Origin of the sequence: Pseudomonas sp. PDM31 (assembly GCF_019218965.1) — a bacterium.
GTDB lineage: Bacteria > Pseudomonadota > Gammaproteobacteria > Pseudomonadales > Pseudomonadaceae > Aquipseudomonas.
The window spans coordinates 455028-511144 of record NZ_JAHUWS010000002.1; the positions used below are offsets into that span (position 1 = coordinate 455028).

Below are 56117 nucleotides of genomic sequence, written 5' to 3' on the forward strand. Positions count from 1 at the left end.
TTGGGTCAGCCTGACTGATCGGGCTAGAATGCCAGCCCCTAAAAATGATGGCGGCATCCGGCATGCGCATTCAGTTGAACGGCGAATCCCTTGAACTGCCCGACGGTGAAACCGTTGCGGCCCTGCTGACCCGTCTGGATCTGACCGGACGCCGGGTGGCGGTCGAACTCAATCTGGATATCGTCCCGCGCAGCCAGCATGCCGAGACCACGCTCAACGACGGCGACAATGTCGAAGTCGTGCACGCCATCGGCGGCGGCTAGCCGAATGGCCCGCATGGGCCGAGAATTCTGCAAGACCCTCACCCTTAAAGAGGATTCCCCATGAGCATCGTTCGTAGCGACAAGCCTTTTGTTCTGGCCGGTCGTACTTACCAGTCGCGTTTGCTGGTTGGTACCGGCAAGTACCGTGACATGGAAGAAACCCGCCTGGCCATCGAAGCCTCGGGTGCCGAGATCGTCACCTTCGCCGTGCGCCGCACCAACCTTGGCCAGATCGAGGGCGAGCCGAACCTGCTCGAAGTGCTGTCGCCGGATCGCTACACCTTCCTGCCGAACACCGCCGGTTGCTACGACGCGATCGAAGCCGTGCGCACCTGCCGCCTGGCCCGTGAGCTGCTCGATGGTCACAATCTGGTGAAGCTGGAAGTGCTGGCCGACCAGAAAACCCTGTTCCCCAACGTGATCGAAACCCTCAAGGCCGCCGAAACCCTGGTCAAGGAAGGCTTTGACGTGATGGTTTACACCAGTGATGACCCGATCATCGCCCGGCAACTGGCGGAAATCGGCTGTATCGCCGTGATGCCGCTGGCCGGTCTGATCGGTTCCGGCCTGGGAATCTGCAACCCGTACAACCTGCAGATCATCCTCGAAGAAGCGAAAATTCCGGTGCTGGTGGATGCCGGTGTCGGTACCGCATCCGACGCCACCATCTCCATGGAGCTGGGCTGCGACGCGGTGCTGATGAATTCGGCCATCGCCCACGCGGGACAGCCGATCATGATGGCTGAAGCCATGAAACACGCCATCGTTGCGGGCCGCCTGGCCTACCTCGCCGGCCGCATGCCGAAAAAACTCTATGCCAGCGCCTCTTCGCCGCTGGATGGTCTGATCAAGTAAGAGCCATTGATGACTGAATCGAACGACACGCCTATCCAGCCGGAAGAAGGCGACGAGCGCCAACACCGCCGCATCAAGAGTTTCGTGATGCGCGCCGGGCGCATGACCGAAGGCCAGCAAAAAGGTCTGGAGCAGGGCACGCCGCTGTTCGTGCTGCCGCTGGCTGACGCCCCGGTGGATTTCGACCAGGTGTTCGGTCGCGCAGCAAAGCGCTCGCTGGAAATCGGTTTCGGCATGGGCCATTCGCTGCTGGAAATGGCAGCGGCCTCGCCGGAGCAGGATTTCATTGGCGTCGAGGTTCACCGTCCGGGTGTCGGCGCGCTGCTCAACGGCGTGCTCACCCAGGGTTTGACCAACCTGCGGGTCTACGATTGCGATGCGATCGAAGTGCTCAACCGCTGTGTGGCCGACAACAGCCTTGATCGCCTGATGCTGTTTTTCCCGGACCCATGGCACAAGAGCCGTCACCACAAGCGTCGTATCGTTCAGGCTTCGTTCGCCGAACTGGTGCGCAGCAAGCTGAAGGTCGGCGGTATTCTGCACATGGCCACCGACTGGGAACCGTATGCCGAGTACATGCTGGAAGTGATGAATGTCGCGCCGGGTTATCGCAACCTGGCCGAAGACGGCAAGTGCGTACCGCGCCCGGCCGAGCGGCCGATCACCAAGTTTGAACGCCGCGGCGAACGGCTTGGGCATGGGGTTTGGGATTTGAAGTTCGAGAAACAGTCCTAAGCGTCACACAAAATCAAATGTGGGAGCGGGCTTGCTCGCGAAGGTGGTGTGTCAGTTGACATAAATGTGTCTGACACACCACCTTCGCGAGCAAGCCCGCTCCCACAGTTGTTTTGTATGTGCCGCAGGATCAGCGGCGGTCAGCTACTACGCCTATCAACACCAACACCACCAACAACACCGGCGCCAGGCTGTAGTTGTTGAACTGGCTCAAGCCCTTGACGATCCACGGCGTAGCATAGATCAGCGCCGCACCGCTGCCGATCATGCACAGCAGGGACATCAGCGGGACGCGCAAGGCGCCGGCGATGCTGCCCAGGCGTTGTTCGACCCAGCCTTTGAAGTCCGCACCAAACAGCACCAGCAGGCAGCCCACCAGGGCCAGGGCAATTTCCGAGAGGTTGCTGCGGCTCCAGCGCGATACCGTGGCGAGCAGGTCGAGTACCAAGTCCATTCGATTTCCTTATGTCAGAAAATTCTGCAGCAAGTCATTGAGAAAGAGTTGTCCGCGCTCGGTGGCCACCAGACGTGACGGTTCGACCTGCAACAAGCCGCTTTGTTCGGCGTCAAGGCGGCCTTCAGCAAGGCTTTGCAGGCTCATGCCGGTACGTTCCGGGTACAGCCGCGATTCTACGCCTTCAGTCAGACGCAGCGCGTTCATCAGGAACTCGAACGGCATTTCTTCGTTGCCCAGCGCTTTCTCGCCAGCCTGGAAGCTTTTCGCCGGATTCAGGTAATCCTTCGGCAGTCGGGTCTTCCAGGTGCGAATGATGCGCCCGTCCGGATGGCTGAGCTTGCCATGGGCACCCGCGCCAATGCCGATGAAGTCGCCAAAACTCCAGTAATTGAGGTTGTGGCGCGCCGGACGACCGGGCAGGGCATAGGCCGACACTTCGTATTGCGCGTAACCGTGTTCGGCCAGCAGCGCTTGCCCGGCTTCCTGGATGTCCCACAGCGTGTCGTCTTCCGGCAGCGTCGGCGGCTGGTTCCAGAACACGGTGTTTGGTTCCAGGGTCAGCTGATACCACGACAGGTGCGTCGGTTTCAGGGCGATGGCTTGACGCAGATCGCCCAAGGCATCGTCCAGGGATTGATCGGGCAAGCCATGCATCAGGTCCAGATTGAAGTTATCGAACCCTGCCTGACGCGCCATGCCAGCGGCGCGGATGGCTTCGTCACCATTGTGGATCCGTCCCAGCGCCTCGAGTTTCGCTTGCTGAAAGCTCTGGATGCCAATCGACAGGCGATTGATACCCAGTGCCCGGTAGGCGACGAACTTTTCCTGCTCGAACGTGCCGGGGTTGGCTTCCAGGGTGATTTCGATGTCGTGGGCAAACGGTATGCGCTGCTCCACGCCTTTAAGCAGTCGCCCCAATGCCGCAGCACTGAACAGGCTCGGAGTACCGCCGCCGAAGAAGATCGAGCTCAGTTCGCGGCCGTAAACGGCATGCAGGTCCTGATCGAGGTCGGCCAGCAGGGCGTCCACATACTCCTCTTCCGGCAGCACCTTGCTTGCGGTGTGGGAGTTGAAGTCGCAATACGGGCATTTGCGCACGCACCACGGAATGTGGATGTACAGCGCCAGGGGCGGTAGCACTGGCAGGGCCGCCCGAGGCGATTGCGCGGCGCCGCCGAAGATCAGCGACGACGCGGATGATTCGCCGGTCATTTCAGGCCCAGACGCTGGCGCAGCAGATCCATTGCGCGGGCGCGGTGGCTGATCTGGTTCTTGTCGGCCGGGCTCAGTTCGGCGCTGGAGCAATCGCGCTCCGGCACCCAGAACAGCGGGTCGTAGCCAAAACCGTGCTCGCCGCTGGCCTGGGTCAGGATGCGGCCGTGCCACAAGCCTTCGCAGAGGATCGGCAGGGGGTCATCGGCGTGACGCACCAGCGCCAGCACGCAGACGAACTGTGCGCCGCGCTCGGCTTCAGGCACGTCTTTGAGGACATCGAGCAGTTTGGCGTTGTTCGCCGCATCGCCCTGGCCATCGGCATAACGCGCCGAGTAGATGCCCGGCGCACCACCGAGGAAATCCACAGCCAGCCCGGAATCGTCGGCCAGCGCCGGCAAGCCCGAGATGCGCGCGGCATTGCGGGCCTTGAGAATGGCGTTCTCGACGAACGACAGACCGGTTTCTTCCGGTTCCACGCTGCTGAACTCGCCGATCGAGCGCAGTTGCACCGAGTCGCCGAGCATGGCCTGGAGTTCCTTGAGTTTGCCGGCGTTATGGCTGGCCAATACGAGTTGCGTGAAGTTGATCATTCGCCGGGGAAGAGCTCTTGGTTGAAATTGATGGTGTTGATTTTGTCACCGTTCTGCACCTTGATCTCGAAGGTGCGGACTTCCTGCTGGTCTACCGGGAATTGCGCGATGTAGTAGATCGCCCCTTGTTCGGTGATCTGCTTGAACTTCAGTGGCACGGTCTGGCTGGTCAGGTCTTTGACCGAGCCGCTGACTTGCGCCATCACCGGCTTGCCTTCCTTGATCAGCGAGACGTTGATCACGCCCTGGTTCTTGCTGCGCACCAACTCCGCCGCTTTGGCGATGTCCGGCGTCAGGTAGGTGGAATTGAAGGTGTTGTAGTGCACCGTCACGTCGCCGAAGGTTTCCTGGCGCTCGCCCTTGATGACGTCAGCGGCCATGGCGGTAGCGCTCAGGCAGGCAGTGAGTAAAAACAGTGCTAGACGACCCATGATCTTCTCCTCGAAATAGGGTGATTCAGACCGCTACCTTGTGGTCTGCAAGCCCCGGGCTGCTGACCCGGTAGATACCGATCTCACCTAACAGATTAGGCCAAAGCTTGCTGGCCCACCCGTGTCGATGCTGTTGATCCACTGCCAGCCGATCAATGACCTTGGCTTCACGTTCGCGACACAAGGCTTCAAAGTCCGCGAAGGTGCAAAAGTGGATGTTTGGCGTGTTGTACCAGGTGTACGGCAGGAACTCGGAAACCGGCATCCGGCCCTTGCTTGCCAGGTACCAGCGGCAGCGCCAGTGACCGAAGTTGGGGAAGGTGATGATGCACTGCCGGCCCACGCGCAGCATTTCATCGAGGATCTTGTCCGGGTAGTGCACCGCTTGCAGCGCCTGGGTCATGACCACGATATCGAAACTGTTGCTGGCGAAGTTGCCCAGGCCCTTGTCCAGGTCCTGTTCGATGACGTTAATGCCCTTGGCCACGCACTCGGCGATGTTGTCCGCGTCGTTTTCCAGGCCGTAACCGGTGACCTGCTTATTGTCGCGCAGCCAGGTCAACAATTCGCCATCGCCACAGCCGAGGTCGAGCACGCGACTGCCGGCGGGGATCCATTCCTGGATGATTTCCAGATCAGCTCTCATGGCTTTCTCACAACGTAATGCGGTTCATGTAATTGCCGAAGGCCTGCAAGTAGCGCGGAATCGGAATCAGGAAGGCGTCGTGGCCTTGCGGTGCGTCGATCTCCAGGTAGCAGACGTCTTTGCGCGCAGCCATCAGCGCGTCCACCAGTTCCCGGGAACGGGCAGGGGAGAATCGCCAGTCGGTGGTGAACGACATCACGCAGAACTTCGCCTTGGCGTTTTCGAAGGTTTTTGCCAGGTTATCGTCGAAGTTGGCCGCCGGATCGAAATAGTCCAGTGCCTTGGTCATCAACAGATAGGTGTTGGCGTCGAAGCGTCCGGAGAACTCTTCACCCTGATAGCGCAAATAGCTTTCGACCTGGAACTCGACACTGTGGAAGTCGTAGTTGAGCTTCTCACTCTTGAGGCCGCGGCCGAATTTCTCGCCCATGGAGTCGTCGGACAGGTAGGTGATGTGCCCCACCATGCGCGCCAGCATCAGCCCGCGCTTGGGGATCACGCTGTGTTCCTGGAACGAGCCGCCGTGGAACTCGGGGTCGGTGAGGATTGCCTGGCGCGCCACTTCGTTGAAGGCGATATTCTGCGCTGACAGCTTGGGTGCCGAGGCAATGGCCAGGCAGTGGCGTACCCGGTCCGGGTAGGTGATGGTCCATTGCAGGGCTTGCATGCCGCCGAGGCTGCCACCAATGACCGCAGCCCATTGGTCGATGCCGAGCAAGTCGGCCAGGCGCGCCTGGCTGTGCACCCAGTCTTCCACGGTCAGCACCGGGAAGTCGGCGCCGAATGGCTTGCCGGTCTCGGGGTTGACACTGCTCGGGCCAGTGGAGCCGTTGCAGCCGCCTAAGTTGTTCAGGCTGACCACGAAGAATTTGCTGGTGTCGATCGGCTTGCCGGGTCCGATACAGCTGTCCCACCAACCCGGTTTGCGGTCTTCGGGGCTATGGTAGCCAGCAGCATGGTGGTGACCGGACAAGGCGTGACAGATCAGTACGGCGTTGCTCGCCGTGGCGTTCAGCGTGCCGTAGGTTTCATAGATCAGGTCATAGGCCGGGAGCGATCGACCACAGGCCAATGCCAGGGCTTCGCTGAAGTGCGCCACTTGCGGCGTCACCAGACCAACAGAATCGGGGGAAAAGGCAGCTGGCATCGACCCTGCTCTCGTTGAAATGAGGCGTAAGTCTAAAGACCGGTGGGGTTAGCGGCAAGCAATGGCGGGGGTGTTTGGTAAATGGGTGTATGGCTTGCAAGCGCTGCCCTCACCCTAGCCCTCTCCCGGAGGGAGAGGGGACTGACCGAGTTGTTCAAACGAGTTGCATCGACCTGAAATATCGAGTCGAACTCAAGTTTTGAAAACGCCTCATTCCAGCCCTCTCTCCGCATAGGCGAGGGGGCTGACCGACTTGAAATGAGTTGCAAAGACCTGAGATACCCGGTCGAACTCAATATCCGAAAACACCACAAATCGGCCCCATCTCCCTCGGGAGAGGGCTGGGGTGAGGGGCGGCGGCGACGCGCATTCAAGTTGTGCGCGCATCAAGCCCCGGCAAATCGGGCAACTTCTTCGGCGAACAGATCCGTACCCGTTTCTGCCGGTTCAACTCGCCACTGATCAAGCTGACCTGACTCTTGGAAACCCCGAACGCCTTGGCCAGAAACGCCATCAGGTACGCATTGGCCTTGCCCTCGACCGGCGGAGCGGTCAGGCGGATTTTCAGGCGATCGCCGTGCAGCCCGCAGAAATCATCGCTGCGGGCGGCCGGTTGCAGGTGACACTCCAGAATCAGGTCGTCACCGTCCCAGCGAAAGTAGCTCATCAGATCAAGCCGAGCATCCCTTGGGGCATGTAGGCAAAAAACGCCAGGCGTGGGATCAGCCAGCTTTGCAGCAGCTGGATCACGATGAACGCGAAGATCGGCGAAATGTCGAGACCACCCAGGTTCGGGATGATCCGGCGGAACGGCGCAAGCACCGGCTCAGTAATCTGCGCCACCAGCTCTGCGCCGGGATTGTGGCTCCCCGGGGCTACCCAGGACAGAATTACGCTGATGATCATCGCGTAGAACAGAATGTTCAAAAACAGTGAGAAGAGCGCGATCAGTGCCCACGGCACCAACAGCACCAGGTCGACCATGATGCCTTTGAGCGCCAGGATGACGGCAATCAACAGCATCTGCAGGATCAGCGCCAGCACCAGCGACGACATGTCCAGACCGAACATGCTGGGGATGACTCGACGCAGTGGTTTGAGCAGCGGTTGAGTAGCCTTGACGATGAACTGGCAGAGCGGGTTGTAAAAATTGGCCCTCACCAGTTGCAGGATGAAGCGCATCAGCACGATCAGCAGGTACAGGCTGCCAAGGGTTTTAATGATGAAAATGGCAGCGTCATTGAGTCCGAGCATCTTTGATTCCTTTGTAAGAGCTGATTAGCGACCGAGTTGCTCAGCCATCTCGGCCGAGCGGTGCGCAGCGGCACCCAGTGCTTTTTCTACCAGGGCTTCAAAGCCATTGGCCTGGAACGATTTGATTGCGGCTTCCGTGGTCCCCGCAGGCGAGGTGACGCGGCGGCGCAGCTCTGCGGCGTCGACGTCGCTGGAAACTGCCATGTGAGCGGCACCCAGGGCAGTTTGCAGGGTCAGTTGTGCGGCGATGTCCGCTGGCAGGCCGAGTTTCACGCCGGCGGCGGTCATGGCCTCGATCAGCAGGAAGAAGTACGCCGGCCCCGAACCGGAAACGGCAGTGACGGCGTCCAGTTGCTGTTCCTGGTCCAGCCACAGGGCGATACCGACCGCCGAAAGCAGCTCTTGTGCTTGCTGGCGTTGTTCAGCAGTGACCTGGGCCGTGGCAAACAAGCCGCTCACGCCCTGACGCAGCAGCGCCGGGGTGTTGGGCATGCAGCGCACGATCGGCTGGTTGCCGAGCCAGTTGTTCATGCTGGCGCAGGTGATGCCGGCAGCGATCGACACCACTAACTGTTCGGGAGCAAGGCTTGGCCGAATGGCTTCGCACACGGCTTTCATGGCCTGGGGTTTGACCGCCATGACGATCACCTCTGCGCCTTCAATGGCTTGGGCGTTGTCGGCAAATACTTCAATGCCGTGTTCCGCTTTTACCCGGGTACGGGTTTCTTCATATGGATCGCTGGCGCGGATCTGCGCCGCTTCCAGACCCTTGGCCCGCAGGCCGCCGATCAGGCTGGCGGCCATGTTGCCGGCACCGATAAAGGCAATGCGTGTCTTGCTCATGTCAGGTCCTTATAAAAGAAAGAGTGCGTCATTTCATGGCTGACCATAATCGCGGGCACCAAACAGGGCTGTACCGATGCGAACCCAGGTGGCGCCTTGGGCAATGGCCGACTCAAGGTCGTGGCTCATGCCCATGGAAAGTGTGTCGAGTGGCAGATCGAGGCTGGCTTGCAGGTTTTGTACCGCAGCGAACGCGACATCCTGGGCCGCGCGATCTTCCGTGGGCTCGGGAATCGCCATTAATCCGCGTAACTTCAGGCGCGGCAGGGTGCTGATGGCATTGGCCAGGGCCGGCAGGTCGGCCGGGTTGCAACCGGATTTGCTGGCTTCACCACTGACGTTGACCTGGATGCAGATATTCAGGGGTGGCAAGTCGGCAGGGCGTTGTTCGGACAGGCGTTGTGCGATTTTCAGGCGGTCCACGGAATGCACCCAGGCGAAATGCTCGGCGATAGCGCGAGTCTTGTTCGACTGAATGGGGCCGATGAAGTGCCAGATCAAGGGCAGGTCAGCCAGTTCGAGCTGCTTGCCAAGGGCTTCCTGCAGATAGTTTTCGCCAAAGTCGCGCAGACCGGCCGCATAGGCTTCGCGCAGCGCGACCGCAGGTTTGGTCTTGCTCACGGCCAGCAACTGGACGCTGTTTTCGTCGCGCCGGGCGGCAAGTGTTGCGGCATGTATGCGCGAACTAACCTGAAGAATGTTGTCTGCTATGTTGGACATCAAGAAGCGCCAGCGGTCTGAAGGTTCGCGGCATTCTACTGGAATTGAGGAGCGCTATGGATATCACTGAACTGCTGGCGTTCAGCGCAGAACAAGGCGCATCCGACCTGCACCTTTCTGCGGGTCTGCCGCCGATGATTCGGGTCGACGGTGATGTTCGGCGTATCCATTTGCCCGCCTTGGACCACGAACAGGTCCAGGCGCTGATCCATGGCGTCATGAGCGAGAGTCAGCGGGTGGACTTCGAGAAGCGCCTGGAAATCGATTTTTCCTTTGAGGTGCCCGGCGTCGCGCGCTTTCGGGTCAATGCGTTCAACCACAATCGTGGCGCGGGCGCGGTGTTTCGCACCATCCCCTCGAAAGTGCGGAGCATGGACGAACTGGGCATGGGGGAAGTGTTCCGCAAAATGACCGATGCTCCGCGCGGCCTGGTGCTGGTGACCGGTCCGACGGGGTCCGGCAAGTCCACCACGTTGGCGGCGATGATCGATTACCTCAACAGCCATCGTCATCACCACATCCTCACCATTGAAGATCCGATTGAATTCGTTCATGAACCGCGCAAATGCCTGATCAATCAGCGTGAAGTCCACCGCGATACCCGCAGTTTCGCCACAGCCCTGCGCTCGGCGTTGCGCGAAGACCCGGACGTGATCCTGGTGGGGGAATTGCGTGACCTGGAAACCATTCGCCTGGCGTTGACCGCCGCCGAAACCGGGCATTTGGTATTCGGCACGCTGCACACCACTTCGGCGGCCAAGACCATTGACCGGGTGGTGGATGTATTTGCGGGGGACGAGAAGTCGATGGTGCGCTCGATGCTCTCTGAATCGTTGCTGGCGGTGGTGTCCCAGACACTAGTCAAGAAAATCGGGGGCGGGCGCATTGCGGCCCGGGAGATCATGCTGGGGACATCAGCGATCCGTAACCTCATCCGGGAGGACAAAGTGGCGCAGATGTACTCAGCGATTCAGGCGGGAGGCTCGCTGGGGATGCAGACGCTGGATATGAGTTTGAAGGATTTGGTGACCAGGGGGCTGGTCAGTCGTGAGCATGCGCGGGAGAAGGCGCGCTCGCCGGATAACTTCTGAGGGGGAGTTGCAGGGCTTTTCAAAGACGCCTTCGCGAGCAAGCCCGCTCCCACATGGACTATACCAATCCTTGTGGGAGCGGGCTTGCTCGCGAATGGGCCGGCATGCTCAAAGCGATTCCAAGGGTTACCCCGGACAGTCAGATCAACGCTGAACAACCCGCATCTGGTTCTGTTCTTTCGGCAGAACCCGCTTGGCAACCACGTAGTGTTTTTCCCAGTACGGTTTCTTCAGGGTGTCGATGGATACCGACTTGCCACGGCGTGGTGCGTGGATAAAGCGGTCGTTGCCCAGGTAGATGGCAACATGATTGACCCGGCGGCTCTTGATGTTGAAGAAAATCAGGTCGCCCGGCTTCAAGTCTTCACGATCTACCTTCTCCCCATGACCGCTGGCCATGGCATTGGAGGTGCGAGGAAGATCAAAGCTGGCGTCGTCGAACGCATATTTGACCAGACCGCTGCAATCGAAGCCTTTACTTGGACTGCTGCCGCCCCAACGATACGGAGTACCGAGGACGTTCACAGCGCGGCTCAGCACGTTACTGCTTTCCTTGCTCGCCATTGGCGGGACAAGGCTGCTCTTGCTGCTGCTCAGCTGAGGCGCTTGCTTGACCGGTTTTGTGCTTTTGTTCGAAGGAGCAGAAGCATGAGATTTTGGGGTGTAACCATTAACGTTTGGAAGACGTTGCTCACGATTGGTGGCGTGGGCGGCCAGTGGCATCAAAAGGCAAATGGTTAGCCATGTCTTGAAAAATGGACGCATTAGGCAGGGCTCGAATAGGTGAACGCGCAACTTTATAACAGCTTTTTTGTCCCTTCCGAGGCCGTTGGTCGATTCAACCTGGGGGTCAACAGCGGCAAAGAAGCGGCAAATTGACGCAATTGTCGGACAGAAGTCGCGTGTTACAAGGGTTTGACAGTGGTGAAAGCGGTAATAGCCATACGTCGGCAACCCGTAAAAAAGTCACAAAGAAATAAACAATATTTATCTATCGTCTGCCTCGAGGTCATCAATGAACCCCTATCAACAGTCTGTCGCGCAGCAAGATACCCACAGCAAAGTCATCGGTTATCTGCTGTGGATTTTGGGTTTTACCGGCGCTCACCGTTTTTATTACGGCAAGCCGGTGACCGGGACGATCTGGTTCTTCACCTTCGGTTTGCTGGGTATCGGCTGGCTGATCGACCTGTTTCTGATCCCGGCCATGGACCGTGAGGCAGACCTGCGGTTTACCGCCGGGCCGATCGAATACAACGTGGCGTGGATTCTGCTGACGTTTCTCGGGGTGTTCGGGGTGCATCGGATGTATCAGGGCAAGTGGATCAGCGGCTTGCTGTACCTGCTGACGGGCGGCTTGTTCTTTATCGGGATCCTGTATGACTTCTGGACGCTGAATGATCAAGTGTCGCTGCGCAACGCGCAGAATAGACGCGCCTTCCAGTAAGTCATCGCTAGCAGACTAGCTCCCACAGGGGATTTGTGTCGTTCACAGATCCTGTGTGGGAGCCAGCCCTGCTGGCGATTGAGGCGACGCGGTCTTACGCCTGGTGGCTGATCCGGCCATCCACCAGGGTGTAGCGCACTACGCCCGGCAGGCTGTGACCGATGAACGGGCAGTTTTCGCCCTTGGACAGCCAGGTTTCACCGGCAACGGTCGAAGCCGCAGGGTCGAACAGCACGATGTCTGCAGCGCCCCCCACCGCCAATTTGCCCGCCGGCAGGCGCAAGGCCTCGGCAGGACCGGCACTCAAGCGTGCCAGCAGTGTCGGCAAGTCCAGCAAGCCGTCTTCCACCAGGGTCATCGCCAGCGGCAGCAGCAACTCGACACTGCTGATGCCCGGCTCGGTAGCACCGAAGGGGGCCAGCTTGGCGTCGCGCTCGTGGGGCTGGTGATGGCTGGAGATGGCCGAGATCACCCCGGACTTCACGGCGGCACGCAGTCCGTCGCGGTCGGCACGGGTGCGAAGCGGTGGTTGCACGTGATAGAGGCTGCTGAAGTCGATCAGGGCTTCATCGGTCAGGATCAGCTGATACAACGCCACATCGGCAGTCACTGGCAGCCCACGGGCCTGGGCCTGGGCAATCAGGGCTACGCCGCGAGCGCTGGTGAGTTGGCTGAAGTGTGCGCGCACACCGCTTTGCTCGACCAGCAGCAGGTCCCGGGCAAGAGCCACGGTCTCGGCGGTTTCCGGAATGCCCGGCAAGCCGAGGAAGCTTGCGGTCGGGCCTTCATGGGCCAGGCCACCTTCGGCCAGGTCATGGTCCTGAGAGTTGAAAATCACCGTCAGGTCGAAAGTCGCCGCGTATTCCAGTGCCCGACACAGGGTGCGGGTGTTGCGGAAGCTCTCCAGGCCGTTGCCGAAGGCCACGCAGCCGGCATCGCGCAGTGCCACGAGCTCTGCAAGCTGTTCGCCGTCCAGGCCTTTGCTCAGGGCGCCGATCGGGAAGACTTTGGTGTTGCCGGCCTCGCGCGCGCGGTCGAGGATCAGTTCGGCCACGGCCGAGGTGTCCAGTACCGGTTTGGTTTTTGGCGGGCAGCACAGGCTGGTGACACCGCCGGCTGCCGCGGCACGGGTTTCGCTGATGATCGAGCCTTTGCGGCTGTAGCCCGGCTCGCGCAGGGCGACATTGAGGTCGACCAGGCCAGGGGCGGCGACCAGGCCGTTGGCGTCGAGCGTGTCGATGGCGACAAAACCGGCCGGCGCCGCACCAATGGCGACGATCTTGCAGGCTTCGATGTGGATATCGGTGACTTGATCCAGGCCGCTGGCCGGGTCGATTACGCGTGCGCCGAGAATGCTGAGCTTCACTGGGCGTTCTCCTGTTCGAATTGGCGCTGCGCAGTCTGTCCGCTCATGGCCATGGACAAAACGGCCATACGAATGGCAATACCGTAGGTGACCTGGTTGAGGATCACCGAATGCGGGCCGTCGGCTACCGCCGACTCAATCTCCACGCCACGGTTGATCGGCCCCGGGTGCATGACGATGCAATCCGGCTTTGCGCCGGCCAGGCGTGCGGTGGTCAGGCCGAACAGGCGGTAGAACTCGCCTTCGCTCGGCAGCAGGCCGCCGGCCATGCGTTCGCGTTGCAGGCGCAACATGATCACCACGTCGACGTCTTTCAGGCCTTCGGCCATGTCGGTATAGACCTTCACGCCGTATTGCTCGATGCCGATCGGCAGCAGGGTTTTCGGCGCGATCACGCGGATGTCCGGGCAACCGAGGGTTTTCAGCGCGAGCATGTTCGAGCGTGCGACCCGCGAGTGCAGGATGTCACCGACGATGGCTACCGAGAGGTTTTCGAAACCGCCCTTGTGTCGACGGATGGTGAGCATGTCGAGCATGCCCTGGGTCGGGTGGGCGTGACGACCGTCGCCACCGTTGATGATCGCCACTTGCGGGCACACATGTTCGGCGATGAAGTGCGCGGCACCGGAGTCACCGTGACGCACGACAAACATGTCGGCGGCCATGGCTTCCAGGTTGCGCAGGGTGTCGAGCAGGGTTTCGCCCTTGCTGGCCGACGAGGTCGACACGTTCAGGGTGATCACGTCCGCCGACAGCCGCTGGGCCGCCAGTTCAAAGGTGGTGCGGGTGCGGGTGGAGTTCTCGAAGAACACGTTGCACACGGTCTTGCCGCGCAACAACGGGACTTTCTTGACCGCCCGGGCGCCGACTTCGAGGAACGAGTCGGCGGTATCGAGGATTTCCGTCAGCAGCTCGCGGCGCAAACCGTCGAGCGAGAGGAAGTGGCGCAGTTGGCCCTGATCATTGAGCTGCAGCGGGCGCTTGGTTTCTAGAGGCGTCATCGCAAGGGGGACTCTCAATAGGGCGAATTAAAGGGCGAGGTCTTGCAGCTCGAGCGCAAGCTCGGGGCCGGACAGCTTCACCCGCTCGTGGGCGGCCAGACTCAGGGTAGCTCCGACCACGTTCGGGCGAATCGGCAGCTCGGCGGCGTCCAGGTCCAGCAGGCACACCAGTGTGATGCTGGCCGGGCGTCCGTAATCGAAGAGTTCGTTCATGGCGGCGCGGATGGTACGGCCGCTCATCAGCACGTCATCGATAAGCACCAGATGCTGGCCTTCGATTTCGAACGGCAGGGCCGAAGGGCGCACCTGAGGGTGCAGGCCGTTCTGGCTGAAGTCGTCGCGATAAAAAGAAACGTCGAGGGTGCCGAGGGGCGAATGGCTGCCCAGTTCCTTGAGCAAGGCTTGAGCGACCCAGACACCGCCGCTACGGATACCGATGAAGCGCGGTTCGCTGATGCCGCGCAGTTCCAGGTGTGCCTTGAGATCGGTGGCCATCTGGCTGATCAGTTCGGCGGGATTGGGCAGGCTCATGGTTGCTCCTTCTTGGGCCCGAGCCGGGTTGTTGCTTGGGGGCTCGGGTTGTCACTATAGAGAGGCGTCAAGACGGCTCTTCAGGATTCGAACAGCTCGCTGTTTTCGTCGAGCCAGCCTTGCAGCAGCAGGGCGGCGGCAATGGCATCGACCGGGTTGTCGCGGTAACTGCCTTTCTGCCCACCCCGGGCCAGGCGTTCGCCCTTGGCCTCGTAGGTGGTCAGGCGTTCATCATGGGTATAAAAGGGCAGGTTGAAGCGACCGTTCAAGCGCCGGGCGAATTTTTCCGCACGGGCACACATGTCGCTGGGCGTGCCGTCCATGTTCAAGGGCAGTCCGACCACCACGGCATCGGGTTTCCACTCCTTGATGAGGGCCTCGATCTGGTTCCAGTCGGGAATGCCGTTCTGCGCCTTCAAGGTGCACAGTTCACGGGCCTGCCCGGTAATCACCTGGCCGACCGCAACGCCGATCTGTTTGGTGCCGTAGTCGAATCCCAGAATCAGCCGCAGGGCCATCAGGCGTGCCCCGCCTGGCTGGTCAGCAGGCTGAGATTGACGCCCAGGTGCCTGGCGGCCGCTTCCAGGCGCAGTTCGCTGCTGGTGTTGAACAGGATGTCGGCTTCGAACGGGCAGTTCAGCCAGGCGTTCTGGGCCAGTTCGGCTTCCAGTTGCCCGGCTTCCCAGCCGGCGTAGCCGAGGGCGATCAGGCTTTTCGCTGGTCCGACGCCATCGGCGATGGCAAACAGCACGTCCTGGGAGGTCGACAGGGACAACTCGTCTTGCAGATCAACGGTCGCCTGATAGCTCTGCCCCTTGGGGTGCAGGACGAAACCGCGGTCGGTCTGCACCGGGCCGCCGATGAAGATCGGCACATGCTGGCAGAGCGCAGGCGGTTCGATATCCGGGCGCAATTGCTCAAGAATGTCGGCCAGATTCAGATCTTGCGGGCGGTTGACCACCAGCCCCATGGCACCATTGGCCGTGTGCTCGACGATATAGGTCAAGGTGTGCGCAAAGTTCGGGTCGGCCATGTGCGGCATGGCGATCAGGAATTGATGCTTGAGGTAGCTGGGGCTGACGTTTTTCATGTGCGCTAGTGTGGCGTTGGAGGGGCGAACTGACAAGCTGCGGATGCGCAGGAAATGCCCCGATTCAGTTATCAATCGATCACAAGTGTGGGAGCGGGCTTGTGTGGCGAGGGGGCTTGCCCCCGTTGGGCCGCGAAGCGGCCCCAAAACAGTAATCTGGGACTACTGCGTAGTCCAGCGGGGCGATGCGGCGTTCCGACAAGCCCCCTCGCCACACAAGCCCGCTCCCACAGGGGATTTGTGGGGTGTCAGTTGCTTGAAAGCCGGTCGCCGCGGGCAAACTTCCAGGTGCGGATGATTTCCAGTCGGTCGATGTCCGACAGATCTCCGGTAAACGGCGCAAAAGGCGCAGCAAGCCTGACGATGCGTTGCGCCGCCTGGTCCAGCAGCGGTTGCCCGGAAGACTCCAGTACCAGCACTTCGTACAGCGAGCCGTCGCGGTTGATCGACACCATCAGGCGCAAATTACCGTAGATCTGCTTGCGCCGTGCTTCGTCGGGGTAGTTGAGGTTGCCAATGCGCTCGACTTTCTTGCGCCATTCGTCTTTGTACCAGGCACCCTTGTCGCGCATGGTCGAGGCGGCGCTCAGGCGATGGATGCGCGGGCGTTTGGCGTACAGCTGCTGTTCGTTGGCCAATTCCGCTTCCAGACTGGCGATGTCGCTGGACAACTGTTCGCTGTCGAACGTCGGTGCCTGGACCTGGGGTTTGGCCTGGACTTTGGGTTCTTCGGTTTTCGCGGGGGCTTTTTTCGGTTTTGGCGCGACCGTGGTCACCGCTGCCTTGGGCGGGGCGTCCTGGACTTCAGGCTTGGCGGCCGGCGGTGGCGTGACCTTCTGCACCTTGTTGTCCTGGAACGGCGCTATCTCAGTGGTCTTGGGAATCGCCTTTTTATCCAGCGTGCCGCTGCCTTGCTGATTCTCCTGGGCGAGAAAGTCAGCTTTTTCCGGCTTCTTTTCGCTTTTGAAGGTGGCGAGGGTGATTTCCAGGGTTTTGCTGACCTGTTTGGGCTCGACCACTGCAAACCCGACGCCCAAAAGCAAGGCCAGGTGGATCAGTGCCGCGAGAAACAGGGTAAAACCGAGGCGATCGGCCGGACGCACGCCATGATGGGCGAGTTCTGCGGGCAGATCGGACGGGAGTGTCATGACAAAAAAACCAACATCGCGCTTTTACAAGCCCGGCATGATAGCGCAATGTTGGTTTTTAGCTTCAAGCTTGCGACTTGGAGCTTGCAGCTTGCAGCTTCTTCTCAATGGCATCCATGAGCATGCCGCCAATGTCTGTGCCGAACGCATTATCAATTTCGCGTATGCAGGTCGGGCTGGTGACGTTGATTTCGGTCAGATGCTCGCCGATGACGTCCAGACCGACGAACAACAGGCCTTTTTCACGCAGGGTCGGGCCCACTTGGGCGGCGATCCAGCGATCCTTGTCGGTCAACGGGCGGGCTTCGCCACGGCCACCGGCGGCCAGGTTGCCTCGGGTTTCGCCAGCGGCCGGAATCCGCGCCAGGCAGTAATCCACCGGTTCGCCGTCGATCATCAGGATGCGCTTGTCACCATCGACGATGGCCGGCAGGTAGCCCTGGATCATGATCTGTTGCTGACCGTGCAGGGTCAGGGTTTCAAGGATCACCGAGAGGTTCGGGTGGCCGGCGGTGTGGCGAAAGATCGAAGAGCCGCCCATGCCGTCCAGCGGCTTGAGAATCACATCGCCATGATGGTCGGCGAATTCGCGCAGCACGTCCGGGCGACGGCTGACGATGGTCGGCGGTGTGCACTGCGGGAACAGCGTGGCGAACAGCTTTTCATTGCAATCGCGCAGGCTTTGCGGCTTGTTGACCACCAGTACGCCGGCGGCCTCGGCCTGCTCCAGCAAATAGGTTGAATAGACGAATTCCATGTCGAACGGTGGATCCTTGCGCATCAGGATCACGTCCAGATCGCTCAGCAGCGCGTCGTTTTCAGCGCCCAGTTCGAACCATTTTTCCGGATTGGCGAAAACCTGCAGCGGCCGCATCCGCGCCCGGGCCTGGCCTTCGGCCTGGTACAAGTCGCGCTGTTCCATATAGAACAGTTCCCAGCCGCGCTTCTGCGCGGCCAGCAGCATGGCCAGCGAGCTATCCTTTTTATAGGAGATGCTGGCGATAGGGTCCATGACAATCCCGACGCGAACGCTCATTGGGTTTTCCTCGAAAATTTGGGGGCAGATACCGAATTCCTGTAGGGGCGAGCGTGCTCGCGATGAACCCAGGTACACCGCGGGGCACCAGGTTTTGCGCGTTAGCGTTGACGTCCATCGCGAGCGTGCTCGCTCCTACAGGAAAAACAGCGCAGGGCCGTATAAAAGTGGCGTCAGATTGGCGCTGAGTCTGTTCCCGGTCAAGGAAAAACCACTGCGCCGGTCGCCTGATAGATTGGATTTGGAGACTGTGCTAAAAAGACTGCCATGTCGTGCTGGCCCTTGAGTATCAAGGGTTTCGAGCCACCGATTACCCAAAAGCGGACAAATTGATTCGTAAAGGCGACGGAAGAGCGGATATGGAACAGCACCCCAACGCCTTGAAGGTCATGGTGATCGACGATTCGAAGACGATTCGCCGCACCGCCGAAACGTTGTTGAAGAACGTCGGTTGCGAGGTCATCACGGCCATCGACGGCTTCGATGCCCTGGCCAAGATCGCCGACAATCATCCCGGCATCATCTTCGTCGATATCATGATGCCGCGCCTTGATGGCTATCAGACCTGCGCGCTGATCAAGAACAACAGTGCATTCAAGTCCACGCCAGTGATCATGCTGTCGTCCAAGGACGGGCTGTTCGACAAGGCCAAGGGGCGCATCGTCGGCTCCGATCAGTTTTTGACCAAGCCGTTCAGCAAGGAAGAGTTGCTTGATGCGATCCAGGCCCATGTTCCTGGCTTCGCCGCCGTTTTGCCGCAGTAGGACGCTCACAGTGACGTTCGGCCATCGGGCCTGGCGTCTATAAGAATGGGGAAGAAAATGGCACGTATTCTGATCGTTGATGATTCGCCGACTGAAATGTACAAATTGACCGGCATGCTGGAAAAGCACGGTCATGAAGTCCTGAAAGCCGAAAACGGTGCCGACGGCGTGGCCCTGGCCCGCCAGGAAAAGCCCGATGCGGTCCTGATGGACATTGTGATGCCAGGCCTCAACGGCTTCCAGGCGACTCGTCAGTTGACCAAAGACCCGGATACCGGGCACATCCCGGTGATCATCATCACCACCAAGGATCAGGAAACCGACAAGGTCTGGGGCACGCGCCAGGGGGCCAGGGACTACCTGACCAAACCAGTCGATGAAGAGACCCTGATCAAAACCCTGAACAACGTGCTGGCCGGTTGATCGACTGCCCATGAGCGAGTCGCTGACGGCTTTCGAACTGTTGCTGCAAATCGACCGGCGCTGTCGTCTGCTGGCGGCGGACCTGCCGTCCCAGCCGACTCGCCGGGACAGCTGGAGCGGCATTGGATTTCGCCTGGGTGAACACTGGTACGTGGCGCCCATGGGCGAAGTCGGTGAAGTGTTGCACGAGCCACGCTTCACGCAGCTGCCGGGAGTGAAACCATGGGTCAAAGGTGTGGCCAACTTGCGCGGGCGGCTGCTGCCGATCATGGATCTGTCCGGTTTCTTGGGCTATGAGCTGTCAGCGGTGCGTCGGCAGCGGCGGGTGTTGGTGGTTGAGCATGAAGACGTATTTGCCGGCTTGATAGTCGATGAAGTTTTCGGCCTGCAGCACTTTGCCCGGGACACTCTGGAGCCAGTGCCGGCCCACGAGTTGCGGGGAGCGATGGCGGCGTTTATCCAGGGGCGGTTTGCCCGTGAGAAGTGCTGGCGGGTGTTCAGCCCGTTTGCGTTGGTGCGGTCCCAGGGGTTCATGAATGTCGCGGTGTGACAGCAGCAACACAGATCCAATGTGGGAGCGGGCTTGCTCGCGAAAGCGGTGCGTCGGTCAGCTTCACTGTTGAAGGAGTGAGCGAATTCGCGAGCAAGCCCGCTCCCACAGGGGCCCTCGGTAAGTCTTGGAAGGTGTTGGTTAACAGGCGAGGACCGATGATAAAAGCAAAAGAAGGCATGCCAATGGAAGGGTCGCGCAGTCGGTCGCAGATCATCGCGCTGTTTATCGCGCTGATCGTCTTCATCATGCTGCTGTTCGCCAACTTCGCCTACCTCAACACCCAGGCCACCTACGACAAACAGTACATTGGCCACGCCGGTGAACTGCGCGTGTTGTCCCAACGCATCGCCAAGAATGCCACTGAAGCCGCCGCCGGCAAGGCTGCCGCGTTCAAGTTGCTCAGTGATGCGCGCAATGACTTTGCCCGGCGCTGGGGTTACCTGAAGAAAGGCGATCCGGTCACCGGCTTGCCACCGGCACCCAGCAGCATGCGTCCGCAGATGCGCGCTGTGCAGCAGGATTGGGAGCGCCTGCTGAAAAACACCGACGCGATTCTGTCCAGCGAGCAGACTGTGCTGTCGCTGCATCAGGTCGCCGCGACGTTGGCCGAAACCGTGCCGCAGTTGCAGATCGAGTACGAGAAGGTTGTCGAAACCCTCCTGCAGCGCGGCGCCCCGGCCGCTCAGGTCGCGATGGCTCAGCGTCAGTCATTGCTGGCCGAGCGGATTCTCGGTGCGGTGAACACGGTGTTGGCCGGTGACGAAAACTCCCAGCAGGCCGCGGACGCCTTCGGGCGTGACGCGACACAATTCGGCAAGGTGCTCAACGGCATGTTGCAGGGTGACACGGCGCTCAAGGTCAGCCAGGTCGAAGACCGCGATGCCCGCGCCCGTCTTGCGGAAATATCCGAACTGTTCGAGTTCGTCTCAGGCTCGGTGGATGAAATCCTCGAAACCTCGCCGGAGCTGTTCAAGGTCCGTGAGTCGGCGAGCAATATTTTCAGTTTGTCGCAAACCCTGCTCGACGAAGCCTCGCACCTGGCCAGCGGCTTCGAAAACCTCGCCGGCGGGCGCAGCACCGATACCATTGGCGGTTATGTGCTGGGGCTGCTGGCATTGGCCTCGATCATTCTCATCGGCCTGGTGATGGTGCGCGAAACCAATCGCCAGTTGCGCGAAACCGCCGAGAAAAACGAGCGTAACCAGAACGCGATCATGCGTCTGCTCGACGAAATCGAAGACCTCGCCGATGGCGACCTGACAGTGACTGCATCGGTAACCGAAGACTTCACCGGGACCATCGCCGACTCGATCAATTATTCCGTGGACCAACTGCGCGACCTGGTGGCGACCATCAACCTCACCGCCGGCCAGGTCGCTGCCGCCGTGCAGGAAACCCAGGCCACGGCGATGCACCTGGCTCAGGCTTCGGAGCATCAGGCCCAGCAAATTTGCGAAGCCTCCGCGGCGATCAACGACATGGCCGAGTCCATCGACCAGGTGTCTGCCAACGCCGCAGAATCCTCGGCCGTGGCCGAGCGCTCGGTGGAAATCGCCAACAAGGGCAACGAGGTGGTGCACAACACCATCCACGGCATGGACAATATTCGCGAGCAGATTCAGGACACCGCCAAGCGCATCAAACGCTTGGGTGAGTCTTCCCAGGAAATCGGCGACATTGTCAGCCTGATCGATGACATTGCCGATCAGACCAACATCCTGGCCCTCAACGCGGCGATCCAGGCTTCCATGGCCGGTGATGCCGGACGCGGTTTTGCCGTGGTCGCCGATGAAGTCCAGCGCCTGGCCGAGCGCTCTTCCGCGGCCACGCGGCAGATCGAAACCCTGGTGCGGGCGATCCAGACCGACACCAATGAAGCGGTCATCTCCATGGAGCAGACCACCACAGAGGTGGTACGCGGTGCGCGTCTGGCGCACGATGCCGGGGTGGCCCTGGAAGAAATCGAAGGCGTCTCCAAGACCCTGGCGGCCCTGATCCAGAGTATTTCCAATGCCGCGCAGCAGCAGACGTCGTCGGCCGGTCAGATTTCCCTGACGATGAACGTGATCCAGCAGATCACCACGCAGACCTCGTCAGGCTCCACCGCCACGGCCGAGAGCATCGGCAACCTGGCAAAAATGGCCAGCCAGTTGCGCCGTTCGGTTTCCGGTTTCACCTTGCCGGCGGCCAAGGCGCAGGTTGTGGACAAAGCTGAACCGCCCATTGGTGTATGAATGGTAACTGGAGTGGTTATGGCTGATCGGCACGACTATGTGGCCCTGGAGTGGGTCAAGGGCGAGATTGCCGAAACGTTGAGGGTCGCTCACCAGGCGATCGAAACCCTGCTTGATGATCCGCAGGCTCTGCACGCGCTGGACAACTGCCTGGCGTGCATCCATCAGGTCCATGGCAGTTTGCAGATGGTCGAGTTCTACGGCGCGGCGCTGCTCGCCGAAGAGATGGAACAATTGACCATCGCCCTGCAGCACAATCGCGTCAGCCATCGCGACGAGGCGTTGCACCTGTTGATGCAAGCGCTCGGACAACTGCCGATCTATCTGGATCGGGTGCAGGGCGCGCGCCGCGATTTGCCACTGGTGGTGCTGCCGCTGATCAACGATCTGCGCAGCGCCCGTGGTGAAAACCTGTTGTCGGAAACCAGCCTGTTCAGCCCGCAACTGCCCGAACTGCCGCCCCTGGATGAAGAGGCGCTGACGTTGCTCGAGCCAGTTGAGCTCCCCAGCGTTCTGCGCAAGTTGCGGCAAATGCTGCAGATGGCCCTGGTGGGTTTTCTGCGTGAACAGGACAGCGAGACCAATCTCGATTATCTGGCCAAGGTCTTCGCCCGTCTCGAAGGGTTGTCTGCCAATGCGCCGCTGAGCCCGTTATGGCAAGTCGCTTCGGCGCTGGTCGAAGGCATGCAGGGCGGCGCGATTGCCAACAGTCCAGCGTTGCGCAGCCTGTTCAAGGACGCCGACAAAGAACTCAAGCGCCTGCTCGAAGAGGGCATGCCCGGCATCAATCAGCCGGCGCCGCCGCAATTGCTGAAAAGTTTATTGTTTTACATTGCCAAGGCCGATCATCCCACCGGGCAGATGCTGACCATGAAAGATCGCTACTCCCTGGACGACGCGCTACCTGACAGTGCGATGGTCGACGAAGAACGCGCACGACTGGCCGGGCCAGACCGCGATGCGATGCGCTCGGTGCTCGCGGCGCTGTGCGAAGAACTGGTGCGGGTCAAGGAACGCCTGGACCTGTTCGTGCGCAGCGACCGGCAGCACACGTCCGACCTCGACAGCCTGTTGGCGCCCCTGCGGCAAATCGCCGATACCCTGGCAGTACTGGGCTTCGGCCAGCCGCGCAAGGTCATCATCGATCAATTGGCGGTGGTCCTGAGCCTGGCCCAGGGGCAGCGCGAGCCCAACGACGCGATCCTCATGGATGTCGCCGGGGCCTTGCTGTACGTCGAAGCGACCCTGGCCGGCATGGTCGGCACGGTGGAGCCGGAAAGCCAGGAGGACAGTCGCTTGCCGACCACCGACCTGACGCAGATCCACCAGATCGTGATCAAGGAAGCGCGCATCTGCCTGCAGCAGGCCAAGGACATGATCGTCGACTACATCGACGCCGATTGGGACCGTCAGCATTTGCAGGCATTGCCGGCTTTGCTGACCCAGGTGCGCGGCGCGCTGGCGATGATTGCGCTGGGCCGTGCGGCGAGCCTGATCGAAACCTGTAACCACTTTATCCGCGAGCACCTGCTACTCGAACCGGATCAGCCGGGCTGGGAGGAACTGGACAACCTGGCCGACGTGATCACCAGCATCGAGTATTACCTGGAACGCCTCAGCGATGACCCCGAAGCGCCGGGCGAAGAGTTGCTCGACGTCGCAGAGAAAAGCCTGGCGGCCCTCGGTTTTTACCCCAGCGAACACTATGTGCCGGTGCTCGATGATGTTCTGAGCCCCAGTGAAGCGCAGGTCATGCAAATGATGCAGGAACTGGCCGATCCGCACGTCGTCCAGTCCCTGGCCGATGTGCTGGCCAGTCCGGTATCGGCCCTCAATCCGCCGGCCCGGAGCACTCCGGGCAGCCTGTTGCCGCCGCCCGCTGGCGAAACGCCTGTGGATGACGAGCTGCGAGAAGTGTTCCTCGAGGAAACCGACGAAGTCCTGGATATCCTTCGTGAGTACTTGCCACGCTGGTCGACCAACCCCGAGGACCGGTCGGCCCTGAGTGAGCTGCGTCGGGCGTTCCATACCCTCAAGGGCAGTGGCCGGATGGTCCGCGCCCTGGTTCTTGGCGAACTGGCCTGGGCTGTGGAAAACCTGCTCAACCGCGTACTGGAAAACAGCGTGGAACCGGGTGTCACTGTGCAAAAACTGGTCGGCGAAGTGCTGCATCTGCTGCCGGAAGTGGTAGCTGAATATGCCGCCAATGCCCAGCGCCAGCGCAACGATGTTGACCAGTTGGCCGCCCGTGCTCATGCCTTGGCCAAGGGCGATGAGTCGGTGTCCGACGAGGACACGCAGGACGTCACGGCGCTCGATCCACTGTTGCTGGAGATCTTTCGCAAAGAGGCCGAAACCCATCTCGCCAGTCTCAACCGCTTCCTCGATCAGGCCGCCGAACACGTCCCTTTGCAGGCCACTGACGAGTTGCAGCGCGCCTTGCACACCCTCAAGGGTAGTGCTTCGATGGCCGGCGTCCTGCCGATAGCCGAGCTGGCGGCGCCGCTGGATCGGTTGGCCCGGGAGTACAAGGCACACCTGATTGCCCTCGACCTGGACGAAGTCGAACTGCTGCTGGAAGCCGAAGGCTTGTTTCGCCTTGGATTGCGTCAACTCAAGGTTGATCCCTTGGCCGAGATTCCCGGGGCCCAACGCTTGATCGAGCGCGCCAGGGCGTTGCTGGCCGAACGCCTGGAGGCGTTACTGAGCGCGCCGAGTAGCGCAACCCGGGTCAAGCGCGATTCGCAGTTGATCAACAACTTCCTCGCCCAAGGCATGGACATCCTGCTGGACGCCGAAAGCCTGTTGCAGCGTTGGCAACAGCACCCTGGCGAGCGTCAGGAGCTCAGCGCACTGCTGGACGAACTGACCACCCTCGGCGAAGGCGCACACCTGGCCGATTTGCATCCTGTGGATGAGCTTTGCGAAGCCTTGCTTGATCTCTACGGCGCTGTGGAAGAAAGCAGCCTGGCGGTCAGCGAGCGGTTTTTCCATGAGGCGCAGAGTGCTCACGAAGCGCTGATCAATATGCTCGACGAGTTGGCCGCCGGCCAGGAAGTCAGTCCGCAACCGCATCGGATCACGGCGCTGCGCGGATTGCTCGACGAGAGCCTCGACCCGTCGGCCATGGGCCTGATTCGCAGCGACGGCAGCCGTACCCTGAGCATTCGCGAGCTGAGCAGTGCCACCGCCGAACTGGAGCTGAGCACGAAGGCGGCGGGGCTGGATGACGAGATCGTCGCAATCTTCCTTGAAGAGGCGCTGGACATACTCGAAAGCGCCGGCCAGGCCCTGCAGCGCTGGCTACGCGATCCGGACAATGCGGCACCGCTGTCGTCCCTGCAACGTGACTTGCACACGCTCAAGGGCGGCGCGCGGATGGCCGAGATCGTTCAGGTGGGTGATCTGGCTCATGAGCTGGAAAGCCTTTATGAAGGCCTGATGGATCGCCGATATTTGCACAGCGATGCATTGGCGCAGCTGTTGCAGCGTAGCCACGACCGTCTGGCGCAATACCTTGAACACTTGCAGGCCCGCCAGCCGCTGGACAATTGCGCTGAGTTGATCGAGGCCATTCGCGCCTACCGTCAGGGCCATACGGGCAATGCCGATGTGAGCGAGCCGGCAGCCACTAACAACTCGGCTGCCCACGACCCCGAGCTGTTGGAGATCTTCCTCGAGGAAGGTTACGACATCATCGAAAGCTCCGGCGCGGCACTGTTGCGCTGGCAGGCTCAACCTTCGAGTCGCCAGGAAGTGGAAACCCTGCTGCGCGATCTGCACACCCTCAAGGGTGGTGCGCGCATGGTGGAAATCGCCGCGATCGGCGACCTGGCCCATGAGCTGGAGTTCCTCTACGAGGGCTTGTCCACTGGCGTGCTGCAACCCGCGTCGCCGTTGTTCGCCTTGTTGCAGCGCAGCCAGGATCGCCTGGCGCAAATGCTGGATGCGGCCCGCGCCGGTGAGTCGATGCCGCCGACGGATCGCTTGCTCGACGCGATCAGGAATTTCACCCACTCGAGCCCGGCGGATGTCCAGGCACCGGCTGCAACCCTTGCGGTGTCGAAGGCCGAGCCATTGCTGGCGCAACCTGAGGCCGGCGTGGACATGGTCAAGGTTTCAGCGGAGCTGCTTGACGATCTGGTCAACCTCGCCGGGGAAACGTCGATCTTCCGTGGTCGCATCGAGCAACAGGTCAGCGACGCGCAGATCGCTCTGCACGAAATGGAAACCACCATCGAGCGGATGCGTGACCAATTGCGCCGCCTCGATACCGAAACCCAGGGGCGAATGCTCAGCCGCCAGCAGGTCGACGCCGAGCGTCTCGGCTATGAGGAATTCGACCCGCTGGAAATGGACCGTCATTCGCAATTGCAGCAACTGTCCCGGGCGTTGTTCGAATCCGCCTCCGACTTGCTCGACCTCAAGGAAACCCTCGACCGACGCAACCATGACGCGCAAAACCTGTTGCAACAGCAGGGGCGCATCAACACCGAGTTGCAGGAAGGTCTGATGCGTACGCGCATGGTGCCGTTCGAGCGGATGTTGCCGCGTTTGCAACGCATCGTCCGGCAAGTGGCCAGTGAACTGGGCAAGGACGTGGACTTCATCGTCGACAACGCCGAAGGCGAGATGGATCGCAGCGTCCTTGAACGCATGGCTGCGCCGCTGGAACATATGCTGCGTAACGCCGTCGACCATGGCCTGGAGTCCGCCGAGACGCGTCTGGCGGCGGGCAAGCCGGCCAAGGGCAGGATCACCCTCGATCTGCTGCGCGAGGGCGGCGACATCATTTTCGATCTTCGCGACGACGGCGCCGGTGTGCCGCTCGAAGCGGTGCGGCGCAAGGCGATCAAGCGTGGCTTGCTCGAACCGGACAGCAGCATCAGCGACCACGAGGTGCTGCAATTCATTCTGCAGCCCGGTTTTTCCACCGCCGAGAAAATTACCCAGATTTCCGGGCGTGGGGTCGGCATGGACGTGGTGCACGAAGAGGTACGGCAGCTGGGTGGCACCATGAGCATCGACTCTGTGCCTGGCCAAGGTGTGCATTTCCGCATTCGGCTGCCGTTTACCGTGTCGGTCAACCGGGCGCTGATGGTGCAGTGCGCTGAGGATCAATACGCGATTCCACTCAACACCATTGATGGCATCGTTCGCGTCTTGCCCAATGAGCTGGAAGGGCATTACCGGCTCGATCCACCGACGTACGAGTACGCGGGGCAGTGCTATGAACTGTGCTATTTGGGCGAGCTGCTGAAAACCGGTGTGCGACCGAAACTGTTGGGTCAGGTCTTGCCGTTACCGGTGCTGCTGGTGCAGTGCAACGAGCGGCACATCGCCGTGCAGGTGGATGCCATGGCGGGCACCCGCGAGATCGTGGTCAAGAGCCTGGGGCCGCAGTTTGCGGCCGTGCAAGGAGTGTCCGGTGCGACGATTCTCGGAGACGGCCGAGTGGTGCTGATTCTGGATCTGCTGGCGCCGATCCGCGCCCTGCAAGCCCGGGTGCGGCAACGACCGGTTGGGCATGAAGTCGAGGCCGAGCCGCAGCGGCCGTTGCTGGTCATGGTGGTCGACGATTCGGTCACCGTGCGCAAGGTCACCAGCCGTTTGCTCGAACGCCATGGCATGAGCGTGCTGACCGCCAAGGACGGCGTCGACGCCATGCTGCTGCTCGAAGAACACACGCCCGACCTGATGCTGCTGGATATAGAGATGCCGCGCATGGACGGCTTCGAAGTGGCGACTCAGGTGCGCAATGATGAACGCCTGCAACACCTGCCGATCATCATGATCACTTCGCGTACCGGGCAGAAACATCGCGACCGCGCCATGGCCATCGGCGTCAACGACTACCTTGGCAAGCCATACCAGGAATCGGTGTTGCTCGAAAGCATCGCCTTGTGGAGCAGATCCAATGCTTGAACACCGCACCAGCAACCTCACCGGCCTGCTGTTGCCGTTGGCCGACCGCAATCTGATCCTGCCCAACGTTGCGGTTGCGGAGCTGATCGACTACCAGCAGGGGACCTTCGACCTCGATACTCCGCCGTGGTACCTGGGCCTGGTGACCTGGCGCGACCGGCAGATTCCGTTGCTGAGTTTCGAATCGGCTTGCGGACAGAAAACCGTCATCGGCGAGCGCGCGCGGATCGTCATTCTCAATGCATTGGGCGGGCGCCCGGATTTGAAATTCATCGCATTGCTGGTGCAGGGGATTCCACGGTCTTACAAGCTCGACAGTCAGTTGAGTTATGTGGACGTGCCGTTATGTTCGCTGGAACAGGCGGCGGTGCAGGTGGGGGAACAGGTGGCGAAGGTGCCGGATTTGTTGGCGCTGGAAGGGTTGCTGGTGAATGCCGGGTTGATCGACTGATCGACTGATCGAGGCTCTGCGGTGTTTCCATCGGCCCCTTCGCGAGCAAGCCCGCTCCCACCCTGAAATGCGATCTCCCGTGGAAGCGGGCTTGCACGCGAAGGGGCATGAACAGGCAACGAGTAACCTCTGATAACCATTACCCTGGCCGTAAAAATCCACCGCTCTGCATGATTGATGCCCCTGCCCACCAATCTAAAAGTGACGCCACTGTAACGAACGAATGCGCCAGCCCATGTACTGGATCGCGTTGTATGGAAACATTGCGCTTTTACGCTTGAAGCCTGAGCCTTGCGCACTGCAGTAACGAATGTCGAGGTAAGCAACACATGTATCACGGGGAAAGATTGAACGCCTGGACGCATCTGGTCGGGGCGGTGGCAGCGACGGTCGGAGCGGTGTGGATGCTGGTGATCGCCACCATGGATGGCAGCCCATGGAAGATCGTCAGTGTGGCGATCTACGGTTTTACCTTGATGGTGCTTTACAGCGCTTCGACCGTGTACCACAGCGTGCGCGGACGCAAGAAAGAGATCATGCAGAAGGTCGATCATTTTTCGATCTACCTGTTGATCGCCGGTAGCTACACGCCGTTCTGCCTGGTGACCTTGCGTGGGCCGTGGGGCTGGACCTTGTTCGGGATTGTCTGGGGGCTGGCGCTGATTGGCATCTTGCAGGAGATCAAGCCGAGATCGGAAGCGCGGGTGCTGTCGATCGTGATTTATGCGGTGATGGGCTGGATCGTGCTGGTGGCGGTCAAGCCGTTGCTGGCGGCGCTGGGCACCGCCGGCTTTGCCTGGCTGGCGACTGGCGGTGTGCTCTATACCGTGGGGATTATCTTTTTCGCCCTCGATAATCGACTGCGCCATGCCCACGGGATCTGGCACCTGTTCGTGATCGCCGGGAGCTTGCTGCACTTTGTGGCGATATTCTTTTACGTCCTTTAGACCGAGCTGCGGCCACCGCCGGCAAGCCGGCTCCTACAGGAACCGCGCTGCTTTTGTAGGGCTGCGGTACGGCATCCGACTTGTTGGCGATGGCGGCTTAGAAGTCACCCCAAAGCTGCTGGGCCACCGCTAACGCCACCACCGGCGCGGTCTCTGTGCGCAATACTCGAGGGCCGAGGCGGGCGGCGTGAAAACCATTGGCCTTGGCCTGCTCGACTTCGGCGTCCGACAACCCGCCCTCAGGGCCGATCAGGAAGGCCAGGGTCGCAGGCTTGGCATGGCTGACCAATGGCTCGGCCACCGGATGCAGCACAAGCTTCAGTTCAGCGTCTGACTGTTTCAACCAGTCGGTCAACAGCAACGGTGGATGAATCACCGGCACCTTGGAGCGGCCACATTGCTCGCACGCGCTGATCGCCACCTGACGCCAGTGCAGCAGGCGTTTGTCGGCGCGTTCGTCTTTGAGCCGGACTTCACAGCGCTCGGTGAAAATCGGGGTGATTTCGCTGACGCCCAGTTCAGTGGCTTTTTGAATCGCCCAGTCCATGCGTTCGCCACGGGACAGGCCCTGGCCAAGGTGGATCTGCAACGGCGACTCGACCTGGCCGGCGAAGCTTTCATCGATCTGTACCACGACGCGTTTTTTGCCGACGTTGATGAGCCTGGCGCGAAATTCATGGCCAGAACCGTCGAACAGTTGCAGCGCATCGCCCTCGGCCATGCGCAACACGCGACTGATGTAGTGGGCCTGGGCTTCGGGTAACTCGTGCTCGCCGATGCTCAGGGGGGCGTCGATAAAGAAGCGGGACAGTCTCATTAAGGTTCTCAAAAAAATTGTTCGAAGGCGCTTTTGTGGCGAGGGGGCTTGCCCCCGTTCGGCTGCGAAGCAGTCGTAAATCCGGCTGATGCAACTTAACTGGAGAAACCGGTCTACCGGGTCTGGGGTCGCTTCGCGACCCAACGGGGGCGAGCCCCCTCGCCACAGGGGATCTGTGCTTGATTAACCCGGGTCACGGAACCCCGGATGGAAATCCTTCGGCACCGCCACGCTGACGCTGTCGCGGGTCGCGATGTCGATCCCTTCACTGGCCACTTCGGCGAGGAAGTCGATCTGTTCCGGCGTGATGACATACGGTGGCAGAAAATACACCACACTGCCCAGTGGCCGCAGTAAAGCCCCGCGCTCCAATGCATGCTGGAACACCTTCAGGCCACGGCGCTCCTGCCATGGATAAGCCTCTTTGCTCGCCTTGTCCTTGACCATCTCGATGGCCAGTACCATGCCGGTCTGGCGCACTTCGGCAACATTGGGGTGATCGACCAGGTGCGCGGTGGACGACGCCATGCGCTGGGCCAGGGCCTTGTTGGTCTCGATGACGTTGTCTTGTTCGAAGATGTCCAGCGTCGCCAGGGCCGCCGCACAGGCCAGCGGGTTGCCGGTGTAGCTGTGGGAGTGCAGGAAGGCACGCAGGGTTGGATAGTCGTCATAGAAGGCGCCGTAGACGTCCTCGGTCGTCAGGCAGGCCGCGAGCGGCAGGTAACCACCAGTCAGGGCCTTGGACAGACAGAGGAAGTCCGGGCGGATACCGGCCTGCTCGCAGGCGAACATCGTCCCGGTACGGCCAAAGCCGACGGCAATTTCGTCATGGATCAGGTGCACGCCGTAGCGGTCGCAGGCTTCGCGCAGCAGTTTGAGGTACACCGGGTGATACATGCGCATGCCGCCGGCGCCCTGGATCAGCGGTTCGACGATCACTGCGGCCACGCTGTCATGGTTCTCGGCCAGGGTCTGCTCCATGGCGGCGAACATGTTGCGCGAGTGCTCTTCCCAGCCCATGCCCTCGGGGCGCAGGTAGCAATCCGGGCTCGGCACTTTGATGGTGTCGAGCAGCAGGGCCTTGTAGGTTTCGGTGAACAGCGGCACATCACCCACCGACATCGCCGCCATGGTTTCGCCGTGGTAGCTGTTGGTCAGGGTGACAAAGCGCTTCTTGTTCGGCTGGCCGCGGTTGAGCCAGTAGTGAAAGCTCATTTTGAGCGCGACTTCGATGCAGGACGAACCGTTATCGGCGTAGAAGCACCGGGTCAGGCCTTGCGGGGTCATCTTCACCAGGCGCTCGGATAACTCGATCACCGGTTGATGGCTGAAGCCGGCGAGGATCACGTGCTCCAGTTGATCGACCTGATCCTTGATGCGCTGATTGATCCGCGGGTTGGCGTGGCCGAACACATTGACCCACCAGGAGCTGACCGCGTCCAGATAGCGCTTGCCTTCGAAGTCTTCCAGCCAGACACCTTCACCGCTCTTGATCGGGATCAGTGGCAGTTGTTCGTGATCTTTCATCTGGGTGCAGGGATGCCACAAAACAGCCAGGTCGCGCTGCATCCACTGATTATTCAGGCCCATTTTAAGTCTCCTGGAGGCGGTCCGTGTCACACGCGGACAAACAATCGCGCAAGCCTATGCAATGCATCGCCCGGGAACAACCCATTGTGGCGATTGAGCTACTTTCCATGGGGCGATAGACGTCGCTGGCGGCCTTTTGATGGCTGACGTATTCTTCGCCATTCTTTGGGTCGCCTGACCCACAAAAATAGCCTTTCTGTGTATTTCCGGAGTTCGCTGAATGTCTGTCGGTTGGCTGCGCGCCTGTGCGCTGGTGATGTTGGGGCTGTTCAGCGTGTCTGCGCTGGCCAAGGATAAAACCGCAATCGTGATCGGTGGCGGCCTGTCCGGCCTGACTGCCGCTTATGAACTGCAGAATAAAGGCTGGCAGGTTACCCTGCTGGAAGCCCGATCGAGCCTGGGCGGTCGTTCCGGCATGGCCACCAGCGAGTGGATCGGCAACGACAAGACCCAGCCGGTGCTGAACCAGTATGTCTCGACTTTCAAGCTGAGCACCACGCCAGCTCCTGAGTTCGTCCGGACCCCGAGCTACCTGATCGACGGCGAGTATTTCTCCGCTGCCGACCTGGCCACCAAGCAGCCGGCCACCGCCGAGGCGCTCAAGCGCTTCGAAAAGACCCGGGATGATCTCGCGCGTTCGATTGACGACCCGCAGAACCCGATCGCCAGCAGCACCCTGCAGGCGCTGGATCAGATCAACGTGTCCAACTGGCTCGACAAGCAGAACCTGCCGGCCACCGCGCGGCAGTTGATCAACCAGGACATCCGCACCCACTACGACGAACCTTCACGCCTGTCGATGCTGTATTACGCGCAGCAGAGCCGGGTCTATCGCGGAGTCTCCGACCGTGACCTGCGCGCGTCGCGCCTGGTCGGCGGCAGCCCGGTGCTGGCCCAGGCTTTCGTCAAACAGCTGAAAACCATCAAGACCGATTCCCCGGTCTCGGCAATCATTCAGGACAAGGACGGCGTGACCGTCAAAGTCGGTAGCGTCGGTTATCAGGCTGACTATGTGGTGCTGGCCGTGCCGCTGCGTGCTCTGAACAAGATCCAGATGACCCCAGCGCTGGACGCCCAGCACCTGGCCGCGATCAAAGGCACCAACTACGGTTGGCGCGACCAGATCATGCTGAAGTTCAAGACGCCAGTGTGGGAGACGAAGGCGCGCATGACCGGCGAGATCTACAGCAACACCGGCTTGGGCATGTTGTGGATCGAGCCGGCCTTGAAGGGCGGCGCCAACGTGGTGATCAACCTGTCTGGCGACAACGCGCGGGTGATGCAGGCCTTTGGCGACAAGCAAATGGCCGATCAGGTGCTGATCCGTCTGCACGCGTTCTATCCACAGGCGCGCGGTTCGTTCACCGGTTATGAAATCCGTCGCTACAGCACCGACCCGTCAACCGGTGGTGCCTACCTGGCCTTCGGCCCGGGCCAGATCAGTAAATTCTGGCGCCTGTGGGAACGTCCGATTCAGCGTGTAGCCTTTGCCGGCGAACACACTGATACCCTGTACCCGGGTACCCTGGAGGGCGCGTTGCGTACCGGCAAGCGTGCAGCCAGCCAGGTTGAAGACCTGGCGGCGGGCAAATCGTTTGAACCGGCGAAGGCTGCAACCGCCGCGGCGGCAGGTGCTGTGGCGGCGAAGAAGGGCAACTTCTTCAGCAACCTGTTTGGCGGCTCGGCTGACGAGAAGAAGCCAGAGCCAGTGAAAGCCCCGGAGCCGGCGGTTGCTCCAGCACCGACACCTGCTCCAGCACCGGCTGCTGCGCCGGCCCCGGTCGAACCGCCGAAGCCTGCGGCACCGGTAAAAGCCGAGCCTGCGAAAAAGGCACCGGCCAAGGCCCCAGCCAAACCGGCAGCCAAAACCGAAACCAAAAAAGCCCCGGCCAAGGCGCCGGTGAAGAAAGCCGAGACGGCGAAAAAGCCAGCGGCTAAACCGGCGACGGACACCGTGACTAAAGCTCAGTAAACGTTCAGGCGTAAAAAACGCGGCTCAAGGGCCGCGTTTTTTTTGCTTTCAAGTATGGGACATCCCGATTTTGACTGTGGTCCTACATGCCGCTGCGAGGCATCAGATATGTCTCACAAAGGTTTCGGAACGAAATGATAGGCTGAGCCTGATCGTTAGATTTATGTTCTTCACGTAACTGGAGAACATATGAAAACAGTAAAACTCGTTGTAATAGTCATGTTGATAGCACTTTCTGGCTGTGCAAACGGCAGGTGGTTTCCCAAAGGTTTGAGTCCGGAGCTGGCCCATAAATGCCAGATAAATCCGTACGACCCTGATTGCATTGACCCACCTCCGCTGTTCCAGGGCCCGAGATAATCAAGGTATTTATCTTGATTGGAGAGGGCATGACGATAATTTCATTTCCTGATCGGGAGATGCTCTCCTGGCGCCCCGCTGGCTCCTGCCAGATCCTGCTCTGTGGTGCCTTGCCACGCTGCCCGTGTCCCAAAGCCGAATAAACCTTTTGACTCAGGTGTTCTTTGGTTCTGTATTCACTTTTTTTGACAATTTTGCCTTTTAATCTTTCCTTAACGCACCCATTCCAGACTCTTGATCGTATTTCTCGATATTTCAAAGCGAAATTTTCGGCTTTAATTCGATAGATAAGTCGATAGTCTTGAGCCAGCACTTACAGGGATCCAGGCAAATGCAGCTACGTAACTCTACCTCCCGCTACGGCTGGGTCAGCATCTTCCTGCACTGGGGTGTGGCGCTGGCGGTCTTCGGTCTTTTTGCCTTGGGCCTGTGGATGATCGATCTCGATTACTACAGCACCTGGCGCAAAGATGCGCCGGAATTGCACAAGAGCATCGGCCTGGTGCTGCTGGGTGTCATGGCGCTGCGAGTGCTGTGGCGCTGGATCAGTCCGCCGCCGCCGGCTTTGCAAAGCTACAGTCGCTTGACGCGTATGGGTGCCACGTTTGGTCATCTGTTCCTGTATTTCGCGCTGTTCGCTGTAATGATTGCCGGTTACCTGATTTCCACCGCAGAAGGTGTCGGGATATCGGTGTTTGGCCTGTTTGAAGTGCCTGCTCTGGTGTCCGGGCTGCCGGACCAGGCAGATACCGCCGGGGTGATTCATTTGTACCTGGCATGGGCACTGGTCATTTTTTCCGGTCTCCATGCGTTGGCAGCACTGAAGCACCATTTTCTCGATCGTGATGCGACCCTGACGCGAATGCTGGGGCGCAAAGCCTGATGTTCAACCTCGACTCCAAAGGAAATGAAAGCATGTTGAAAAAGACTCTGGCCGCTCTGGCAATCGGTTCCGCCCTGTTGTCCGCCAATGCGATGGCTGCTGACTACGTCGTCGACAAAGAAGGCCAGCATGCCTTCGTTGACTTCAAGATCAGCCACCTGGGCTACAGCTACATCACCGGTACTTTCAAGGACATCGACGGCAAGTTCAGCTTCGACGCTGCCAAGCCTGAAGACAGCAAGATCGAGTTCAACGTGAACACCGCCAGCGTGTTCACCAACAACGCCGAACGCGACAAGCACATCTCCAGCAAAGACTTCCTGAATGGGAGCAAAGCCACGTTTGTTTCCACCAGCGTCAAATCCACTGGCAAGAACGCCGCTGGCAAGGACACTGCGGACGTGGCAGGCGACCTGACTATCCTCGGTGTAACCAAGCCAATCGTGGTCAAGGCTACTTTCCTGGGTGAAGGCAAGGATCCATGGGGCGGCTACCGTGCTGGCTTCGAGGGTACCTTCAGCCTCAAGCGTTCCGACTTCGGCAAGCAGAAAGACCTCGGTCCATCGTCCGATGCAGTTGAAATGTACGTAACCTTTGAAGGTGTCAAAGCGAAATAACTTTCGCGCCTGACAAAAAACGCCCGCTGCTCTTTCGAGCGCGGGCGTTTTTTATTGCTGTGTAATCCCCTGTAGGAGCGAGCCTGCTCGCGATGAGCCTGAGAACGCCGCGGGGTGTCAGGTTCCCAGCGTTATCGTTGACGACCATCGCGAGCAGGCTCGCTCCTGCAGGATTTGTATCGCTCATAAAAAATGCCCCGGACCTTTCGGCACGGGGCATTTTTATTGCAGCGACAAATCAGCGATTGCGGGTCAGCAATGCCGGTTTTTCACCGCGAGGACGGCTTGGCAGTTGATCCAGCTGCTCAGGTGTCGGGAAGCGATCAGCCTTCGACTCCTTGTGCATGATCTTCGGCGCTGGACCGCGCGGGTTCTGCACGGCTGGCTCGGAACGCGGCTGGTCGTCACGGGCCGGGCGGCGATTGCGCGAATCTTCGCGACGGGCCTGGCCATCACGTGGCGCACCATTGCGTGGGCCGCTGCGCTTGGCTGGCGGTGTGCCGGTGCTGGCGCCATCGCTGTTGCGTGGACCGCTTTGGCGACCTTGTGGCTTGCCGCCACGTGGTGCGCCCGAACCGGCTGCTGTGCCTTGTGCCGGAGCACCCGGACGGCGGCCACGACCCTGTGCCGGTTTCTGTTGCGGGACGTAGTCGACGCGGTTACCGAAGTTATCGATATCGTCGTCCAGGAACTCGTCCGGAGCACGATCGGCAGCGGCACGTGGCGGCTGGCTTGGCTGACGCTGTTCGCGGGCCGGGGTGCCTTCACGTGGTTTTTGTTCGCGGGCCGGGCGCTCGCCGCGACCGGAGGCGGCAGGTTTTTCCTTGCCCTTGTCTTTGCCTTTGTCCTTGCGACCACCACCGCCGCCACCGCCGTTCGGGCCGTCGCCGCGCGGGCCACGTGGATTGCGTGGGTTACGCATGTCCGGACGCTCGCGTGCTTCCGGTTTCTCGGCTTCCACGGCGCTGGCATCGAAGCCCATCAGGTCGCCGTCGGCGATCTTCTGCTTGGTCATGCGTTCGATGCTTTTCAGCAGTTTCTCTTCGTCTGGCGCTACCAGAGAGATGGCCTCGCCCGAACGGCCGGCACGGCCGGTACGACCAATGCGGTGTACGTAGTCTTCGTCAACGTTAGGCAGTTCGAAGTTGACCACGTGTGGCAACTGGTCGATGTCCAGGCCGCGCGCGGCGATGTCGGTGGCAACCAGGATGCGCACGGTACCGGCCTTGAAGTCGGCCAGGGCTTTGGTGCGCGCGTTCTGGCTCTTGTTGCCGTGGATTGCAACGGCGCTCAGGCCGTGTTTGTCCAGGTACTCGGCCAGGCGGTTGGCGCCGTGTTTGGTGCGGGTGAAGACCAGTACCTGTTCCCAGGCGCCAGCGGTAATCAGGTGCGCCAGCAGGGAACGCTTGTGGCTGGCCGGCAGGCGGAATACGCGCTGCTCGATACGCTCGACCGTGGTGTTCGGCGGCGTGACTTCGATGCGTTCCGGGTTGTGCAGCAGCTTGCCGGCGAGGTCGGTGATGTCCTTGGAGAAGGTCGCCGAGAACAGCAGGTTCTGGCGTTTGGCCGGCAGACGGGCCAGGACCTTCTTCACGTCATGGACGAAGCCCATGTCGAGCATGCGGTCGGCTTCGTCCAGCACGAGGATTTCCACGTGGGACAGGTCGACGCTGCCTTGACCGGCCAGGTCGAGCAGACGGCCAGGGCAGGCCACCAGCACGTCAACACCACGGGACATGGCCTGAACCTGCGGGTTCATGCCGACGCCACCGAAGATGCAGGCGCTGACGAACTTCAGGTCACGGGCATAGACCTTGAAGCTTTCATGCACCTGGGCCGCGAGTTCGCGAGTCGGGGTCAGGACCAGTACGCGCGGTTGGCGCGGGCCGTGACGCTGGGATTTGTCCGGGTGACCGTTTGGGAACAACCGCTCCAGGATCGGAAGGGCGAAGCCGCCGGTTTTACCAGTACCTGTCTGTGCCGCAACCATAAGGTCGCGACCTTGCAACACGGCGGGAATGGCCCGCTGTTGCACCGGAGTAGGCTCGGTATAGCCCGCTGCCTCGATGGCGCGGACTAAAGCCTCGGAGAGACCGAGGGAAGCAAAGGACATGAGTAATCCTGTTCTAGTTAGGGCTTGGCCCAATGGGAGTCTTGCCTGGCGCGAATCGCGTTTAAGGAGACGCAATCCCGTCCGGTCCTGCTGGGCCTCGAAGGCTCATCTGCAAGCGCTCGCGCGGGCTGAAAGCTGCGCAGTAGCGGGTTTGAGATGCCTTGAACGAGTCCGAGCGTCCGGGCGTGAGCCTGGCGGGAAGGACGGAGTATAACAGAGCAATCACTGCGCGCTGCTTTCCTGCTGCTCAACGGTTTTTTCCGTAGCTGCCGTTACCTTTTCGCTCGGCACGCTGGCCGCCGGTTCTGCGCCGTAGCGCGAACTCAATTCAGCGTAGCCCGGCTCGAGCTTGAAACGTTTGAGTTCGGCGCCGAAACGCTGCACCAGCAAATCCATGCCGGCGTTACGCCGCACGGCGAGGAACTGGCTCTGCTGACTGATCACGACCGGGTTTTCGGTGATTTTGTCGCGGATTTTCAACTCGTCGAGCATATGCTGGCCTACCCGGCGGTCAGTAATCAGCAGGTCAATCCGCCCGCGCAGCAATTTGCCGAAGTTGGCTTCATGACTCGGTGCCGGTTCACGGGTGAACAGCGTGGAGTCGCTGAAATCCTTGCTGTACAGGTAGCCGGGTGATGTGCCGATGGTCAGGCCGCGCAGTTCGTCCAGAGTGCGAAACGGGTAGGGGCGGTCATTGGCGTAGAACATTACGAACCGCACTTCAGAGAGTGGTTCTGCGGGGTACAGCAAGGTCGCGTCGCGCTCCTTGCTGTGGAAAATGTCCAGTGCACCATCTGCCAGGCCCGACTCAAGCATCGACAGGCAACGCTTCCACGGCAGAAATTGCCATTGCACTTCAATGCCCAGGCGCTTGAAGACAATAGCCGTGGTTTCGTAGTCCAGCCCCATTGCTTTGCCGTCTTGCTCGTAGACGTAGGGTGCCCACGGTTCCGTGACAATACGCAGCTTCTCGCCCCGGGCGGCAAAGCTCAGGCAAGTGAAGACAAGCACGGCGAGTAACTGCGTAATCAAAGGCATGGGCTGAGATTACGACGAGAAGCCCCAAAGAGCCAGAAACAGCAGCCTGAAGCTCTATCTCCGAGGGTTGTGTCACATTAACGGGGGTGTTTAAAGCAAAAGATCGCAGCCTGCGGTAGCTCCTGCAGGGAATACACATTTCTCTGTAGGAGCTACCGAAGGCTGCGATCTTTTGATCTTGCTTTAACGACTTTTAGCGCGGCAGCTTCAGGTTATTCCACACTGCCAGGCTCGCTTCAGCCTGATTGAGCGTGTAGAAGTGCAGCCCCGGTGCGCCGCCCTCGAGCAGGCGTTCGCACATCTGGGTGATGACCTGCTCGCCGAAGTTCTGAATGCTCTGGGCATCATCGCCGTAGGCTTCCAGTTGCTTGCGGATCCAGCGCGGAATTTCCGCACCGCAGGCATCGGAGAAGCGCGCCAGCTTGCTGTAGTTGGTGATCGGCATGATGCCCGGCACGATCGGAATGTTCACACCCAACGCCCGAACGCGCTCGACGAAGTAGAAGTAGCTGTCGGCGTTGAAGAAGTACTGGGTGATCGCACTGTCGGCGCCGGCGTTGGCCTTGCGCACGAAATTGGCGAGATCGTCTTCGAAGTTGCGCGCTTGCGGATGCATTTCCGGGTACGCCGCGACTTCGATGTGGAAATGGTCGCCGGTCTCTTCACGAATGAATTCAACCAGGTCATTGGCGTGGCGCATTTCGCCGCTGGCCATGCCCATGCCCGAAGGCAGGTCACCGCGCAGCGCTACGATGCGCTTGATGCCGGCGGACTGGTACTGGCTCAGCAGGCCGCGCAAGTCGTCCTTGCTATCGCCCACGCACGACAGATGCGGGGCGGCCGGGACTTTTACTTCGCTTTCGAGCTGCAGCACGGTGTTGAGCGTGCGATCGCGAGTCGAACCACCCGCGCCGTAGGTGCAGGAGAAGAAATCGGGGTTATACGTGGCCAACTGACGAGCAGTGGCGATCAGCTTTTCATGCCCAGCGTCGGTCTTCGTAGGGAAGAACTCGAAGCTGTAGCGACGATCTTGGGACATGGTCATATCCTTGGAAACACGTAAGCCTGGGGGGCTTGCACATCCTGTGTGGGGGGCGGGCTTGCTCGCGAATGCGTCAGCACATCCAACATCAATGTCGCCTGATACATCGCTTTCGCGAGCAAGCCCGCTCCCACAGGGAGAGCAGGCAGCAGAACCGATCAGTAGCGGTAAGCGTGCGGCTTGAACGGGCCTTCGACGGTCACGCCGATGTAGTCGGCCTGGGTCTTGGTCAGTTGAGTCACGACGCCGCCGAAACCGCGGACCATTTCCAGGGCCACTTCTTCGTCGAGTTTCTTCGGCAGCACTTCAACCGTCAGGCGCTCGGCTTTCTGGGCTGGCGACAGGTCGGCGTACTTCTGGCCGAACAGGAAGATCTGTGCCAGAACCTGGTTGGCGAACGAACCGTCCATGATGCGGCTTGGGTGACCGGTAGCGTTACCCAGGTTAACCAGACGGCCTTCGGCCAGCAGGATCAGGTAGTCGTCGTTCTGGGCATCGAATGCGCCAGCGCCGGTACGGTGGATCTTGTGAACCTGTGGTTTCACTTCTTCCCATGCCCAGTTCTTGCGCATGAAAGCGGTGTCGATTTCGTTGTCGAAGTGGCCGATGTTGCAGACAACAGCGCGCTTCTTCAGGGCTTTGAGCATGTTCGCGTCGCAAACATTGACGTTGCCGGTGGTGGTCACGATCAGGTCGATCTTGCCCAGCAGCGCTTTGTCGATGCTCGCTTCAGTACCGTTGTTGATACCGTCGATGAACGGCGAAACCAGCTCGAAGCCGTCCATGCAGGCTTGCATGGCGCAGATCGGGTCGACTTCGGAGACTTTGACGATCATGCCTTCCTGACGCAGGGACTGGGCCGAGCCCTTGCCCACGTCACCGTAACCGATGACCAGCGCTTGCTTGCCGGACAGCAGGTGGTCGGTGCCGCGCTTGATCGCATCGTTCAGGCTGTGACGGCAGCCGTACTTGTTGTCGTTCTTGCTCTTGGTAACCGAGTCGTTGACGTTGATGGCCGGGATTTTCAGCTCGCCCTTGGCCAGCATGTCCAGCAGGCGGTGAACGCCGGTGGTGGTTTCTTCGGTTACGCCGTGCACGCGATCCAGAACGGCCGGGTACTTCTTGTGCAGCAGCTCGGTCAGGTCGCCGCCGTCGTCGAGGATCATGTTGGCATCCCATGGCGCGCCATCTTTGAGGATGGTTTGCTCCAGGCACCACTCGTACTCTTGCTCAGTCTCGCCTTTCCAGGCGAAAACCGGGATGCCGGCAGCGGCGATGGAAGCGGCGGCCTGGTCCTGAGTCGAGAAAATGTTGCAGGACGACCAGCGAACTTCGGCACCCAGGGCAACCAGGGTTTCGATCAGCACGGCGGTCTGAATGGTCATGTGAATGCAGCCGAGGATCTTTGCGCCCTTGAGCGGTTGCTCTTCGGAGTACTTGCGGCGCAGACCCATCAGGGCTGGCATTTCGGATTCGGCGATGATGGTTTCGCGACGGCCCCAGGCAGCCAGGGACATGTCGGCAACTTTGTAATCGTTAAAATCTGCAGGCGTGATAACAGCGCTCATGAAGAGCCTCCATTCGTAATGTATGCGAATGGGCGCCGTTGTGCGTTTAGTGTCTGACCGATAACGGTCAAGCAACGCCCCATCCGAGCCTGACAGGTCGAACCTGCTGCAGCGCCCCTCGGACAGGTGGCGGGAAAACGGTAGCAAGTACAGGTTACCGTTTTGAAACGGGGGCGATTATAGCGGGCTATGCTGATCTTCCAAAGCGTTTCTGTTGGTCAATGTCCGAACGGTAATCGAGACCATAGTCGAAGCCAAATAGAGCTCTGGGTCGGGCTCTGCCATGATGATCACCATCATTCGGCAAGACGTTCAGGAGTGAATATGAATTTCCACACCCGCAAATGGGTTAAACCCGAAGATCTCAACCCGAACGGAACGCTGTTCGGTGGCAGCCTGTTGCGCTGGATCGACGAGGAGGCGGCGATCTACGCCATCGTTCAGTTGGGCAACCAGCGTGTGGTGACCAAGTACATTTCCGAAATCAATTTCGTCAGCGCCTCGCGCCAGGGCGACATTATCGAGTTGGGCATCACTGCCACCGAGTTCGGTCGCACCTCGATCACCCTGACGTGCGAAGTGCGCAACAAGATCACTCGCAAAAGCATCCTCACGGTCGAGAAGATGGTCTTCGTCAACCTCGGTGAAGACGGCTTGCCGGCACCGCACGGGCGGACCGAGATCAAGTACGTCAAGGACCAGTTCCAGGATGATGACGCCAATCAGTGACAGTGGCGGCGCTCTCTTCGCGAGCAAGCCCGCTCCCACATGGTGGCGCGATACCTGTGGGAGCGGGCTTGCTCGCGAAAGCGGTGGTGTTTTCGCCGAAGATTTGTCTGGGTACTGAACAGCCGTGAACCCCGCGTGTCGTAGCTAAATAGTCCGCCACCGGTTGCGCACCCCATGAATTCGGCACAAGACGGCAAGACCCCGAACCTTTCGGCCAAGGAAGAGCACGAAGTCGAAAAGAACCAGCCACCCCGCGCGGCGGTGTTGCATGAAATCATCCGCGCCCAGGGCGATCAGGAACTGGAGCGCAGCATCGCCGCGCTGTGGTGGTCGGCGCTGGCGGCGGGGTTGACCATGGGCTTGTCGTTGATGGCCATGGGGCTGCTCAATTCGCGTCTGCCGGACGACGAGGGGTTCAAGGTGATTGCGAGTTTCGGCTATTGCGCCGGATTTCTCGCGGTGATCCTCGGCCGCCAGCAATTGTTCACCGAAAACACCCTGACAGCAGTACTCCCGGTGATGACCAAGCCCACGCTGGGTAATTTCGGCCGTCTGCTGCGGCTGTGGACGGTGGTGCTGGTCGGCAACCTCTGTGGCACCTTGCTGGTGGCCTATGTGATGCTGGAACTGCCGATTTTCGACAGCAAGACCGACGTGGCCTTCCTCGACATCGGCCGCAAGGTCATGGAAAACGACGTCAGCCAAATGTTCGCCAAAGGCATCATTTCCGGATGGATGATCGCCACCATGGTCTGGATGATCCCGTCCATGGAGAGCGCCAAGATGTGGATCATCATCCTCATCACCTACCTCATGGCGCTGGGGGATTTCACCCACATCGTGGTCGGCTCGCTGGAAGTTTCCTATCTGGTATTTGCTGGCGAGTTGCCGTGGAGTGATTTCTGGCTGGTGTTCGCCGGGCCGACGCTGGCAGGGAACATCATCGGTGGCAGTTTTATCTTTGCGTTGATCAGCCATGCGCAGATTCGCAGCGAGAGCGGGCCGCCAAAAAGCGCAGCGGCTCAGGCTGGAGAACCCGATTCACAGAAGATCAAAAAATGATCAGCTTGGCACGCTCACCTCAGCGGCATCGCGCCGTTGCAGGTAGATAAAATACAGCGCGGTGAGCACCGTCAATCCGCTGACCAGCGCACCCGTCCAGGGCAGGTCGGCCAGGTCTGCACCACTGGCCACCACCAGGCCGCCAATCCAGGCACCGGCGGCATTTCCGAGATTGAAAGCGCTCTGGTTCAGGGTCGAACCCAGGTTCGGTGCTTCATGGGCCTGATCGATGATCAGCAGTTGCAGGATCGGGCACAGCGCGAAAGCGAAAGTCCCCCACAGCACCAGCGTGATCGCGGCCGGAATGACTGAGCGACTGGTCTGGCTGAATGCGCCCAATACCACCAGTACCGCCAGCGCCATGCCCACCAGCGAAGGCAACAGGCGGCTGTCCGCCAATCGGCCGCCGAGCATGCTGCCGGCGGTCAGGCCGACACCGAACAACAGCAGCATGATCGTCACGCCGTGGGGGCTGACACCGGTGATGTCCTGCAGGATAGGTGCAATGTAAGTGAACACGCTGAACAGGCTGGTGGAGGCGAGCACGCTCATGCCCAGCGCCAGTAGCACATTGAGCTTGCCCAATACTTTGAATTCGCTGGCAAGATTGGCCTTGTCCATGGGGATGTCCCTGGGCAGCCAGACCCACTGCGCGATGGCCGCCAACACACCAATCACCGAGACCGCCCAGAACGTCGAGCGCCAGCCGGCGTATTGGCCGAGCGCCGTGCCCAATGGCACACCCAGCACGTTGGCCAGGGTCAGGCCGGTAAACATCAGTGCAATCGCCTGGGCCCGCTTGTTCGGTGCCACCAGGCCGGCCGCAACTACCGAGCCAATGCCGAAGAATGCCCCGTGACACAGCGCGGTAATCACTCGCGCGGCCATCAACGTGGCGTAGTTCGGCGCCAAAGCGCAGAGCACGTTGCCGAGGATGAACATCAGCGTCATACCCAGCAGCGTGGCCTTGCGCGGCATGTTGGCGGTACCCACTGCGAGGATCGGTGCACCGAACACCACGCCCAGGGCATAGCCGGTAATCAGCAGGCCGGCATCAGGAATGCTCACGCTGAGGTCGCGGGCGACGTCGGGCAGCAGGCCCATGATGACGAACTCGGTGGTGCCGATGCCGAAGGCGGCAACAGCGAGGGCAAGCAAAGCGAGTGGCATGCGCAAGGTCTCTGTCAGTAGTCTTGACGCTGTGATCAGGCATACGCAGGCCGATGACCGTTCTCCACGAGAGCGGGCAGGGCAGGATTTTTATTGGAATTAGTCGTTGTGCAACTGAGTGCGGCGCGGTCGGATGCAGTATAAACAGCTGCTGAAATATGGCGAATCAATTCTCCGCCTGGCATGAATAAGGAGTGTGCCGTGTTTGCAACGGCCTTGGTGTTGGTGGCGGCGCTGTTGCATGCAGCGTGGAATACCCTGATCAAATTCAGTGCGGAGCGACTGTTGGTGGTGGCCTGCATGGACAGCGTGGCGCTGCTCTTCGTCGCCTTGATGCTGCCATTTGTGGCAATGCCGCCGCCGCAAATATGGCCGTGGATTCTGGCGTCGGCGGCGTTCGAGTTGCTCTATCGATACTTGTTGATCCAGGCCTACCGGGTCGGCGACCTCGGGCTGGTCTATCCGTTGATGCGCGGCCTTTCGCCACTGGTGGTGCTGGCGCTGACATTGATCTTTGCCGGGGAAGTGCTGTCTCACCAGCAGATCTTCGGAATCCTGTTGATCCCGTTCGGCATGCTCTGCCTGCTCTGGCAGGGGGGTGGCGGTGCGCGTCTGCCCTGGTCGATGCTGCCGGTGGTGGCACTGATCGGGCTGTGCATCGGTTGCTACACCTACATCGACGGGCAGGCATTGCGGCGCTGGTCTCATCCGCTGGATTACCTGGTCTGGGTTACCTTGCTCAGCGCCTGGCCGTTTCCGTTATTGGCGCTGGTGCGCAAGCGGCCAGCGTTCAGCTTGTTTTGGCGAGAGCAGTGGCGGCTGGGCCTGGCCGTCGGGTTTTGCGTGTTGTTCAGCTACGCTCTGGTGCTTTGGGCGATGCAACTGGGCTCGGTTGCCGAAGCGGCGGCGCTGCGCGAGATCAGTGTGATTCTGGTGGTTCTGTTTGGTATGCGTTACCTGAAAGAGCCATTTGGCAGGCCGAGGCTGCTGGCCTGTGGGCTGGTATTGATCGGCATATTGGTGATGAAATTTTGATCGCCCTTTGATGAACTCGATTTTCCATAACTTGAAGAAAGGACGGCGTTATGACGGTTGCTCTGTGGTGCATTTTGATCGCGATTTTCCTGCCGTATATCTGCACGGGCGTCGCCAAGGCCAGTGGCGGTTACAGGCTGAGAGATAACCATGATCCCCGGGATTTTCTGGATTCGCTGGAGGGTTTGGGGCGGCGCGCGCATGCAGCGCAACTGAACAGTTTTGAAGTGACCCCGGCGTTCGCGGCGGCGGTGATCGTCGCGCACCTGGCCGGCAATGCCGAACTGGTGACGATCAATGTGTTGTCGGTGTTATTCATCACCAGCCGGTTGCTTTACATCATTTGCTACCTGGCGGACTGGGCGATTTTGCGATCGTTGGTGTGGTTTGTGGGGATGGGGCTGATTGTGAGTCTGTTTGTGGTGTCGGCTTAGGGCCAAGGTCAAAAGATCGCAGCCTCGTTTCACTCGACAGCTCCTACAGGGTTCGGGCGCATCCGCGATGAGTCGGCGGATGCGCAAATGCAGGAGCTGGCGAAGACTGCGATCTGTTGCTTTAAGGTTTGTCAGCCACTTGAGGAACTTGCGGCAACGTCGCCCCCTTGGGCCACAACATCCAGATTTGCCCCTGTTGCTTCATGTCCCCGGCCAGCTGTCCGGCTGCTTCGCCGGTGCCCCAGAACAGGTCCGCGCGTACTTCACCGGCAATCGCGCCACCGGTGTCTTGCGCCGCTACCGGACGTACCAGTGCCGTGCCGTCTGGTTTGGTGGTGGATAACCACAACAGGCTGCCCAACGGAATCACCTTGCGATCCACCGCCGCGCTGTAGCCTGCGGTCAGCGGCACGTTCAGCGAGCCGCGCGGGCCTTCGTTGCTGTCCGGGTTGCGGGTGAAGAACACATAGCTTGGGTTGCTGGCGAGCAGTTGCGGGATGCGCGACGGATTGGCTTTGGCCCAGGTGCTGATCGCGCCCATGGTCACCTCTTCTTTTTTCAGCTCGCCTTGTTCCACCAGCCAGCGGCCGATCGGTCGATAGGGGTGGCCGTTCTGGTCGGCATAGGCAATGCGCAATTGGCGACCGTCGTCGAGCTGGATACGGCCCGAACCCTGGATCTGCAGGAACTGCAGGTTCATCGGGTCGGTCAGCCAGGCCACGACCGGCGCCTTGACCCCCTTGCTTTCAATAGTCGCCGAGTCGTCGTAGGGCTTGAGTACGCGACCCTCGAGTCGACCGCGCAGGCGTTTGCCTTTGAGCTCGGGATAAATGCTGTCCAGGGCGACGATGATCATGTCTTCGGGCACGCCATACACCGGCACATTCGCCACGCTGGTCTGAGTCAGGCTGCCGGGATAGACCGGTTCGTAGTAACCGGTGATCAGGCCGTTGGGGTTGTCATTGGCGGCGCGCAGGCCGTAGACGTCGAGGTTCTGCTTGAGAAAACCGCGAATGTCGCTGGCGGTCTGCGGCACATTGGCGGCCGCTGCGCAGGTGCCACCCCAGACCGGATCGGCCTTGAGTCGGGTGCAGGCGCTGCGCCACGAGCCGAAACCGGCAACCAGATCAGTGTCGGACACCGCCGGCAACGCCTCCCACGTGGCACTGGAGTAAGTGGCCAGGGCGTGGGTCTTGGGTTGTTTGTTTTCACCACCGGTGCAACCTGCGAGCAGGGCCACCACCGGCAGGGTCCAGGCCAGGCTGTGACGCCATGCCTTGAAACAGCTGTTCATGGAGTGATTCCTTTGTCGGTTGCCCGAGCGCTTCATGTGCTCACGCAACCCGTATTAATAATAGGGCTATTGGTCTTTGCCGATCAGGCGAGGATACTGGCCGCCGTTTCCCGTGACCTGAAGCCACCATGACTCTTAAAAGACTTTCTGTTGTATTGCTGGCCTGCCTGACACTGTCCGCTTGCGGCGGTGTCGACCCCAACTCTCCACTCGGTCAGCGCAAGGCTATTTTCAAGCAGATGCTCAAGACGGGCGAAGACCTGGGTGGCATGTTGCGTGGCCGTATTCCATTCGACGGCCCGAAGTTCGCCGAAGGCGCTGTGAAGCTCGATGCGTTGTCCCGTGAACCGTGGAAACATTTCCCCCAGGTGCGTGAAGAAGATCACACCAGCGCCACAAGCGATGTCTGGGAGCAGCAGGCGCGTTTTCAGGGCATGGCTCGCGACCTTGAGACGGCCACGGGAGAGCTGGTAGTTGTCAGCCAGGTTCAACCCTACAAGGCCAGCAACCTCGGGCCGGCGGTGCAGAAAGTCGAAGATGCCTGCAGTGCGTGTCATAAGGCTTTTCGCGATCATTGATTGGTGTTGCTCATGCTGACGCTTTCGCGGGCAAGCCCGCTCCCACAGGGAGTGTTCTCAACTGCGGGAGCGGGCTTGCCCGCGAAGGCTGCTTTGGCCGCACCAAAGATTGCTGGTCCTTACGGCCTTACTTATCCAGCTCGTCGAGTGCTTCCTGCAATTCCTTGCGCGATTCGGCGAGTTTGTCTTTGCGCTTGTTGATCTTGTCGGGGTCGCCTTGTTTCATGGCCTTGTCGAGATCGGCCTGACGCTTGCTGACTTCATGCTTGGCGTCGAGCACCTTGTTTTCCCGTTCTTTCTTCAGTGAGGCGTCAGTGCAGTTCGCGGTGACTTCGCTCAGGGCCGTTTCCAGGCCGGCCTGCTGGTCGGCGTTGCCGCGAGACTTGGCCAGTTCGATCTGGTTGATGATGCCTTGCTTCTTGGCGGCGCAACCTGTCAGCCCCGGCGCTTCTTCGTCCGCCATCAACGGGGCGGCCATCACGCTGCAAAGGGTTAACAGGGCAAGCGGTGAAAGAAATTTCATAAAAGCTCCAGTCAAGAAAGCAACAGGTCGATACGGCGCTGGCTGTTTGAGCCTATTGGTCCGTTCGGGTTCCCGGGCGGGCACTGGCTAAAAACCGTTAATCCCCGCGTCATGTAATGTTTCACTCAAGGCCAGTATCTGTGGGTCGCGGAAAAATGCGCTCAGTTGCGCCGCGCGCCCCGGCCCGATACCGGCTTCGGTCTGCCATTGTTCGGTGTCTCTTTGCGCCAGTTCCTGCCATGAGTCAGGGAGCTGCGCCTGGCCTGTCGGCGGCAGCCCCAGTGCTTTGAGCCAATTGGCGAAAGGGCGCTGGCGGGCAATGTTGAAACTGTCGGCGATGCGGGCAGCATTGCGTTCGCCGAAACCGTCAATGTTAGCAAGCTCTTGGGCATCAAGGGTCAACCAATCCAGCAGGTTGCCCAGGCGACCTGTTGCAAGAAGTTTTTCCCAGGTGCCTGGGCCGACATGGGGCAGGGCCAGGCCTTGCTTGCCGCTGAGCCAGGTCAGGCGCGCAAGAAACTGGCTTTCGCATTGCGCTGTGGGCTGCCAGCAACTGAGCGCATGAAAGTCCGCGGCCTTGGGCACATTCAATTCCTGGCGTGCGGTGCTGCGCAGTACCACGTCGTCGAGCCTTGGAATCGTCAGGCCCGCGAGACTGATGGACACCTGGTCGCCGGGGCGAATGTCCAGCTCCTGCCAACGCCGCAGAGAGCTGACGCTGACGCGCTTGATTTGCCGGTCATCAAGCCAGAACGGTGTCACCTCCAGCACCGGTGTAATCCTGCCTGTGCGTCCAATCTGGAAGTTTACCTTGCGCACCTCAGCCAGGGCCTGGGCGATAGGATACTTCCAGGCAACAATCCAGTAAGGAGGCTTGGCTTGCCAGCGTTCGGCGACTGGGCGCTGGTTCTGGCGCAGGACGATACCGTCGCTGGCAAAGGGCAGGGGTGAGCGATACCAGTGATCCCGCCAGCCTTCAACGTCCGCCAGTGTCTTGATCGGGTGACTGTAAGGCGCTGTGCTCGGGAAGCCCAACTCGTCCAGCGCGGCCACGCGTTCGCGCAGGTCGCTCGGCCCCTGGGGCCAGTCCCAGACAAACAGGCCGATGCCCGACGCCTGTTGCGCACTCATTGTTTTGCGTGCCATCAAGCCGGCCACTGTGCCGCGAGCATTGAGGCTGCCGGCTTCGGCCTGGACATGGCCGGTCGCGTGCCAATAAAGCTCGCCTTGCACTACCAGGTCCCGGGCCTGCCTCAATTGCCGGGGGATACCGGGGATCTGGCGCGCCGATGCAGTCCAGTCCCGCCCCTTGGTACCGTCTCCCCGGCTGATCGCCTGAGTCAATACGCCGCTGCGGTAGACCAGGGTCATGGCGACGCCGTCGACTTTGGGCTGAATCCAGACCTCGCGGCGATCTTTCAACCAGTCTTCCACGGCCTGGGCATCACTGAGCTTTTCCAGGCCGGTGTGAGGAATAGGGTGAGTGACAGGGCCACCGGCAGTGCGCAACGGGTCCGCCGGTTTAGTCAGGCCGAAGCATGTACGCCATTGGGTAAGTCGCGCGTGGGACTGATCGTAAAGCTCATCGGCGACCAGCGAGTGGCCTTGGCGATGGTAGCTGTCGTCCCAGAGGTCGATCCGGGTTTGCAGGGTGGTGATTTCGTTCGAGGCGCGTTCGGGTGGCCAGTCGGGGCATTGGGCGGCGCGGGCGGTCAGGCAGGAGAGGGCAAGCAGGCAGGTAATAAACAGGCGTGGGTCGAGGAGCATCGCGAGCGTCCTTGCTCAGTGGGTTGCCTGAAGGTTAGGAAAGATTCCGAAGGCCGCTCGAGCAGTATTTTTCCGTGTGTTTCGATGTCCGCAAAGTCTGGCGGTTACCCACGAAAAAGCCCCGCATGGCGAACCGTGCGGGGCTTTGGGTACTGCGGGGAAAGTCTTACAGGCCGGCAGCGGAACGCAGGTCGTCGGCGCGGTCGGTTTTTTCCCAGGTGAACGTGGTGAACGTGTCGTCGCCCACGGTCTTGGTCGCCGGGGTACGACCGAAGTGGCCGTACGCAGCGGTTTCCTGATACATCGGGTGCAGCAGGTCGAGCATGGTGGTGATCGCGTATGGACGCAGGTCGAACACTTCGCGGACCAGTTTGACGATCTTGTCGTCGCTGATCTTGCCGGTGCCGAAGGTGTTCAGCGAGATCGAAGTCGGCTGGGCAACACCGATCGCGTAGGAAACCTGGATCTCGCAGCGCTCGGCCAGGCCGGCGGCAACGATGTTCTTGGCCACGTAACGACCGGCATAGGCCGCCGAACGGTCAACCTTCGATGGATCCTTGCCGGAGAACGCGCCGCCACCGTGACGGGCCATGCCGCCGTAGCTGTCGACGATGATCTTGCGACCGGTCAGGCCGCAGTCGCCCACCGGGCCACCGATGATGAACTGGCCAGTCGGGTTGATGTGGAACTGGGTGTCTTTGGTCAGCAGTTCGGCAGGCAGTACGTGCTTGACGATCAGCTCCATCACGCCTTCGCGCAGGTCTTTGTACGACACTTCAGGGTTGTGCTGGGTCGACAGTACAACGGCGTCGATACCAACAACCTTGCCGCCTTCGTAACGGCAAGTCACTTGCGACTTGGCGTCCGGACGCAGCCAAGGCAGCAGGCCGGATTTACGGGCTTCAGCCTGGCGCTGCACCAACTGGTGCGAGAAAGTGATCGGTGCTGGCATCAGCACGTCGGTTTCATTGCTGGCGTAGCCGAACATCAGGCCCTGGTCGCCGGCGCCCTGATCTTCAGGCTTGGCACGGTCAACGCCTTGGTTGATGTCAGGGGACTGCTTGCCGATGATGTTCATCACGCCGCAGGTCGCGCCGTCGAAGCCGACGTCGGAGCTGGTGTAGCCGATGTCGGTGATGACATCACGAACGATCTGCTCCAGGTCAACCCAGGCCGAAGTGGTCACTTCGCCGGCGATGATCGCCACGCCCGTTTTCACCAGAGTCTCGCACGCCACGCGGGCGAACTTGTCTTCTGCAATGATGGCGTCCAGCACCGCATCAGAAATCTGGTCGGCGATTTTGTCCGGATGCCCTTCAGACACGGACTCGGAGGTGAAAAGGGAGTATTCGCTCATCTCGATGTTTTCCTGAATTTACCGATGGTGAGTGTCGCCAGCCGGTCGCTGAAAGTGGCGTACCTGGATCTGGAAACCATTACGTAAGCCTACATAGAGGCTTTCCCCGGGAACGAGTCCCGCAGCGGTGGCCCAACGGGCCAAATCGTCCTGTTCAAACCCTAGCCAGAGATCACCGCAGGCCTCCTTGGCCCAACTCTGGTTATGGCTACATAACTCTGTCACTAACAGGCTACCGCCTGGTTGCAGCAAATTGGCCATGTGCTTGAGCGCATCGGCCGGCGCGGCAAAATGGTGCAGCACCATGTTCAGTACAACGCAATCGGCTTGCAGGCTGACGCCGTTCAATGCATCGGCCAGTTGCAGGTTAACGTTAGTCAGCGTCTCGCGTTCGCAGACCTGACGTGCCAGTTCCAGCATCGCCGGGCTGTTGTCCAGCGCCGTGACCTGGGTGAAGCGGCGCGCCAGTTCGGGCAGGAATGCACCGTCGCCGGGGCCGACTTCAATGGCCGTGGCGCCTGGGCCGAAACTCAGCTTGTCGAGCAGGGCCAGCACGCTTTCGCGGTACTGTGGCAGGCCGGCGATCAGGTCTTGCTGGGCGCGAAATTTCTCCGCAACCCGTGAGAAAAAGTCCTGGCTGGCCGCCGCGCGCTGTCCGTGAACCTGGGCGATACGCGACTGTACATCGGCCGGCAGCGTCAGGTTATCCACTTCATCGAGCAAGGCAGCGTGCAGCTTGCCGCCCAGCAGTTCGGTGTGGGGCAGGGCGCGACGGTAGAAAATCGCATTGCCCTCACGGCGGGTCGCCACCAGGTCGGCCTGGGCCAGAACCTTGAGGTGATGACTCATGCCCGACTGGCCGATGCCGAATATCTGCGCCAGTTCCAGCACCCCGAACGAGTCGTTGGCCAGCGCGCGCAATACATTCAACCGCAGGGGATCACCGCCGGCCTTGCACAAGGCCGCCAGCTCATCGCAATCGTCATGTTGAATGGAGGGCACGCGTAAATTCATAAGGCCGGCAGTCTAGTCATGGGCCGAAAGCACCGCAAGGGCAATATCAAAAAGTTTTGATATTGCACGATAGATGGCACTTCTCACGGGCCGCTTCACTCTACAAACGGATAGCGGAAAGGTTTCATCAGAAGAATCCGCCGTTATCCGTTGGAAAAACGCCTTCAGATGACTATCTGTCATTGCCCCGAGGCGTCCCGGTGAGGGAAAATGCTCGCCTTTTTTCCGTTTCGTTTTAATCAATCCCCAGGAGAACAGCGATGCCAAGCCGTCGTGAGCGTGCCAACGCCATTCGTGCCCTCAGCATGGATGCCGTGCAAAAAGCCAACAGCGGCCATCCCGGTGCCCCTATGGGTATGGCGGATATCGCCGAAGTACTTTGGCGTGACTACCTCAAGCACAACCCGAGCAATCCATCGTTCGCCGACCGTGACCGCTTCGTGCTGTCCAACGGTCACGGCTCGATGTTGATCTACTCGTTGCTGCACCTGACCGGCTACGACCTGTCGATCGAAGACCTGAAGCAGTTCCGCCAGCTGCACAGCCGCACTCCGGGTCACCCGGAACTCGGTTACACCCCGGGCGTTGAAACCACCACCGGTCCGCTGGGCCAAGGCCTGGCCAACGCCGTGGGTTTTGCCCTGGCGGAAAAAGTCCTGGCGGCGCAGTTCAACCGTCCTGGCCACAACATCGTCGATCACCACACCTACGTATTCCTGGGTGATGGCTGCATGATGGAAGGCATTTCCCACGAAGTCGCCTCCCTGGCTGGCACGCTGGGCCTGGGCAAGCTGATTGCCTTCTACGATGACAACGGTATCTCCATCGACGGCGAAGTCGAAGGCTGGTTCACCGATGACACGCCCAAGCGCTTTGAGTCCTACAACTGGCAAGTGATCCGCAATGTCGATGGTCATGACCCGGAAGAGATCAAGACGGCAATCGAGACTGCACGCAAAAGCGAGCAGCCGACCCTGATCTGCTGCAAGACCACCATCGGTTTCGGTTCGCCGAACAAGCAAGGCAAGGAAGACTGCCACGGCGCCCCACTGGGTGACGCGGAAATCGCCCTGACCCGTGCGGCGCTGAAGTGGAACCACGGCCCGTTCGAAATCCCGGCCGACATCTACGCCGAGTGGGACGCCAAGGAAGCCGGTCGCGCTGCCGAAGCCGAGTGGGACCAGCGTTTCGCTGCCTACTCCGCCGCATTCCCGACCGAAGCCAACGAACTGGTGCGTCGCCTGAGTGGCGAACTGCCGGCTGATTTCTCCGAGAAGGCTGACGCCTACATCGCCGAAGTCGCTGCCAAGGGCGAAACCATCGCCAGCCGTAAAGCCAGCCAGAATGCCCTGAACGCATTTGGCCCGCTGCTGCCTGAGTTCCTCGGTGGTTCGGCTGACCTGGCCGGTTCCAACCTGACCCTGTGGAAAGGCTGCAAAGGCGTGACCGCTGAAGATGCCAGCGGCAACTACATGTACTACGGCGTGCGCGAGTTCGGCATGACCGCCATCATGAACGGCGTTGCCTTGCACGGCGGCCTGGTGCCTTACGGCGCGACCTTCCTGATGTTCATGGAATACGCGCGCAATGCCGTGCGCATGTCGGCCCTGATGAAGCAGCGCGTGATTCACGTCTACACCCACGACTCCATCGGTCTGGGCGAAGACGGCCCGACTCACCAGCCAATCGAACAACTGGCCAGCCTGCGTTGCACGCCGAACCTCGACACCTGGCGTCCAGCCGATGCTGTTGAATCGGCCGTGAGCTGGAAATACGCACTGGAGCGCAAGGACGGTCCTTCGGCCCTGATCTTCTCGCGTCAGAACCTGCAGCACCAAACCCGTGATGCCGGCCAGATCGCCGACATCAGCCGTGGTGGTTATGTGCTGAAAGACTGCGCTGGTGAGCCAGAACTGATCCTGATTGCCACCGGTTCGGAAGTCGGCCTGGCCGTTCAAGCCTTCGACAAACTGACCGAGCAGGGCCGCAAGGTTCGCGTGGTTTCCATGCCGTGCACCAGCGTGTTCGATGCCCAGGACGCCGGTTACAAGCAATCGGTCCTGCCGTTGCAGGTCAGCGCCCGTATCGCCATCGAAGCCGCTCACGCGGATTACTGGTACAAGTACGTGGGCCTGGAAGGCCGCGTGATCGGCATGACCACTTACGGTGAGTCGGCGCCTGCGAGCGCGTTGTTCGAAGAGTTCGGTTTCACCCTGGAAAACATCCTGGGTCAGGCTGAAGAGCTGCTGGAAGACTGATCCAGAAAATGTGTCGTCTGGACTGTCGCTTTCGCGAGCAAGCCCGCTCCCACATGAGATCGCATTCTCCTGTGGGAGCGGGCTTGCTCGCGAAGGCGTCGGGCCAGTCAACGCAACACTGATGGATTCACCACGGTAATCGAGAACCCCATGCCTCAACCGCGTCCCTACAAAGTTGCACTCAACGGCTACGGCCGGATTGGTCGTTGCGTCTTGCGTGCGTTGTTCGAGCGAGGCGACAAGGCCGGGTTTGAGATTGTCGCGATCAACGATCTGGCCGACATGGCCAGCATCGAATACCTGACACGCTTCGACTCGACCCACGGGCGTTTTCCCGGCGAGGTGAAAGTCGAAGGCGATTGTCTGCATATTAATGGCGACTGCGTGAAGGTCTTGCGCAGTGCCGCCCCCGAAGGCATCGATTGGGCGTCCCTGGGCGTCGATCTGGTGCTGGAATGCTCCGGCGCTTACAACACCCGTGAAGACGGCCAGCGGTTTCTCGACGCCGGCGCGCCACGAGTATTGTTTTCCCAGCCAATGGCCAGCGAGGCGGATGTCGACGCCACTATCGTCTACGGTGTGAATCAGGATTGCCTGACCGGCGACGAGCGGCTGGTGTCCAACGCGTCCTGCACCACCAACTGCGGTGTGCCGCTGTTGCGCCTGCTCAACCAGGCCATTGGCCTGGACTACGTGTCGATCACCACGATTCACTCGGCGATGAACGATCAGCCGGTCATTGACGCCTATCATCACGAAGACTTGCGCCGCACCCGTTCGGCGTTCCAGTCGGTGATTCCGGTGTCCACCGGTCTGGCGCGCGGCATCGAACGCCTGTTGCCGGAACTTGCAGGGCGAATTCAGGCCAAAGCCGTACGGGTGCCAACGGTTAACGTGTCCTGCCTCGATATCACGATGCAGACCGCCACCGCGACCGACGCCACCGAGGTCAACCGGATTTTGCGCGAGGCCGCCAGCAGCGGCCCGCTCAAAGGTCTTCTGGCTTACACCGAGTTGCCCCATGCCAGCTGTGATTTCAACCATGACCCACATTCGGCCATCGTCGATGCCAGTCAGACCCGTGTTTCCGGCCCTCGGCTGGTGAACATCCTGGCTTGGTTCGACAACGAATGGGGTTTTGCCAACCGAATGCTGGATGTTGCAGAGCACTACCTGCAAACAGCTTCACCCATCGTCTCTACAAAACAGTAACCCAGGAAATGCGACCCATGACCGTGTTGAAGATGTCCGACCTCGATCTGCAAGGTAAGCGCGTATTGATCCGCGAAGACCTCAACGTCCCAGTCAAGGACGGAGTTGTCACCAGCGATGCGCGAATCCTGGCTTCGCTGCCGACCATCAAGCTGGCCCTGGAAAAAGGCGCGGCCGTAATGGTTTGCTCGCACCTTGGCCGTCCGACTGAAGGCGAGTTCTCGGCCGAGAACAGCCTCAAGCCAGTCGCCGATTACCTGAGCCGCGCCCTGGGCCGCGAAGTGCCGCTGGTGGCTGACTACCTGGGCGGCGTCGACGTCAAGGCCGGCGACATCGTGCTGTTCGAAAACGTGCGCTTCAACAAGGGCGAGAAAAAGAACGCTGACGAACTGGCCAAGCAATACGCCGCCCTGTGCGACGTGTTCGTGATGGACGCTTTCGGCACCGCGCACCGCGCCGAGGGCTCGACCCACGGCGTGGCCAGGTTCGCCAAGGTTGCCGCTGCCGGCCCGTTGCTGGCT

The 56117-nt window shown here is 60.4% G+C and carries 54 protein-coding genes and 1 riboswitch (1 of these 55 only partly in view); of the genes, 23 read left to right on the top strand and 31 right to left on the bottom strand.

Annotated features, from left to right (window positions below):
- Positions 1 to 62: 62 nt before the first annotated feature.
- The 3 genes from thiS to trmB are packed head-to-tail and all read left to right on the top strand — an operon-like array spanning position 63 to position 1853.
- Positions 63 to 263, top strand: a complete 201-nt coding sequence (thiS, locus tag KW839_RS05300) for a sulfur carrier protein ThiS (RefSeq protein WP_162237401.1) — start codon at positions 63 to 65, stop codon at positions 261 to 263.
- Positions 264 to 323: 60 nt separating this feature from the next.
- On the top strand, positions 324 to 1118 hold the full coding sequence (locus tag KW839_RS05305; protein WP_060542421.1) for a thiazole synthase: 795 nt from the start codon (positions 324 to 326) through the stop codon (positions 1116 to 1118).
- A gap of 9 nt (positions 1119 to 1127) precedes the next feature.
- Positions 1128 to 1853, top strand: coding sequence for a tRNA (guanosine(46)-N7)-methyltransferase TrmB (gene trmB, locus KW839_RS05310; RefSeq protein WP_060542420.1), 726 nt, complete (start codon positions 1128 to 1130; stop codon positions 1851 to 1853).
- 130 nt (positions 1854 to 1983) lie between these two features.
- Here trmB and KW839_RS05315 read toward each other — a convergent pair whose 3' ends face one another.
- The 10 genes from KW839_RS05315 to KW839_RS05360 all read right to left on the bottom strand — a co-directional run bounded on the left by KW839_RS05315 (position 1984) and on the right by KW839_RS05360 (position 9156).
- Positions 1984 to 2307: a DUF3392 domain-containing protein gene (locus KW839_RS05315; RefSeq protein WP_060542419.1), complete on the bottom strand. Its 324-nt coding sequence runs from the start codon at positions 2305 to 2307 to the stop codon at positions 1984 to 1986.
- 9 nt (positions 2308 to 2316) lie between these two features.
- Complete coding sequence (hemW, locus tag KW839_RS05320; RefSeq protein WP_060542418.1) at positions 2317 to 3522, bottom strand: radical SAM family heme chaperone HemW; 1206 nt, start codon at positions 3520 to 3522, stop codon at positions 2317 to 2319.
- Positions 3519 to 4115, bottom strand: coding sequence for an RdgB/HAM1 family non-canonical purine NTP pyrophosphatase (rdgB, locus tag KW839_RS05325; RefSeq protein ID WP_060542417.1), 597 nt, complete (start codon positions 4113 to 4115; stop codon positions 3519 to 3521). Before rdgB ends, hemW begins: the two co-directional genes overlap by 4 nt.
- Entirely contained in the window at positions 4112 to 4546 is a 435-nt protein-coding gene (locus KW839_RS05330) for a DUF4426 domain-containing protein (RefSeq protein ID WP_218423641.1), read from the bottom strand. The genes rdgB and KW839_RS05330 overlap by 4 nt, the downstream gene beginning before the upstream one ends.
- Positions 4547 to 4571: 25 nt before the next feature.
- Entirely contained in the window at positions 4572 to 5192 is a 621-nt protein-coding gene (gene metW / locus KW839_RS05335; RefSeq protein ID WP_060542415.1) for a methionine biosynthesis protein MetW, read from the bottom strand.
- A 7-nt stretch (positions 5193 to 5199) separates the two neighbouring features.
- Positions 5200 to 6339, bottom strand: coding sequence for a homoserine O-acetyltransferase (locus KW839_RS05340; RefSeq protein WP_218423642.1), 1140 nt, complete (start codon positions 6337 to 6339; stop codon positions 5200 to 5202).
- Positions 6340 to 6709: 370 nt separating this feature from the next.
- Positions 6710 to 7006 (bottom strand): DUF167 domain-containing protein, encoded by a 297-nt coding sequence (locus tag KW839_RS05345; protein ID WP_218423644.1) that lies wholly within the window; start codon positions 7004 to 7006, stop codon positions 6710 to 6712.
- On the bottom strand, positions 7006 to 7593 hold the full coding sequence (locus KW839_RS05350; protein WP_060542412.1) for a YggT family protein: 588 nt from the start codon (positions 7591 to 7593) through the stop codon (positions 7006 to 7008). Before KW839_RS05350 ends, KW839_RS05345 begins: the two co-directional genes overlap by 1 nt.
- Before the next feature lie 24 nt (positions 7594 to 7617).
- On the bottom strand, positions 7618 to 8436 hold the full coding sequence (gene proC, locus KW839_RS05355; RefSeq protein ID WP_218423646.1) for a pyrroline-5-carboxylate reductase: 819 nt from the start codon (positions 8434 to 8436) through the stop codon (positions 7618 to 7620).
- 33 nt (positions 8437 to 8469) lie between these two features.
- Positions 8470 to 9156: a YggS family pyridoxal phosphate-dependent enzyme gene (locus KW839_RS05360; protein ID WP_218423647.1), complete on the bottom strand. Its 687-nt coding sequence runs from the start codon at positions 9154 to 9156 to the stop codon at positions 8470 to 8472.
- 56 nt (positions 9157 to 9212) lie between these two features.
- Here KW839_RS05360 and KW839_RS05365 point away from each other — a divergent pair, with 56 nt between their 5' ends.
- The gene (locus KW839_RS05365; protein ID WP_218423648.1) at positions 9213 to 10247 is read left to right on the top strand and encodes a type IV pilus twitching motility protein PilT; all 1035 of its coding nucleotides are present in this window, start codon (positions 9213 to 9215) and stop codon (positions 10245 to 10247) included.
- A 144-nt stretch (positions 10248 to 10391) separates the two neighbouring features.
- Here the strand turns inward: KW839_RS05365 and KW839_RS05370 are convergent, their stop codons facing one another.
- Complete coding sequence (locus KW839_RS05370; protein ID WP_060542408.1) at positions 10392 to 11012, bottom strand: C40 family peptidase; 621 nt, start codon at positions 11010 to 11012, stop codon at positions 10392 to 10394.
- A gap of 250 nt (positions 11013 to 11262) precedes the next feature.
- Between KW839_RS05370 and KW839_RS05375 the strand changes: the two genes are divergently transcribed.
- Entirely contained in the window at positions 11263 to 11694 is a 432-nt protein-coding gene (locus KW839_RS05375; protein WP_060542407.1) for a TM2 domain-containing protein, read from the top strand.
- Positions 11695 to 11788: 94 nt separating this feature from the next.
- Here the strand turns inward: KW839_RS05375 and KW839_RS05380 are convergent, their stop codons facing one another.
- From KW839_RS05380 to gshB, 7 genes are all read right to left on the bottom strand, one after another.
- A complete protein-coding gene (locus KW839_RS05380) occupies positions 11789 to 13060 on the bottom strand; it encodes a dihydroorotase (protein WP_218423649.1) in 1272 nt (423 codons plus the stop codon).
- Positions 13057 to 14061 carry an aspartate carbamoyltransferase catalytic subunit gene (locus KW839_RS05385; protein WP_017341269.1) on the bottom strand — a complete coding sequence of 335 codons (1005 nt, stop codon included), beginning with the start codon at positions 14059 to 14061 and terminating at the stop codon, positions 13057 to 13059. The genes KW839_RS05380 and KW839_RS05385 overlap by 4 nt, the downstream gene beginning before the upstream one ends.
- Positions 14062 to 14088: 27 nt before the next feature.
- Positions 14089 to 14592, bottom strand: a complete 504-nt coding sequence (gene pyrR, locus KW839_RS05390; protein ID WP_060542405.1) for a bifunctional pyr operon transcriptional regulator/uracil phosphoribosyltransferase PyrR — start codon at positions 14590 to 14592, stop codon at positions 14089 to 14091.
- Positions 14593 to 14672: 80 nt separating this feature from the next.
- On the bottom strand, positions 14673 to 15110 hold the full coding sequence (gene ruvX, locus KW839_RS05395; protein ID WP_060542404.1) for a Holliday junction resolvase RuvX: 438 nt from the start codon (positions 15108 to 15110) through the stop codon (positions 14673 to 14675).
- The gene (locus tag KW839_RS05400; RefSeq protein WP_060542403.1) at positions 15110 to 15682 is read right to left on the bottom strand and encodes a YqgE/AlgH family protein; all 573 of its coding nucleotides are present in this window, start codon (positions 15680 to 15682) and stop codon (positions 15110 to 15112) included. The genes ruvX and KW839_RS05400 overlap by 1 nt, the downstream gene beginning before the upstream one ends.
- A gap of 248 nt (positions 15683 to 15930) precedes the next feature.
- Complete coding sequence (locus tag KW839_RS05405; protein WP_218423650.1) at positions 15931 to 16830, bottom strand: energy transducer TonB; 900 nt, start codon at positions 16828 to 16830, stop codon at positions 15931 to 15933.
- Between the two features lie 64 nt (positions 16831 to 16894).
- Positions 16895 to 17866, bottom strand: coding sequence for a glutathione synthase (gene gshB / locus KW839_RS05410; RefSeq protein ID WP_060542401.1), 972 nt, complete (start codon positions 17864 to 17866; stop codon positions 16895 to 16897).
- Between the two features lie 359 nt (positions 17867 to 18225).
- Here gshB and pilG point away from each other — a divergent pair, with 359 nt between their 5' ends.
- The 7 genes from pilG (at position 18226) to KW839_RS05445 (ending at position 29163) form a co-directional block, all read left to right on the top strand.
- Positions 18226 to 18630, top strand: a complete 405-nt coding sequence (gene pilG / locus KW839_RS05415) for a twitching motility response regulator PilG (protein ID WP_060542400.1) — start codon at positions 18226 to 18228, stop codon at positions 18628 to 18630.
- A 57-nt stretch (positions 18631 to 18687) separates the two neighbouring features.
- On the top strand, positions 18688 to 19053 hold the full coding sequence (pilH, locus tag KW839_RS05420; protein WP_060542929.1) for a twitching motility response regulator PilH: 366 nt from the start codon (positions 18688 to 18690) through the stop codon (positions 19051 to 19053).
- A 10-nt stretch (positions 19054 to 19063) separates the two neighbouring features.
- Positions 19064 to 19603: a chemotaxis protein CheW gene (locus KW839_RS05425; RefSeq protein WP_060542399.1), complete on the top strand. Its 540-nt coding sequence runs from the start codon at positions 19064 to 19066 to the stop codon at positions 19601 to 19603.
- A 158-nt stretch (positions 19604 to 19761) separates the two neighbouring features.
- Positions 19762 to 21840 (top strand): methyl-accepting chemotaxis protein, encoded by a 2079-nt coding sequence (locus KW839_RS05430; protein ID WP_218423651.1) that lies wholly within the window; start codon positions 19762 to 19764, stop codon positions 21838 to 21840.
- Between the two features lie 18 nt (positions 21841 to 21858).
- A complete protein-coding gene (locus KW839_RS05435; RefSeq protein ID WP_218423652.1) occupies positions 21859 to 27765 on the top strand; it encodes an Hpt domain-containing protein in 5907 nt (1968 codons plus the stop codon).
- Positions 27758 to 28216 (top strand): chemotaxis protein CheW, encoded by a 459-nt coding sequence (locus KW839_RS05440; protein ID WP_218423653.1) that lies wholly within the window; start codon positions 27758 to 27760, stop codon positions 28214 to 28216. Before KW839_RS05435 ends, KW839_RS05440 begins: the two co-directional genes overlap by 8 nt.
- A gap of 329 nt (positions 28217 to 28545) precedes the next feature.
- Entirely contained in the window at positions 28546 to 29163 is a 618-nt protein-coding gene (locus KW839_RS05445) for a hemolysin III family protein (RefSeq protein WP_060542395.1), read from the top strand.
- 97 nt (positions 29164 to 29260) lie between these two features.
- Here the strand turns inward: KW839_RS05445 and KW839_RS05450 are convergent, their stop codons facing one another.
- Positions 29261 to 29980, bottom strand: a complete 720-nt coding sequence (locus tag KW839_RS05450) for a 16S rRNA (uracil(1498)-N(3))-methyltransferase (RefSeq protein WP_218423654.1) — start codon at positions 29978 to 29980, stop codon at positions 29261 to 29263.
- Positions 29981 to 30163: 183 nt separating this feature from the next.
- Positions 30164 to 31570 carry an adenosylmethionine--8-amino-7-oxononanoate transaminase gene (locus tag KW839_RS05455; protein WP_218423655.1) on the bottom strand — a complete coding sequence of 469 codons (1407 nt, stop codon included), beginning with the start codon at positions 31568 to 31570 and terminating at the stop codon, positions 30164 to 30166.
- Between the two features lie 220 nt (positions 31571 to 31790).
- On the opposite strand from KW839_RS05455, the gene KW839_RS05460 reads away from it, so the two are divergent.
- Positions 31791 to 33542 carry a flavin monoamine oxidase family protein gene (locus KW839_RS05460; RefSeq protein WP_218423656.1) on the top strand — a complete coding sequence of 584 codons (1752 nt, stop codon included), beginning with the start codon at positions 31791 to 31793 and terminating at the stop codon, positions 33540 to 33542.
- A 217-nt stretch (positions 33543 to 33759) separates the two neighbouring features.
- Here KW839_RS05460 and KW839_RS05465 read toward each other — a convergent pair whose 3' ends face one another.
- Positions 33760 to 34215, bottom strand: a complete 456-nt coding sequence (locus KW839_RS05465) for a hypothetical protein (RefSeq protein ID WP_218423657.1) — start codon at positions 34213 to 34215, stop codon at positions 33760 to 33762.
- Between the two features lie 18 nt (positions 34216 to 34233).
- Between KW839_RS05465 and KW839_RS05470 the strand changes: the two genes are divergently transcribed.
- Together KW839_RS05470 and KW839_RS05475 are read left to right on the top strand one after the other, a co-directional pair.
- Entirely contained in the window at positions 34234 to 34785 is a 552-nt protein-coding gene (locus tag KW839_RS05470; protein WP_218423658.1) for a cytochrome b, read from the top strand.
- Positions 34785 to 35402 carry a YceI family protein gene (locus KW839_RS05475; RefSeq protein ID WP_177336980.1) on the top strand — a complete coding sequence of 206 codons (618 nt, stop codon included), beginning with the start codon at positions 34785 to 34787 and terminating at the stop codon, positions 35400 to 35402. The genes KW839_RS05470 and KW839_RS05475 overlap by 1 nt, the downstream gene beginning before the upstream one ends.
- Before the next feature lie 238 nt (positions 35403 to 35640).
- Here the strand turns inward: KW839_RS05475 and KW839_RS05480 are convergent, their stop codons facing one another.
- The 4 genes from KW839_RS05480 to ahcY form a co-directional block, all read right to left on the bottom strand.
- Positions 35641 to 37515, bottom strand: coding sequence for a DEAD/DEAH box helicase (locus KW839_RS05480; protein WP_060542390.1), 1875 nt, complete (start codon positions 37513 to 37515; stop codon positions 35641 to 35643).
- A 222-nt stretch (positions 37516 to 37737) separates the two neighbouring features.
- Positions 37738 to 38553: an ABC transporter substrate-binding protein gene (locus KW839_RS05485; protein WP_060542389.1), complete on the bottom strand. Its 816-nt coding sequence runs from the start codon at positions 38551 to 38553 to the stop codon at positions 37738 to 37740.
- Between the two features lie 193 nt (positions 38554 to 38746).
- Positions 38747 to 39592, bottom strand: coding sequence for a methylenetetrahydrofolate reductase [NAD(P)H] (metF, locus tag KW839_RS05490; RefSeq protein WP_060542388.1), 846 nt, complete (start codon positions 39590 to 39592; stop codon positions 38747 to 38749).
- Positions 39593 to 39753: 161 nt separating this feature from the next.
- Positions 39754 to 41163 carry an adenosylhomocysteinase gene (gene ahcY, locus KW839_RS05495; protein WP_060542387.1) on the bottom strand — a complete coding sequence of 470 codons (1410 nt, stop codon included), beginning with the start codon at positions 41161 to 41163 and terminating at the stop codon, positions 39754 to 39756.
- A gap of 23 nt (positions 41164 to 41186) precedes the next feature.
- Positions 41187 to 41289, bottom strand: a riboswitch (S-adenosyl-L-homocysteine riboswitch).
- 198 nt (positions 41290 to 41487) lie between these two features.
- Between ahcY and KW839_RS05500 the strand changes: the two genes are divergently transcribed.
- Together KW839_RS05500 and KW839_RS05505 are read left to right on the top strand one after the other, a co-directional pair.
- Positions 41488 to 41892, top strand: a complete 405-nt coding sequence (locus KW839_RS05500) for an acyl-CoA thioesterase (protein WP_060542386.1) — start codon at positions 41488 to 41490, stop codon at positions 41890 to 41892.
- A 174-nt stretch (positions 41893 to 42066) separates the two neighbouring features.
- The gene (locus KW839_RS05505; RefSeq protein ID WP_218423659.1) at positions 42067 to 42954 is read left to right on the top strand and encodes a formate/nitrite transporter family protein; all 888 of its coding nucleotides are present in this window, start codon (positions 42067 to 42069) and stop codon (positions 42952 to 42954) included.
- On the opposite strand, the gene KW839_RS05510 is transcribed toward KW839_RS05505, so the two are convergent.
- The gene (locus KW839_RS05510) at positions 42955 to 44124 is read right to left on the bottom strand and encodes an MFS transporter (RefSeq protein WP_060542384.1); all 1170 of its coding nucleotides are present in this window, start codon (positions 44122 to 44124) and stop codon (positions 42955 to 42957) included. It lies immediately after the preceding gene.
- Positions 44125 to 44325: 201 nt separating this feature from the next.
- Here KW839_RS05510 and KW839_RS05515 point away from each other — a divergent pair, with 201 nt between their 5' ends.
- Both KW839_RS05515 and KW839_RS05520 read left to right on the top strand, forming a co-directional pair.
- A complete protein-coding gene (locus tag KW839_RS05515) occupies positions 44326 to 45159 on the top strand; it encodes an EamA family transporter (protein WP_060542383.1) in 834 nt (277 codons plus the stop codon).
- 50 nt (positions 45160 to 45209) lie between these two features.
- Entirely contained in the window at positions 45210 to 45593 is a 384-nt protein-coding gene (locus KW839_RS05520; protein ID WP_060542382.1) for an MAPEG family protein, read from the top strand.
- A gap of 121 nt (positions 45594 to 45714) precedes the next feature.
- Here KW839_RS05520 and KW839_RS05525 read toward each other — a convergent pair whose 3' ends face one another.
- Positions 45715 to 46887 carry a murein transglycosylase A gene (locus KW839_RS05525; protein WP_060542381.1) on the bottom strand — a complete coding sequence of 391 codons (1173 nt, stop codon included), beginning with the start codon at positions 46885 to 46887 and terminating at the stop codon, positions 45715 to 45717.
- A gap of 128 nt (positions 46888 to 47015) precedes the next feature.
- Between KW839_RS05525 and KW839_RS05530 the strand changes: the two genes are divergently transcribed.
- The gene (locus tag KW839_RS05530) at positions 47016 to 47465 is read left to right on the top strand and encodes a cytochrome c (RefSeq protein ID WP_060542380.1); all 450 of its coding nucleotides are present in this window, start codon (positions 47016 to 47018) and stop codon (positions 47463 to 47465) included.
- A gap of 127 nt (positions 47466 to 47592) precedes the next feature.
- On the opposite strand, the gene KW839_RS05535 is transcribed toward KW839_RS05530, so the two are convergent.
- From KW839_RS05535 to KW839_RS05550, 4 genes are all read right to left on the bottom strand, one after another.
- Positions 47593 to 47988, bottom strand: a complete 396-nt coding sequence (locus KW839_RS05535; protein WP_060542379.1) for a DUF1090 domain-containing protein — start codon at positions 47986 to 47988, stop codon at positions 47593 to 47595.
- A gap of 87 nt (positions 47989 to 48075) precedes the next feature.
- Entirely contained in the window at positions 48076 to 49755 is a 1680-nt protein-coding gene (ligB, locus tag KW839_RS05540) for an NAD-dependent DNA ligase LigB (protein ID WP_218423660.1), read from the bottom strand.
- A gap of 166 nt (positions 49756 to 49921) precedes the next feature.
- Entirely contained in the window at positions 49922 to 51112 is a 1191-nt protein-coding gene (gene metK, locus KW839_RS05545) for a methionine adenosyltransferase (protein WP_060542377.1), read from the bottom strand.
- Between the two features lie 18 nt (positions 51113 to 51130).
- Positions 51131 to 52126 (bottom strand): metalloregulator ArsR/SmtB family transcription factor, encoded by a 996-nt coding sequence (locus tag KW839_RS05550; protein WP_218423661.1) that lies wholly within the window; start codon positions 52124 to 52126, stop codon positions 51131 to 51133.
- A gap of 260 nt (positions 52127 to 52386) precedes the next feature.
- Here KW839_RS05550 and tkt point away from each other — a divergent pair, with 260 nt between their 5' ends.
- From tkt to KW839_RS05565, 3 genes are all read left to right on the top strand, one after another.
- Complete coding sequence (gene tkt / locus KW839_RS05555) at positions 52387 to 54384, top strand: transketolase (protein WP_060542375.1); 1998 nt, start codon at positions 52387 to 52389, stop codon at positions 54382 to 54384.
- Between the two features lie 150 nt (positions 54385 to 54534).
- The gene (gene epd / locus KW839_RS05560; RefSeq protein WP_060542374.1) at positions 54535 to 55596 is read left to right on the top strand and encodes an erythrose-4-phosphate dehydrogenase; all 1062 of its coding nucleotides are present in this window, start codon (positions 54535 to 54537) and stop codon (positions 55594 to 55596) included.
- A 17-nt stretch (positions 55597 to 55613) separates the two neighbouring features.
- A protein-coding gene (locus KW839_RS05565; protein WP_218423662.1) for a phosphoglycerate kinase crosses the window boundary here: on the top strand, positions 55614 to 56117 show its 5' end (the start). Its footprint extends 660 nt past the window's final position; only the first 504 of its 1164 coding nucleotides appear in the window; it begins with the start codon at positions 55614 to 55616; its stop codon lies beyond the right edge, outside the window.

Coding starts and splice junctions, on each gene's coding strand:
- thiS (WP_162237401.1), top strand. CDS start 63: ATGCGCATTCAGTTGAACGGCGAATCCCTTGAACTGCCCGACGGTGAA.
- KW839_RS05305 (WP_060542421.1), top strand. CDS start 324: ATGAGCATCGTTCGTAGCGACAAGCCTTTTGTTCTGGCCGGTCGTACT.
- trmB (WP_060542420.1), top strand. CDS start 1,128: ATGACTGAATCGAACGACACGCCTATCCAGCCGGAAGAAGGCGACGAG.
- KW839_RS05315 (WP_060542419.1), bottom strand. CDS start 2,307: ATGGACTTGGTACTCGACCTGCTCGCCACGGTATCGCGCTGGAGCCGC.
- hemW (WP_060542418.1), bottom strand. CDS start 3,522: ATGACCGGCGAATCATCCGCGTCGTCGCTGATCTTCGGCGGCGCCGCG.
- rdgB (WP_060542417.1), bottom strand. CDS start 4,115: ATGATCAACTTCACGCAACTCGTATTGGCCAGCCATAACGCCGGCAAA.
- KW839_RS05330 (WP_218423641.1), bottom strand. CDS start 4,546: ATGGGTCGTCTAGCACTGTTTTTACTCACTGCCTGCCTGAGCGCTACC.
- metW (WP_060542415.1), bottom strand. CDS start 5,192: ATGAGAGCTGATCTGGAAATCATCCAGGAATGGATCCCCGCCGGCAGT.
- KW839_RS05340 (WP_218423642.1), bottom strand. CDS start 6,339: ATGCCAGCTGCCTTTTCCCCCGATTCTGTTGGTCTGGTGACGCCGCAA.
- KW839_RS05345 (WP_218423644.1), bottom strand. CDS start 7,006: ATGAGCTACTTTCGCTGGGACGGTGACGACCTGATTCTGGAGTGTCAC.
- KW839_RS05350 (WP_060542412.1), bottom strand. CDS start 7,593: ATGCTCGGACTCAATGACGCTGCCATTTTCATCATTAAAACCCTTGGC.
- proC (WP_218423646.1), bottom strand. CDS start 8,436: ATGAGCAAGACACGCATTGCCTTTATCGGTGCCGGCAACATGGCCGCC.
- KW839_RS05360 (WP_218423647.1), bottom strand. CDS start 9,156: ATGTCCAACATAGCAGACAACATTCTTCAGGTTAGTTCGCGCATACAT.
- KW839_RS05365 (WP_218423648.1), top strand. CDS start 9,213: ATGGATATCACTGAACTGCTGGCGTTCAGCGCAGAACAAGGCGCATCC.
- KW839_RS05370 (WP_060542408.1), bottom strand. CDS start 11,012: ATGCGTCCATTTTTCAAGACATGGCTAACCATTTGCCTTTTGATGCCA.
- KW839_RS05375 (WP_060542407.1), top strand. CDS start 11,263: ATGAACCCCTATCAACAGTCTGTCGCGCAGCAAGATACCCACAGCAAA.
- KW839_RS05385 (WP_017341269.1), bottom strand. CDS start 14,061: ATGACGCCTCTAGAAACCAAGCGCCCGCTGCAGCTCAATGATCAGGGC.
- pyrR (WP_060542405.1), bottom strand. CDS start 14,592: ATGAGCCTGCCCAATCCCGCCGAACTGATCAGCCAGATGGCCACCGAT.
- ruvX (WP_060542404.1), bottom strand. CDS start 15,110: ATGGCCCTGCGGCTGATTCTGGGATTCGACTACGGCACCAAACAGATC.
- KW839_RS05400 (WP_060542403.1), bottom strand. CDS start 15,682: ATGAAAAACGTCAGCCCCAGCTACCTCAAGCATCAATTCCTGATCGCC.
- KW839_RS05405 (WP_218423650.1), bottom strand. CDS start 16,830: ATGACACTCCCGTCCGATCTGCCCGCAGAACTCGCCCATCATGGCGTG.
- gshB (WP_060542401.1), bottom strand. CDS start 17,866: ATGAGCGTTCGCGTCGGGATTGTCATGGACCCTATCGCCAGCATCTCC.
- pilG (WP_060542400.1), top strand. CDS start 18,226: ATGGAACAGCACCCCAACGCCTTGAAGGTCATGGTGATCGACGATTCG.
- pilH (WP_060542929.1), top strand. CDS start 18,688: ATGGCACGTATTCTGATCGTTGATGATTCGCCGACTGAAATGTACAAA.
- KW839_RS05425 (WP_060542399.1), top strand. CDS start 19,064: ATGAGCGAGTCGCTGACGGCTTTCGAACTGTTGCTGCAAATCGACCGG.
- KW839_RS05430 (WP_218423651.1), top strand. CDS start 19,762: ATGATAAAAGCAAAAGAAGGCATGCCAATGGAAGGGTCGCGCAGTCGG.
- KW839_RS05435 (WP_218423652.1), top strand. CDS start 21,859: ATGGCTGATCGGCACGACTATGTGGCCCTGGAGTGGGTCAAGGGCGAG.
- KW839_RS05440 (WP_218423653.1), top strand. CDS start 27,758: ATGCTTGAACACCGCACCAGCAACCTCACCGGCCTGCTGTTGCCGTTG.
- KW839_RS05445 (WP_060542395.1), top strand. CDS start 28,546: ATGTATCACGGGGAAAGATTGAACGCCTGGACGCATCTGGTCGGGGCG.
- KW839_RS05450 (WP_218423654.1), bottom strand. CDS start 29,980: ATGAGACTGTCCCGCTTCTTTATCGACGCCCCCCTGAGCATCGGCGAG.
- KW839_RS05455 (WP_218423655.1), bottom strand. CDS start 31,570: ATGGGCCTGAATAATCAGTGGATGCAGCGCGACCTGGCTGTTTTGTGG.
- KW839_RS05460 (WP_218423656.1), top strand. CDS start 31,791: ATGTCTGTCGGTTGGCTGCGCGCCTGTGCGCTGGTGATGTTGGGGCTG.
- KW839_RS05470 (WP_218423658.1), top strand. CDS start 34,234: ATGCAGCTACGTAACTCTACCTCCCGCTACGGCTGGGTCAGCATCTTC.
- KW839_RS05475 (WP_177336980.1), top strand. CDS start 34,785: ATGTTCAACCTCGACTCCAAAGGAAATGAAAGCATGTTGAAAAAGACT.
- KW839_RS05480 (WP_060542390.1), bottom strand. CDS start 37,515: ATGTCCTTTGCTTCCCTCGGTCTCTCCGAGGCTTTAGTCCGCGCCATC.
- KW839_RS05485 (WP_060542389.1), bottom strand. CDS start 38,553: ATGCCTTTGATTACGCAGTTACTCGCCGTGCTTGTCTTCACTTGCCTG.
- metF (WP_060542388.1), bottom strand. CDS start 39,592: ATGTCCCAAGATCGTCGCTACAGCTTCGAGTTCTTCCCTACGAAGACC.
- ahcY (WP_060542387.1), bottom strand. CDS start 41,163: ATGAGCGCTGTTATCACGCCTGCAGATTTTAACGATTACAAAGTTGCC.
- KW839_RS05500 (WP_060542386.1), top strand. CDS start 41,488: ATGAATTTCCACACCCGCAAATGGGTTAAACCCGAAGATCTCAACCCG.
- KW839_RS05505 (WP_218423659.1), top strand. CDS start 42,067: ATGAATTCGGCACAAGACGGCAAGACCCCGAACCTTTCGGCCAAGGAA.
- KW839_RS05510 (WP_060542384.1), bottom strand. CDS start 44,124: ATGCCACTCGCTTTGCTTGCCCTCGCTGTTGCCGCCTTCGGCATCGGC.
- KW839_RS05520 (WP_060542382.1), top strand. CDS start 45,210: ATGACGGTTGCTCTGTGGTGCATTTTGATCGCGATTTTCCTGCCGTAT.
- KW839_RS05525 (WP_060542381.1), bottom strand. CDS start 46,887: ATGAACAGCTGTTTCAAGGCATGGCGTCACAGCCTGGCCTGGACCCTG.
- KW839_RS05530 (WP_060542380.1), top strand. CDS start 47,016: ATGACTCTTAAAAGACTTTCTGTTGTATTGCTGGCCTGCCTGACACTG.
- KW839_RS05535 (WP_060542379.1), bottom strand. CDS start 47,988: ATGAAATTTCTTTCACCGCTTGCCCTGTTAACCCTTTGCAGCGTGATG.
- ligB (WP_218423660.1), bottom strand. CDS start 49,755: ATGCTCCTCGACCCACGCCTGTTTATTACCTGCCTGCTTGCCCTCTCC.
- metK (WP_060542377.1), bottom strand. CDS start 51,112: ATGAGCGAATACTCCCTTTTCACCTCCGAGTCCGTGTCTGAAGGGCAT.
- KW839_RS05550 (WP_218423661.1), bottom strand. CDS start 52,126: ATGAATTTACGCGTGCCCTCCATTCAACATGACGATTGCGATGAGCTG.
- tkt (WP_060542375.1), top strand. CDS start 52,387: ATGCCAAGCCGTCGTGAGCGTGCCAACGCCATTCGTGCCCTCAGCATG.
- epd (WP_060542374.1), top strand. CDS start 54,535: ATGCCTCAACCGCGTCCCTACAAAGTTGCACTCAACGGCTACGGCCGG.